The 57,671-nt window shown below is 48.3% G+C and carries 52 protein-coding genes and 1 pseudogene (2 of these 53 cut by a window edge); 15 read left to right on the top strand and 38 right to left on the bottom strand.

Annotated features, from left to right (window positions below):
• On the top strand, positions 1 to 785 hold the 3' portion of the coding sequence (locus B153_RS0128015; RefSeq protein ID WP_026262510.1) for a hypothetical protein. It extends 157 nt beyond the left edge of the window; only the last 785 of its 942 coding nucleotides appear in the window; its start codon lies off the left edge, out of view; the stop codon is at positions 783 to 785.
• Positions 786 to 886: 101 nt separating this feature from the next.
• Entirely contained in the window at positions 887 to 2,197 is a 1,311-nt protein-coding gene (locus B153_RS0128010; RefSeq protein WP_020600069.1) for a hypothetical protein, read from the top strand.
• Between the two features lie 146 nt (positions 2,198 to 2,343).
• On the opposite strand, the gene rho is transcribed toward B153_RS0128010, so the two are convergent.
• The 3 genes from rho to B153_RS0127995 form a co-directional block, all read right to left on the bottom strand.
• Positions 2,344 to 4,557 carry a transcription termination factor Rho gene (gene rho, locus B153_RS0128005; protein WP_020600068.1) on the bottom strand — a complete coding sequence of 738 codons (2,214 nt, stop codon included), beginning with the start codon at positions 4,555 to 4,557 and terminating at the stop codon, positions 2,344 to 2,346.
• Between the two features lie 543 nt (positions 4,558 to 5,100).
• Entirely contained in the window at positions 5,101 to 6,933 is a 1,833-nt protein-coding gene (locus B153_RS0128000) for a M64 family metallopeptidase (RefSeq protein ID WP_020600067.1), read from the bottom strand.
• Entirely contained in the window at positions 6,930 to 7,391 is a 462-nt protein-coding gene (locus B153_RS0127995; protein ID WP_211221718.1) for a hypothetical protein, read from the bottom strand. Before B153_RS0127995 ends, B153_RS0128000 begins: the two co-directional genes overlap by 4 nt.
• Positions 7,392 to 7,545: 154 nt before the next feature.
• Here B153_RS0127995 and B153_RS0127990 point away from each other — a divergent pair, with 154 nt between their 5' ends.
• From B153_RS0127990 to lptC, 3 genes are read left to right on the top strand one after another with little or no spacing between them, the layout of a single operon-like run.
• A complete protein-coding gene (locus tag B153_RS0127990; RefSeq protein WP_020600065.1) occupies positions 7,546 to 8,340 on the top strand; it encodes a type III pantothenate kinase in 795 nt (264 codons plus the stop codon).
• A gap of 28 nt (positions 8,341 to 8,368) precedes the next feature.
• The gene (bamG, locus tag B153_RS0127985; RefSeq protein ID WP_040762268.1) at positions 8,369 to 9,598 is read left to right on the top strand and encodes a BamG family beta-barrel-assembly machinery protein; all 1,230 of its coding nucleotides are present in this window, start codon (positions 8,369 to 8,371) and stop codon (positions 9,596 to 9,598) included.
• A gap of 16 nt (positions 9,599 to 9,614) precedes the next feature.
• The gene (gene lptC / locus B153_RS0127980) at positions 9,615 to 10,220 is read left to right on the top strand and encodes an LPS export ABC transporter periplasmic protein LptC (protein WP_026262508.1); all 606 of its coding nucleotides are present in this window, start codon (positions 9,615 to 9,617) and stop codon (positions 10,218 to 10,220) included.
• 28 nt (positions 10,221 to 10,248) lie between these two features.
• Here the strand turns inward: lptC and B153_RS0127975 are convergent, their stop codons facing one another.
• The 10 genes from B153_RS0127975 to B153_RS0127930 form a co-directional block, all read right to left on the bottom strand.
• Entirely contained in the window at positions 10,249 to 10,674 is a 426-nt protein-coding gene (locus tag B153_RS0127975) for a c-type cytochrome (RefSeq protein ID WP_020600062.1), read from the bottom strand.
• On the bottom strand, positions 10,671 to 11,342 hold the full coding sequence (locus B153_RS0127970) for an SCO family protein (protein WP_020600061.1): 672 nt from the start codon (positions 11,340 to 11,342) through the stop codon (positions 10,671 to 10,673). Before B153_RS0127970 ends, B153_RS0127975 begins: the two co-directional genes overlap by 4 nt.
• The gene (locus B153_RS0127965) at positions 11,308 to 11,763 is read right to left on the bottom strand and encodes a hypothetical protein (protein ID WP_020600060.1); all 456 of its coding nucleotides are present in this window, start codon (positions 11,761 to 11,763) and stop codon (positions 11,308 to 11,310) included. The genes B153_RS0127970 and B153_RS0127965 overlap by 35 nt, the downstream gene beginning before the upstream one ends.
• 87 nt (positions 11,764 to 11,850) lie before the next feature.
• On the bottom strand, positions 11,851 to 13,506 hold the full coding sequence (gene recN / locus B153_RS0127960; RefSeq protein WP_020600059.1) for a DNA repair protein RecN: 1,656 nt from the start codon (positions 13,504 to 13,506) through the stop codon (positions 11,851 to 11,853).
• A 42-nt stretch (positions 13,507 to 13,548) separates the two neighbouring features.
• Positions 13,549 to 14,454, bottom strand: a complete 906-nt coding sequence (porD, locus tag B153_RS0127955) for a type IX secretion system protein PorD (RefSeq protein WP_020600058.1) — start codon at positions 14,452 to 14,454, stop codon at positions 13,549 to 13,551.
• Between the two features lie 47 nt (positions 14,455 to 14,501).
• A complete protein-coding gene (coaBC, locus tag B153_RS0127950; RefSeq protein WP_020600057.1) occupies positions 14,502 to 15,746 on the bottom strand; it encodes a bifunctional phosphopantothenoylcysteine decarboxylase/phosphopantothenate--cysteine ligase CoaBC in 1,245 nt (414 codons plus the stop codon).
• A gap of 122 nt (positions 15,747 to 15,868) precedes the next feature.
• Positions 15,869 to 16,180 (bottom strand): DNA-directed RNA polymerase subunit omega, encoded by a 312-nt coding sequence (locus tag B153_RS0127945; protein ID WP_020600056.1) that lies wholly within the window; start codon positions 16,178 to 16,180, stop codon positions 15,869 to 15,871.
• Between the two features lie 81 nt (positions 16,181 to 16,261).
• The gene (locus B153_RS0127940) at positions 16,262 to 17,155 is read right to left on the bottom strand and encodes an outer membrane protein assembly factor BamD (protein ID WP_020600055.1); all 894 of its coding nucleotides are present in this window, start codon (positions 17,153 to 17,155) and stop codon (positions 16,262 to 16,264) included.
• A 123-nt stretch (positions 17,156 to 17,278) separates the two neighbouring features.
• Entirely contained in the window at positions 17,279 to 17,944 is a 666-nt protein-coding gene (locus tag B153_RS0127935) for a T9SS type A sorting domain-containing protein (protein ID WP_020600054.1), read from the bottom strand.
• Between the two features lie 95 nt (positions 17,945 to 18,039).
• Positions 18,040 to 19,884, bottom strand: coding sequence for an OstA-like protein (locus B153_RS0127930; protein WP_020600053.1), 1,845 nt, complete (start codon positions 19,882 to 19,884; stop codon positions 18,040 to 18,042).
• A 33-nt stretch (positions 19,885 to 19,917) separates the two neighbouring features.
• Between B153_RS0127930 and tilS the strand changes: the two genes are divergently transcribed.
• Positions 19,918 to 21,252: a tRNA lysidine(34) synthetase TilS gene (tilS, locus tag B153_RS0127925; protein ID WP_020600052.1), complete on the top strand. Its 1,335-nt coding sequence runs from the start codon at positions 19,918 to 19,920 to the stop codon at positions 21,250 to 21,252.
• A 195-nt stretch (positions 21,253 to 21,447) separates the two neighbouring features.
• A complete protein-coding gene (locus B153_RS0127920) occupies positions 21,448 to 23,730 on the top strand; it encodes an OmpA family protein (protein ID WP_020600051.1) in 2,283 nt (760 codons plus the stop codon).
• A 71-nt stretch (positions 23,731 to 23,801) separates the two neighbouring features.
• On the opposite strand, the gene B153_RS0127915 is transcribed toward B153_RS0127920, so the two are convergent.
• Both B153_RS0127915 and B153_RS0127910 read right to left on the bottom strand, forming a co-directional pair.
• On the bottom strand, positions 23,802 to 23,993 hold the full coding sequence (locus B153_RS0127915) for a hypothetical protein (protein WP_020600050.1): 192 nt from the start codon (positions 23,991 to 23,993) through the stop codon (positions 23,802 to 23,804).
• Between the two features lie 185 nt (positions 23,994 to 24,178).
• The gene (locus B153_RS0127910) at positions 24,179 to 24,694 is read right to left on the bottom strand and encodes a DinB family protein (protein WP_020600049.1); all 516 of its coding nucleotides are present in this window, start codon (positions 24,692 to 24,694) and stop codon (positions 24,179 to 24,181) included.
• Positions 24,695 to 25,082: 388 nt separating this feature from the next.
• Between B153_RS0127910 and B153_RS0127905 the strand changes: the two genes are divergently transcribed.
• Positions 25,083 to 25,859: a hypothetical protein gene (locus B153_RS0127905; RefSeq protein ID WP_020600048.1), complete on the top strand. Its 777-nt coding sequence runs from the start codon at positions 25,083 to 25,085 to the stop codon at positions 25,857 to 25,859.
• A gap of 65 nt (positions 25,860 to 25,924) precedes the next feature.
• Here the strand turns inward: B153_RS0127905 and B153_RS0127900 are convergent, their stop codons facing one another.
• From B153_RS0127900 to B153_RS0127885, 4 genes are all read right to left on the bottom strand, one after another.
• Positions 25,925 to 26,707: an SDR family NAD(P)-dependent oxidoreductase gene (locus B153_RS0127900; RefSeq protein WP_020600047.1), complete on the bottom strand. Its 783-nt coding sequence runs from the start codon at positions 26,705 to 26,707 to the stop codon at positions 25,925 to 25,927.
• Positions 26,708 to 26,800: 93 nt separating this feature from the next.
• Positions 26,801 to 27,997 carry a hypothetical protein gene (locus tag B153_RS0127895; RefSeq protein ID WP_020600046.1) on the bottom strand — a complete coding sequence of 399 codons (1,197 nt, stop codon included), beginning with the start codon at positions 27,995 to 27,997 and terminating at the stop codon, positions 26,801 to 26,803.
• Positions 27,998 to 28,058: 61 nt separating this feature from the next.
• Positions 28,059 to 28,895 (bottom strand): type 1 glutamine amidotransferase, encoded by an 837-nt coding sequence (locus B153_RS0127890; RefSeq protein ID WP_020600045.1) that lies wholly within the window; start codon positions 28,893 to 28,895, stop codon positions 28,059 to 28,061.
• A gap of 50 nt (positions 28,896 to 28,945) precedes the next feature.
• Positions 28,946 to 30,046 carry a carboxylate-amine ligase gene (locus tag B153_RS0127885; RefSeq protein ID WP_020600044.1) on the bottom strand — a complete coding sequence of 367 codons (1,101 nt, stop codon included), beginning with the start codon at positions 30,044 to 30,046 and terminating at the stop codon, positions 28,946 to 28,948.
• 154 nt (positions 30,047 to 30,200) lie between these two features.
• Here B153_RS0127885 and B153_RS38750 point away from each other — a divergent pair, with 154 nt between their 5' ends.
• The 6 genes from B153_RS38750 (at position 30,201) to B153_RS0127850 (ending at position 33,222) form a co-directional block, all read left to right on the top strand.
• Positions 30,201 to 30,326 (top strand): hypothetical protein, encoded by a 126-nt coding sequence (locus tag B153_RS38750; RefSeq protein WP_020600043.1) that lies wholly within the window; start codon positions 30,201 to 30,203, stop codon positions 30,324 to 30,326.
• Positions 30,327 to 30,337: 11 nt separating this feature from the next.
• On the top strand, positions 30,338 to 30,889 hold the full coding sequence (locus B153_RS0127875; RefSeq protein ID WP_020600042.1) for an RNA polymerase sigma factor: 552 nt from the start codon (positions 30,338 to 30,340) through the stop codon (positions 30,887 to 30,889).
• A 4-nt stretch (positions 30,890 to 30,893) separates the two neighbouring features.
• Complete coding sequence (locus B153_RS0127870; RefSeq protein ID WP_040762238.1) at positions 30,894 to 31,232, top strand: hypothetical protein; 339 nt, start codon at positions 30,894 to 30,896, stop codon at positions 31,230 to 31,232.
• A gap of 204 nt (positions 31,233 to 31,436) precedes the next feature.
• Positions 31,437 to 31,763 carry a hypothetical protein gene (locus B153_RS0127860; protein ID WP_020600039.1) on the top strand — a complete coding sequence of 109 codons (327 nt, stop codon included), beginning with the start codon at positions 31,437 to 31,439 and terminating at the stop codon, positions 31,761 to 31,763.
• A gap of 12 nt (positions 31,764 to 31,775) precedes the next feature.
• On the top strand, positions 31,776 to 32,006 hold the full coding sequence (locus B153_RS0127855; protein WP_020600038.1) for a hypothetical protein: 231 nt from the start codon (positions 31,776 to 31,778) through the stop codon (positions 32,004 to 32,006).
• Between the two features lie 181 nt (positions 32,007 to 32,187).
• The gene (locus tag B153_RS0127850; RefSeq protein WP_020600037.1) at positions 32,188 to 33,222 is read left to right on the top strand and encodes a glycerophosphodiester phosphodiesterase; all 1,035 of its coding nucleotides are present in this window, start codon (positions 32,188 to 32,190) and stop codon (positions 33,220 to 33,222) included.
• Here B153_RS0127850 and B153_RS37895 read toward each other — a convergent pair whose 3' ends face one another.
• The 19 genes and pseudogenes from B153_RS37895 to B153_RS0127750 all read right to left on the bottom strand — a co-directional run bounded on the left by B153_RS37895 (position 33,223) and on the right by B153_RS0127750 (position 57,076).
• Positions 33,223 to 34,887 (bottom strand): hypothetical protein, encoded by a 1,665-nt coding sequence (locus B153_RS37895; protein ID WP_157634918.1) that lies wholly within the window; start codon positions 34,885 to 34,887, stop codon positions 33,223 to 33,225. It lies immediately after the preceding gene.
• A 52-nt stretch (positions 34,888 to 34,939) separates the two neighbouring features.
• Positions 34,940 to 37,171 carry a hypothetical protein gene (locus B153_RS0127840; RefSeq protein ID WP_020600036.1) on the bottom strand — a complete coding sequence of 744 codons (2,232 nt, stop codon included), beginning with the start codon at positions 37,169 to 37,171 and terminating at the stop codon, positions 34,940 to 34,942.
• Positions 37,168 to 38,361 carry a BatA domain-containing protein gene (locus B153_RS0127835; RefSeq protein ID WP_020600035.1) on the bottom strand — a complete coding sequence of 398 codons (1,194 nt, stop codon included), beginning with the start codon at positions 38,359 to 38,361 and terminating at the stop codon, positions 37,168 to 37,170. Before B153_RS0127835 ends, B153_RS0127840 begins: the two co-directional genes overlap by 4 nt.
• 18 nt (positions 38,362 to 38,379) lie before the next feature.
• Positions 38,380 to 39,231: a DUF58 domain-containing protein gene (locus B153_RS0127830; protein WP_020600034.1), complete on the bottom strand. Its 852-nt coding sequence runs from the start codon at positions 39,229 to 39,231 to the stop codon at positions 38,380 to 38,382.
• An 11-nt stretch (positions 39,232 to 39,242) separates the two neighbouring features.
• Positions 39,243 to 40,232, bottom strand: coding sequence for an AAA family ATPase (locus tag B153_RS0127825; RefSeq protein WP_020600033.1), 990 nt, complete (start codon positions 40,230 to 40,232; stop codon positions 39,243 to 39,245).
• A 97-nt stretch (positions 40,233 to 40,329) separates the two neighbouring features.
• On the bottom strand, positions 40,330 to 40,950 hold the full coding sequence (locus tag B153_RS0127820; protein WP_020600032.1) for a DUF4159 domain-containing protein: 621 nt from the start codon (positions 40,948 to 40,950) through the stop codon (positions 40,330 to 40,332).
• A gap of 256 nt (positions 40,951 to 41,206) precedes the next feature.
• Complete coding sequence (locus B153_RS0127815; protein WP_020600031.1) at positions 41,207 to 41,710, bottom strand: GNAT family N-acetyltransferase; 504 nt, start codon at positions 41,708 to 41,710, stop codon at positions 41,207 to 41,209.
• Positions 41,711 to 41,730: 20 nt separating this feature from the next.
• Entirely contained in the window at positions 41,731 to 42,402 is a 672-nt protein-coding gene (locus tag B153_RS0127810) for a Uma2 family endonuclease (RefSeq protein WP_020600030.1), read from the bottom strand.
• 66 nt (positions 42,403 to 42,468) lie between these two features.
• Positions 42,469 to 42,987, bottom strand: coding sequence for a GNAT family N-acetyltransferase (locus B153_RS0127805; protein WP_040762262.1), 519 nt, complete (start codon positions 42,985 to 42,987; stop codon positions 42,469 to 42,471).
• Between the two features lie 74 nt (positions 42,988 to 43,061).
• Positions 43,062 to 44,399: a TldD/PmbA family protein gene (locus tag B153_RS0127800; protein WP_020600028.1), complete on the bottom strand. Its 1,338-nt coding sequence runs from the start codon at positions 44,397 to 44,399 to the stop codon at positions 43,062 to 43,064.
• 11 nt (positions 44,400 to 44,410) lie between these two features.
• Positions 44,411 to 44,848 (bottom strand): putative toxin-antitoxin system toxin component, PIN family, encoded by a 438-nt coding sequence (locus B153_RS36055; RefSeq protein WP_020600027.1) that lies wholly within the window; start codon positions 44,846 to 44,848, stop codon positions 44,411 to 44,413.
• Positions 44,849 to 45,052: 204 nt separating this feature from the next.
• Positions 45,053 to 46,693 carry a TldD/PmbA family protein gene (locus B153_RS0127785; RefSeq protein WP_020600025.1) on the bottom strand — a complete coding sequence of 547 codons (1,641 nt, stop codon included), beginning with the start codon at positions 46,691 to 46,693 and terminating at the stop codon, positions 45,053 to 45,055.
• Positions 46,694 to 46,987: 294 nt separating this feature from the next.
• The gene (locus B153_RS0127775) at positions 46,988 to 48,352 is read right to left on the bottom strand and encodes a TldD/PmbA family protein (protein WP_020600023.1); all 1,365 of its coding nucleotides are present in this window, start codon (positions 48,350 to 48,352) and stop codon (positions 46,988 to 46,990) included.
• 84 nt (positions 48,353 to 48,436) lie between these two features.
• Positions 48,437 to 50,077 (bottom strand): TldD/PmbA family protein, encoded by a 1,641-nt coding sequence (locus B153_RS0127770; protein ID WP_040762235.1) that lies wholly within the window; start codon positions 50,075 to 50,077, stop codon positions 48,437 to 48,439.
• A gap of 341 nt (positions 50,078 to 50,418) precedes the next feature.
• Positions 50,419 to 51,768, bottom strand: a complete 1,350-nt coding sequence (locus B153_RS0127765; protein ID WP_020600021.1) for a TldD/PmbA family protein — start codon at positions 51,766 to 51,768, stop codon at positions 50,419 to 50,421.
• Between the two features lie 99 nt (positions 51,769 to 51,867).
• Entirely contained in the window at positions 51,868 to 53,508 is a 1,641-nt protein-coding gene (locus tag B153_RS0127760) for a TldD/PmbA family protein (RefSeq protein WP_040762232.1), read from the bottom strand.
• 35 nt (positions 53,509 to 53,543) lie between these two features.
• Positions 53,544 to 53,831: pseudogene (locus B153_RS37425) on the bottom strand (GxxExxY protein); the annotation flags it as partial.
• Between the two features lie 143 nt (positions 53,832 to 53,974).
• Positions 53,975 to 55,306: a TldD/PmbA family protein gene (locus tag B153_RS0127755; protein WP_020600019.1), complete on the bottom strand. Its 1,332-nt coding sequence runs from the start codon at positions 55,304 to 55,306 to the stop codon at positions 53,975 to 53,977.
• Positions 55,307 to 55,417: 111 nt separating this feature from the next.
• Positions 55,418 to 57,076, bottom strand: coding sequence for a TldD/PmbA family protein (locus B153_RS0127750; RefSeq protein WP_020600018.1), 1,659 nt, complete (start codon positions 57,074 to 57,076; stop codon positions 55,418 to 55,420).
• Positions 57,077 to 57,588: 512 nt separating this feature from the next.
• Between B153_RS0127750 and B153_RS0127740 the strand changes: the two genes are divergently transcribed.
• On the top strand, positions 57,589 to 57,671 hold the start of the coding sequence (locus B153_RS0127740; protein ID WP_020600016.1) for a hypothetical protein. The gene runs 130 nt beyond the window's last position; only the first 83 of its 213 coding nucleotides appear in the window; it begins with the start codon at positions 57,589 to 57,591; the stop codon falls past the right edge of the window.

The raw sequence follows: 57,671 nt of genomic DNA, 5'->3' as shown, positions 1-57,671 counted from the left end.
CTACGCCCGATGCCATTTCCAAGGTATTGATTATTCCTGATGCCGAACGTATAGAAGGGTCTCCTCCTCCTGCACAAACAACCAATGGCCATATCACATTAACCAACGAAACCCCTGAAATATCGGGTATCAGTGGCGAAGATATGGTGGTAAGCTTTCGGTATAAATACAATACTGCCAACGTAACAAGCCCTATCAAATACCTCATTTTGTACCTTGAAGGCGCATCAAGCTACTTTAAAATACCAATCAAGACTGTAGGGCAGTCGGGGCTTCTCCAGGTACCTATTAAGATTCCTTCTAATTACACAATACCTCCTGATAATGATATTGTCAAAAAATGTGGTATAAAACTAGGACGCTGTACTATCAATGGAGCAAACAGTTGTTACCCCGATCCTACCTGTATCAAAGGGATAGGTATCCCGCCTAGACCAGGCAAAGGGAACAGTACCATTGACGGAAGAACCTATGACGCAACCGCTATTTGTGACTTTGAAGTCCCTGGATTTGGTAGGGGCACTATCATAAAGATGGATGCTACCAAAATGATTATCCTTTACAACCTCGGCCAAGGAAGTTTTCAACTCAATAATTACGAAAACATTGCCGATCCATTTGATAGTAAGACGCCTTATGCACTTTATTTTGATTCGGCTACCAACATATACTACAGTACCTCAGGCTATGTTACTACAAAAGGTAAGGTAGTGAGTGTGAATATGGTAGTTAAAAATTTTGACGGTTATTTCAAGCAAATTTCAGCTGTCGGAAATTGCCAGTAAAAGGTATGTCAATATGATTGAACAGAACGCAGTCGGCAGATGAAGAAAGAAATTACTAGCCTGTTTGAAAGCATAGATGCAACAAATCCAGACACACAGCTATGAAGCCTATCACTACGATTGTTCTACTATTCTTTTGTGTGGTTGGGTTCTCCCAGAATAGTTATCAAAACCAATACCAATTCTGGTTTACCAGAGACAATATTGATTTTTATTATCGCTGGCGGAAGGACTGTAATACCTGTGAAGATCGTCTAAATCTGAAAATTCACAATCGAAATAGTGTCCGTAAAGACATTCATTACAATTTTCAATGGATGAGTAATGGGAGTGTCATTAAAAATGATAAGGGGCTTAACACCATTGGAGCAGGAGTTACCAAATCAGGAGATATAGATGGACAATTTTTTTACCCGCCAAATGGGTATAGTGTTTCGACCTTACGGTTTCGGTATGAATATTTATATATCTGCGACTACAATGTCGATTGTTGGAAAGTTACAGGCAATGCGACTCAAACGAATGGCAATACCAATCAGCAAAACCAAACGCAATATCAATCAGGATCATCTTCCTATAATCAATCCAATGCACAAAGTGCGTACCAACAACAGCTAGCCGAAGCTGAACGTAAACGACAGGCTCTTCTGGAAAAGCAACGTACCGAGCAACAACAAGCACTGGATCAGCAACGCCAGCAGGCTACTCAGCAGTATAATCAGCAAATGGCTGATTTGCAACAGCAACAGGCGCAGATTGAGCAATCCTCCCAGCAAGTAGCCGAAGCGATTGTTTCTCTATTGGATACGGAAGTTGAGGCATTGACAGAATCCGACGAGTTGGGCATATTATCAGGCGGTATAAATAACCTTATGTCGCCACTTATTACCTCAAATCAAACAAATACCGGAGGGCTTGGTAAAACCAGTTGGTTTTTTAGTGCAGCCAGACTGTCTCGAAAAGGATTGTCATTTTCTTTCTCAACAGGCGGCATGGAACAGTATGATGAGAAATTTTCTATTAAAGCACAGGGGACTTCGGGGAACTATACTGTTTTTAGCGGACCGTTAACCATATCTACGTTTAGTTTCGCCGGGAGTGTAGGGAAAGATATAGCATATTCAAAAAATGGACGTTTTCATTTGTTTTTTGGGCCGGGCATAGGCTATATGATGGTTAAGCATTCCTGGAAATATAGCGCATCGCAGCCTGCCTACGAAGAATCAAAACTAAGTAAAGATCAGTTTTACTGGACGTTGGATGGACAAATGATTTTTATGTTCTCTCAGCGGCTAGGTCTACAGGGAGGAGTAACATGGGGTGGCCCCTTCAGTAAAACCGATGAAAAAGCACTTTATAAGCTGGGGAGCTTTTCAAGTTATTCGTTAGGGCTCGCTTTCCGAATTTTGTAATTAAATGACCGAGCCTGCTGAACTGACAGGCAGTAAAATCGCTTCAGTTTAGATCAAGAATCAGCCATAAAAAGAAAGCTTAAAACAGGTTTATAATTGACAAAGCCGCACTTGATCTAAAAAGTGCGGCTTTGTCAATTATAAACCTACCGATTCATTGAGATAAGGAACTCTTCGTTGGTGCGGGTACCTCTCATGCGGTCGAGCAGGAAGTCCATGGTTTCCATCGGGTTCATATCAGCCATGTGCTTGCGCAGAATCCAGACGCGCTGTAACGTTTCTTTATCAAGCAGCAAATCTTCCCGACGGGTACCCGATGCCAATACATCGACGGCCGGATAAACCCGTTTGTTGGCTAATTTCCGGTCGAGCTGGAGTTCCATATTACCCGTTCCTTTGAATTCTTCAAAGATTACCTCATCCATTTTCGATCCAGTATCAATCAGGGCTGTAGCGATGATGGTCAGCGAACCGCCATTTTCTACATTACGGGCTGCGCCAAAGAATCGTTTCGGCCGATGCAGAGCGTTGGCATCCACACCCCCTGACAGGATCTTTCCCGACGAAGGTACCACTGTGTTATAAGCCCGGGCCAGACGTGTAATCGAGTCGAGCAGAATAACCACATCGTGACCACATTCGACCATCCGCTTCGCTTTTTCCAGCACCATGCTCGATACTTTCACATGGCGATCAGCCTGCTCATCGAAGGTTGATGAAATTACCTCGGCATTCACGCTCCGGGCCATGTCGGTTACTTCTTCCGGGCGTTCGTCGATGAGAAGAACAATTAGGTAAATCTCGGGGTGATTTTTGGTGATGGCGTTGGCAATCTCTTTTAGCAGGACAGTCTTCCCCGTTTTGGGCTGCGCAACGATCATGCCCCGTTGGCCCTTTCCGATTGGCGCAAACAAGTCCAGTACCCGCGATGAATAATTTTCGGGCCGGGTGCTCAACCGAATGTGTTCTTCCGGGAAAAGTGGAGTCAGGTATTCGAACGGGATACGGTCGCGGATTTCTTCGGTCGTTTTTCCATTGACCGTAGATACGCGCAGGAGAGCAAAGTATTTTTCCCCTTCTTTCGGTGGTCGAATAGCCCCGCGAACGGTGTCGCCCGTTTTCAGGCCAAATAGTTTGATCTGGGAGGGCGATACATAAATATCATCGGGGCTGGCGAGGTAGTTGTAGTCAGCTGAACGTAGGAAGCCATACCCTCCATCAGACATGATTTCCAGCACACCCTCGTTTTCGATAATCCCGTCGAATTCCCGAATATGCTGGTTGTACTGTCGCCGGATCCGATTCTGGTATTCCTGGGCTTCGCGGCTTGGCTGGTTAAGTTGAGGCTGAGCGATTTGGCCCCCATCGACCGATAGCGACTGGTCGGGCTGTATATCGGTTGGCGAATCGACAGGCTCATTCGTTGGGTTGGCAACCGAAACCATCGAATCGGCAGTCGATTGCATATTAGGTGCATTATCTTCCGAAATAACTGTGGGTGTCAGGAAGTCGTCTTCAGCCTGGCCGCCATAATTCAGCGTCATTTCGTCCGTTGCCACACGCGGTGTGCGTGGACGCGGTTCTCTTCGCTGGTTGTTATCACGGGAATTTCCGGTACCCGATCCGCCTTCTGTGCGTTCGCGGTTGGGTTCAAACCGTTGCCGATTGTCACGTTGCCATTCAGGCCGGCCATTTCGGGCCTGGTTCTGGTCGGGGCGTCCGTTCCGGTCGTTTCGGGGAGGAGCCTGCCGGAACAACCGTTCGGATGGGTTTCCACTTTCTTCGCCTTCGCGTCGATTTTCTGGCCGGTTTCGCCCCTGCTGATTGTATTGGCCATTTCGCGACCCCGAATCGCGTGTGTCACGTTGCTGGCGGAAGGGTTGCGAAGGCTCCGTTGTCGGCTCTGTCGATGTACTTTCTGGCTCGGGTGTTGGCGTGGAAGCAACGTTGTCGGCAACTGGAGTAGTTGATGCGGTTTCGGTCACTTCGGCCGTTGGTGTATTCGATTTTGGGGTGTCAACCCGCTCACGTCGAGCCCGTTGTCGGGGTTGCGGAGTAGCGGTGCTGACGGGAGTTGATTCTACAGACTGTGTTTCTGGAAGAGCCGTTGCCTCGGTAGTGGCCGCTGCTTCAGTCGTACTTACGGCTGGTTTTGGGCGTCGGTTACCACGCTTAGGCGCTTCAGTCGGTGTAGCCACGGCCTCAGTTTCGGCTGGACTGGGTTGTTCCGACTGTTGTTTTATGATTTCGTAAACCAGTTTTTCTTTGGTGTATTTAGAAATATTACGAATACCGAATTGCTCGGCAATGGGGTGAAGCTCCTCGCGGGACTTCTTGTCTAATTCTTCTTTCTTGAACATAAAGGTCAGGTAATAAACCTTAATAGAACCGCCTGCGCGGTGATGATGGAACCTGGGGATTGTTGATTTTAAGAAACCGCTTTCGTGATAGGCGAGTTAAGAGACCGCATACGGGCTACGTGGGGCAACAGATTAATCAAATTAACCTCAACCGATTTGTTTACTTAGGTAATGAACTTTAATTCAAACTACATTAAAACTGGGATGGTTTGCCGATTCCAACTATAACCGTCTGGGGAGGCCAGATAAGATGATTATGAGAATGTTGGGAAAATGGCGGTTCGCCGTGGCGATGATCTGCCGTCGCTATGGGTTTCTTGTTAAACCCCTATCTACCGACTCGTGATGGTAGCAAAGGTAATAGTTTGTTGCAGTCTTGTCAAGAGAACGTAATTTCAAACGAATTGTTTCCTGTTTACATAAAAAAATGAGTTTCTATGGATACGCCTGATCGGATGAATCTGTTGCGTTCGGTACATCGACTTTACGATTAAGAACGAAGAAAGACCAACGAAGTAGAAAACGCAAGAGAGGCTGCCGGATTCATTCAATAATTAACTTTCCGGTAAGGATTTGCTGTCCGTTGCTAACGCGATAGAAATATACGGATTTTACCAATTTATCAGTACGAAATTCGGTAGATTGATAGAAAGATTTTTTCAATACATCATTCCCTTTTGCGTCGAATAACGTAAAGGTCAGTTCGCCAGAGAGCGCCGAGCGAATGAAAACCTGTTCTTTGGCAGGATTGGGAAAGACCCATACGGCGTCGGCTGATGGCGATGTAACGGACAGTAAGGGATTGATGATCACCACAGTCTGTGCTTTGTCGCTACAGCCGTTCGTCGAACTCACTGTCACGGTATACGCCCCTGACTGGCTTGCCTTGGCCGCCGGAATTGCTGGATTCTGTTCCGATGATGTAAAATTAGCCGGGCCAGCCCAGGCATAGCGTGTGCCGCCTTTAGCGGTAAGCTGTATGGTTTGATTTTCGAGATAAGGACCTGTATTGCTGGCTTCGGCAGTAGGTAGTGGAAATACAGCCAGACTAATCGACGCCGTTTGTGAGCTGGTTCCGGCTATAGTGCACATGGCTGTATACGTTGTCGATTGAGTAGGCGATACGGCAATGGACGTGCTGGCAACGCCCGTCGACCAGGTAACTGAGCCACTACAATTGCTGGCCGTTAGTATGGCCGACTCGCCGATACAAAGCGAATTCCGCGAAGTACTGAGCGTCATGGTCTGAGCAGGAGCATCTCGTTCAAGCGTCCACTGATAGGTGTATCGATGTTGCTGCGGGTGACTGGCTAGCCGGATAAAGTCTGTGGTATCGAGCACCGTAACGCTCAGCGTATTTGTCTGATTCGGCAATTGATCGGCTGAAAGAGTGACCTGGTCAGTATTTTGTTTAAACGGCAGATTGTTTAACCGCCAGTCTACCGCTAAGGTATTCGGATTGGGCTTTAGGAGGGTCAATTGAATGGTTACAGGTTGTGTATTGACGGTAATGCGGGAGCTAGGCAGAGGAGATACCCCATCGACCGATTTTACAAGCTGGAGGATACGGTTGGTCGTGGCCTCACGGCAAACGGCACAGAAAGAGCGGTCCAACTGTTCCATCAGGCAGTTATGATTCGTTGGTTTATACCAACTCTGGGCTACTGCGTTATCCAAATGCTGAAAAATTCCAATGTTGAATTGATTGAGCCAGTTTTTCCAGGTAATGGTTGCGGGGTTTGTGTTTTGCGTCATGTTGGCGGCTTCACGGGCATATACAGCGCCTGCCCAATATTCGTCGGTGAGGGAACTGAAGAGATGGCCAATCTCGTGCATGCCGATTAAACTAGCCTGGGCGTCGAGTGTAAACGTTGCCGGATTGCCTCCCGATCCGCCGTACCAGGGCGAATTCACAATCATGATCGCTAAATCGTAGCTAGGAAAATTCGTCGCCATGACGTTCGTAAACGCCTGGTAATTTCGGATGGCAACCAATCGATGGATATTAGCCGTACCAAAAGATGAGCCAAAATACGTATCCTTCGTTTCGATAGGCTGATTGGGATACCGATCGGGAGCAGTACCTGGGTTAGTAGCGCCACTCTGATTGGATGGAACCCGGATGCTGAAAAAGTTGAAGTAATTTTTATACGCGTTGTAGGGCGTGTAACCCAGGAAGAAGTTCATAATTTTTTGGGCTTCCTGATCAAACTTAGGTAGCTCATCTTGTGTAAAGCCGTCTCCCAGAATGACTACATTGATGCGTTTTGCCAATGGCCCGGTTTTTTGGAGTGTATCGACCTGAAACTTTTGGCCTAAACACAAAGAGCTAGTCATCAAAAAACAGCCTGTCAGCAGGTTGAAAAGTTGTCTCATGGTTTTAGGGATAGTGTATAGATTTTTCGAACGGGCCGATCGGGTGTCTGGCTATATATCTCTAGCTTGGTTAACGAGTCCGTGTAAGGAAATCGAATGGAAAAATGCCCTTCCTGTTCTGTGCGCAAACTTCGGTCAAAGGTGCCATTGGTGTTTGCAATTTCTAGTGACCGGAAAAGGGGATGTTCCAGACTATCGGTTTTAATGACCTGCTTATCGTTGGAATAGTAACGAATCTGGAGCTGATAAGGCGTATGAACGGGTTGGCCTATAGGTTTTAGCTCGCCATTGCCTATAATCGAGTTCGTTAGGTTTATTTGTTCGGTTGGGCGGGAGGTGTTCCGACGAATTGTGAAATCAACAAATACGATACGGTGAACGGCTTTTGGGTCGTAATTGGGCAATTGATGGATAATTGCCTGCTGCTTTGAAGGCGCGCAATTCAAGACTATGGGCAAAAGTATGAGTGGAAGAATACGTATAAATGCAGGCATGTACTACAACAGGTAGAAAGGGCGGACCGAATGAGGCATTATTGCCGTTAAAAATCCTTAAAACAAGAAAGAATCACAAATTTTGTGCGCACAATCAACGTTGCACTTGCGTATACGAATGCAGACAGATACAAACCCAGCTTATCCATCAACGATCCATAACCTGGTGGTTGATTGGGGGAACTCAAGCCTGAAAGCCGGTTGGTTTGAAGGCGATACTCTGGTAAGGACGACGCGCTATGACACGCCCGACGTACTGTTGGCCGAATTAGTTAATCAGTCAGTCGCGCATGTCCTGGTGTCATCGACTAGTCGGCCTGCCGACGAAATTCGGCGGGGCTTTACGGGGCTACAACGCAATTTTATGGTGCTGGATAGCCAAACAGCTCTACCCATACGCAAAGCATACGATACACCCCATACGCTTGGGGCCGATCGGGTAGCGGCTGCCGTGGGTGCTGTTGCCTTGTATCCGGGCCAGGACTGTCTGGTGCTTGATCTGGGAACCTGCCTGACGGCCGATCTGATCGATCATGACGCGGTATTTCAGGGAGGGTTGATTTCGCCGGGGCTACGCATGCGATTTCGGGCGATGCATGAGCAGACAGCCCGGCTTCCTTTGGTTGAAGCACCGAGCGCCTGGCCGGGGCTTACGGCTAAAAATACTCAGGCAGCTATGCAGAGCGGAGTAGTGAATGGACTGACGTTTGAATTGAATGGGATTATTGATGCATATCGGACAGAACGGCCAGAGATTGTAGTTTTACTGTGTGGGGGAGATGGCCCCGCCTTTGAAAGTCGTCTGAAACCCCCGATATTTGCAGTCCCAAACTTGGTATTGATTGGGTTGAATCGAATTTTACGCTATAATGTTAAGAATTTACAAGCGAATACGCCAGATAATCATACCTAGTTTGCTGGCCATTGCCGCAACTTCGTCAATCGGTTTGGCACAGGGTTTAGGGAATTCACCCTATTCGGCTTTGGGAGTTGGCGAATTATATAGTCCTGCTCACGTAACCAATATGGGCATGGGTGGGATTGGTGTCAGCAATGCCAGTGCTTTCTACATGAACTTGCAAAATCCGGCTTTACTGGCTCGTCGGACCCGTTTCACAGTTTTTGAGGTTGGGCTATTGGGCGAGTCGAAAGGACTGAGCCAGAATATCAGCAACGAATTGCGGAATCAGAACAATACCGCCGGTAACCTTGGGTATCTGGCGCTGGCATTTCCTGCCAACTCACGCTGGAATATGGCCATAAGTTTAAAGCCTTATTCGTACGTGAATTACAATACGGAACGCATATCGACTGTACCGGGATCTATATACCCTACTAAATATACTTATACCGGACGTGGTGGATTAAATAAAGCTTCGTTTGCTAATGGAGTACGGTTGGCAAAGAATATCTATCTGGGAGCGGAGGCTTCATTCCTGTTCGGAAATATTACGTACTCGTCCAATTCCTACATCAATACGGGTAGTGCCGATGTTCTGGTGAATCGGCTAAATCGGGTTACCTATAGTGATGTTGTGTTCAAATTGGGCGGTGCCTGGCGACCAAAGCTGAGCGAAAACTGGACGCTCAACCTCGGCGCCACGTATGAACCTCAAACGGGTGTAAAAGCTCAGCAAACCGATATTTATCAGCAGACAACCACCGATAAACTAGCTATCAACTCTCCCGATACCCTTCAACTCAATTCGGCAGGCAAGGCTATTTTGCCGAACCAGATGAACTTTGGTATCAGCCTTGAAAAGAACAATTCATTGCTAGTCGGAGTTGATTTCGGGATGCAGCAGTGGGGCGATTACCGGACATCAGATAATAAAGCAGGCAACCTCCATAACACCATGTCGGTTGCCGCCGGGGTTGAATACACACCTAAACCCACATCGAACCGGTACTGGGATCTGGTTACTTACCGGGCTGGTTTTCAATACAATCAGATGCCTTACCTGATTGGTGGCTTAAAAATCAATGATGTAAACGGTAGTCTGGGGGTTTCCCTGCCACTTGGCTCGTATCTGGTAAACCACATCAGTATATCGGTTGTGGCTGGCCAGCGTGGCGTACTGACTGCCAATCAGATTCGGGAACGCTACGTACGGATTGCCCTGGGTTTCTCGCTGAACGACTGGTGGTTCCGCAAACCGGTTATTGATTAATTTTTTTCAGTGAAGAATGAAGCGTGAGGAATGCAGACTAGCTGGAGTTCAACAAAAGGATAGGCCCGTAAGGCAGCCGAAGTCTGGTCTGTATTTATCAGTTTTCATTCTTCACATTTCACTTCTTATCGCTTGTGGAGATTCTAAACAGGCTAAGAAGGTAGAACCTTATAGTGGGCCCATCGAAGAAATCAACGACGTAAAGTTATTATACAGCGAGGCTGCCATGCTGAAGGTTAAACTGACAACAGCCAAGCAACTTCGCTATGTGAACGACAATCGACGATACCCAAAACCCATTCAGATTGTGTTTTATGGGCCATCAGGCGATGAAGTAACTACGGTACGCTCCGATTCGGGCCGTTACGACAAGGCGAAAGATATCTATGTTGTTATTGGGCATGTAGAGGTGGTGAACAAACAGAAGAAGGAAAAGCTCCTCACGCCCGAACTTACCTGGAATCCCATAACCAAGAAAGTATATACCGACAAGCCCGTAACGGTTCTTAGCCAGTTGACTGGCGAAAAACTATACGGTATTGGCCTGGATGCCAATCAGGATTTTACGAAATATGCTATCCGCAAAGTAACGGGTGTATTCAACGTCGATGCGGGGATTTAACGGTGATGCCTAATTACCAAACGATTACTTATTGACTTTCGGCACACTTCTTCAAAATTGGCGTAACTTCCTTCACTCCTGTGACTTTGGTTTCGTTGCCCCATTCATTGTAAATGTAGGTAGCTAACTCGGCTATTTCCAGATCGCTTAGCTGCGGCTGTGGGGGCATCGGTCGGTTATACGATTTACCATTAACCACGATTTTTCCCTGCTGTCCATAACGCATTAAGCAGATTACCTGATCTTTGTTGGTCAGATAATCGGACTTAGCGATGGGCGGATACAGTTCGGCCAGCCCTTCGCCTTTCGGCTGGTGGCAGTTTGCACAATTGTTTTTATAAACCAGGATTCCTTCCGTAATGTATCGTTGCCGCTTTATTTCTTCTTCGCTCTGACACGATACGCAGGCGACAAAAACCGTAATGATGACTAAAAAACTGGCTAATCGGATCATGATTTGTACTCGGCCAATAGTCGCTCCATATCAGCCATTAATTTATTGACTCCTTCTTCGGTTGTGCCATCGTAAATACCCCGGATGCGTTTCTGCTTATCGACCAGAATAAAAGCACCACTGTGTACAACACCACCCGGCGCCGACGAGTCTTGCTGCGCCGTTACCATATAGCTATTTTGGCCTATCTCATAGATTTTTTCGCGGTCGCCCGTTACGAATAGCCACTGACGGCCTGTAATGCCTAGATTCTGAGCAAACTCGTTCAGTACAGCTACCGAGTCGTGTGCCGGATCAATGGTATGCGACAGGAGCATAACCTCTGGATTCCCTTTGAACTTGTCGTATACGCGCTTGAGTTGCACCTTCATTTTAGGGCAAATGGTCGGGCAAGTCGTGAAAAAGAAATCGGCTACATAAATTTTTCCGTCCAGATTTTTAGCCGTTATGGTATCCCCATACTGGCTCACAAAGTTGAAATCGGGAATGGTATGATCGACCGAATCGGTTACGGTCTTACCCTCGACGACTTTTGTAACGACTTCCCGCTGGCCTAAAATAGGGAGTTTATCATCGGAGCCTGTACCGCAACTCCACAGCAGGATAGCAAGTACAGGAAGGCAGGTCCATGCGTTAAGGTTTGCCCAAAAACTGGCGGGACTGTTCAATGCTGGTGGTAACACGTTTTTTAACATCCGTAATTTGATCTTTTTGCGCAGACAGGTAGTTCAGCGCTTCTTCAGAGGAAAGTTTAGCCAGCGTATCGCCATTGTAATGCGACATCCAGTTCATCATCAGACTATCGGCAATCGTGAGGTCGCTGACCAGGCGGGTGGCCTGTTCTTTTTCTTCATCCGTACGTAGGGTAGCGGCTGCCGAGCCGCTGGCCTTCAAGCTGTCGAGGGATGAGATTCGCTGCTTCAATTGTTTCTTCAACTTCATGATGTCGTCAATTTTCGGCATGACTTCATCATGAATCGCCAGTACTTCATTTTCGCTTTTTTTTACAGCTTCTTCACCTGAATTACAGGCCAGAAAAGTACCACAAATGCTTACCAGAATGGCGAGGTTACGTATAGGTGTATGCATGGAAAGGGGGATGTATGATATAGGATCTATTGAGCTTCAGTACCAGTTAAATACATCATATATCCTATATCATACATATATTTTGTTTTATCGTTGTTTAAGAATTTCGCGGGCATTTTTAAGGGCACTGGCCGATGGATTTTTGCCGCCGATCATCTGCGCAATTTCGGCAACTCGTTCGTCGTGGGTAAGTTTTTTGATCCGACTCACCGTTTTATCCGACGAATGATCCTTAAATACAAAGTAATGGGCTGTACCCTGACCGGCAATCTGGTGAAGGTGTGAAATGGCGATAATTTGATGACTTCGGGCCATATCGCGCATCATGTTGCCCATCTTGATCGCAATCTCCCCGGAAACGCCGGTATCGATTTCGTCGAAGACAATGGTTGGCAGCGACCGCTTGCTTGCCAGAATATACTTAATAGCCATCATAAGCCGCGAAAACTCACCCCCTGAGGCCACGTTTTTCAACTGCTGCGGTTTAACCCCTTTGTTGGCGCTAAACAGAAATGAAATCAGGTCGACACCCGTTGGTGAGGCTTTCGTGATTTCGGCTTCGATTTTAAGCGATGCATTAGGCATGCCCAAATCGTGCAGTAAACTACCTATTTCGGTTTCGATGGAGGGCAAAACCCCTTTTCTGGAATCTGATAAGGCTTCGGCACTTATCTGAAGCTGAGCATAAGCAGCCGAAGCCTGCGCTTTGGCATTGGCCAGGGCATCGTCCAGGTTAAGCACTTTGCTTACTTTTCTTTCAAGCTCATTGCGTAATGCGATCAGTTCATCCACACTCTTAACCTGGTGTTTGGTCTGGAGTTGATACATCAGATTCAGACGCTCGCGAATGGTTTCGGCCCGGGTATCATCGATCTCCACCCGATCTTGCTCGGAACTGATTTCATCGGCCAGGTCCCGCAACTCAATCAGACTACTTTGAGCCCGGTTCTGCAATTGCTCGTATTGGTCCGATAGCTTACTGATATACGCCAGATTACTGACCGCCCCTTTCAGGAAATCAATGACCGACTGTTCGGCGTTGTCGAGGTATTCGTAGGCCAGTTGTAGTCGCTCCTTTATTTCTTCAGCATTTTCAAGTATAGTCAGCTCCTGTTCGAGGGCTTCCTGTTCGTCGGGCTGCAGTTGCGCTTTGACGAGTTCTTCGTACAAAAAATTGTTGTAATCGAACTCTTTACGCATTGCCGAAGCTTCGGCCTGTAGCTGATCGTAGGCAGTTCGTTTGGTTCGATAGGATTGATAGTCAGAGCGATACGTGCGAAGTAGCCCGTCGTTCTGGGCATAGGTATCGACAATCTCTAGCTGATATTCGTTGGAGCCAAGCAGGACCGAATCATGCTGCGAGTGAATATCCATCATCTGGCTCGTTACCCGGCGGAGGGTTTCCAGATTAACCGGCGTATCATTGACGAAGGCCCGAGATTTCCCACTAACGCTGATCTCCCGGCGAACAATGCAGGTAGTGGAATAGTCGAGTTCCTCTTCGTCGAAAATACGTTCAATCGCATAACCCGATACGCCAAAAGTGCCTTCAATAACACATTTTTGCTCAGGGTTATACAGAACGCGCGTATCGGCCCGATTGCCTAACAGGAGGCCAATAGCACCTAGCATGATCGATTTACCGGCTCCCGTTTCGCCCGTGATTATGTTCAGTTCACGGTCGGGCGTGAGTTCCAGCTCGTCAATCAGTGCGTAATTTTTTATTAGTAAATGCGAAAGCAAAATCTATAAAAGTTAACAGTGGACTGTTTGTGTGAGGGATGCTCACTGCACTAGTTTTCGGTATTTTTCGGTCTTGGCCGGGTCTAAATACGACAACAAATCAAAGGCCTTCTGGCGTTCTGTAGATGTACCTTCGAACAAAATGTTGTACAACTCTTCCGACTTGGCATCAAAAAATGAGTTGATTAACACCGAGTTAGGAAGCTGCAGTCCAATCGTACGAATCGTTGTCAAGAGGTCCAGCGTTTGTTTGCGTACCTGAACGGGATTAGCGGCAAAAACATCCAGACCCTGACGGTGATAGGTATACATACCATCCCGAAACGGAACCAGTTGTTGGTTTTGCAGATTTTCAACAAGCCAGTACCGATTTCGTCGGTCGCCACCGGCTTGCCAGGCTCCGTTTGGCGAGCCCTGCTGCGCCAGGTTGGTAATCGTATAGGCACGCTGAATAAACGGCGTACCTCCTTCCTTGCTGAACGTATCATAATCGACCGCCAGAATAACATTCGCATAAAAAGCCAGTAGCGAAGTTAGATCATCAGAGTACTGGTTTTCCCGAAAATAAACTGGCGTAGTCGGCAGGTAAACAAAGTTGAAAGCGCGGTCTACATAGCTGAAAACGGTTGTTTCGTAGTTGGTGCCGTAAACCGGGCGAGTCGCTATGATTTGAGCCGTAGCTTCAAATACTCCCTGCGTAAGCGACTTCACCAGATTAATATTGATCGAGCAGTTAATTCGTTCATTCACAGCAAACTGGTCGTTGCTCCAGCGTCGGTTGTTCATAAACTCCGTAATGATGCCCTTCAATTGATTGACGTAGGAGAAATCTGTTTTTTGCTGGGCAAACAACTGGTCGGAGTTGATATTAACCTGACAGTTCAATTCCTGTGCCTGGGCAGACCCGGCCACACAACTCAAAACCAGTAAAATGCGTAATAGTTTCATACCAGATAAGGCTCTGAATCTCTGTATTATAGTTGTTTGACTGAGATTCACAGAGAGTTAAGTTTATCGACTACCAGCCCGACAAGATCCTGGGCAACCTCATCTTTCGATTTGAGTGCAAATTCGTAGGTTTGATTGTCTTTGTCAATAACGGTGATTTTATTGGTATCGTGCCCAAAACCAGCGCCTGAATCGCGTAGTGAATTTAACACAATCCAGTCTAAATTCTTAGCGTGAAGTTTCTTTATTGCATTCTCTAGTTCATTGTCCGTTTCAAGGGCAAAGCCCATTATCAGTTGTCCTGTCTGCTTCTGATTTCCGAGCGTAGCAGCAATGTCGATGGTTTTGGTCAGTTCAATCGAAAAAGTACTTTCCTTCTTTTTAATTTTTTTGTCAGCAGGGTGGGCGGGCGTGTAATCGGCTACAGCAGCACTCAGAACCACAATATCTGCGTTGCTAAAAACGGCTTGAGTAGCCTCGTACATTTCCTGTGCCGATCGTACTGGAATGCGTTGAATGGTTGCTGTGGGCACAGCCAGGGCCGTTGGGCCACTGATTAAAGTAACTTCAGCGCCAGCCATCGCAAAAGCTTTGGCAATGGCATAGCCCATTTTTCCGGTCGAATGATTGCTAATGTACCGCACCGGGTCAATAGGTTCCTGAGTCGGGCCCGCCGTAACCAGTACTTTTCTCCCTTGCAATGTATCAGGTTGCGGAGAGGCTGGGCTTGTTTCCCGCCAAAACGCGTCCAGAGTATGTAAGATGGTTTCAGGTTCTGCCAGCCGCCCTTCTCCAACTAATCCACTGGCTAACTCCCCGTGTTCGGCATGAATGATCCGGTTACCAAACGATTCGAGTCTATGAAGGTTTTCGACCGTAGTTGGATGATGATACATATCCACATCCATCGCTGGCGCGAAAAATACAGGGCATCGGGCTGACAGATAAACGGCCGACAGTAAATCATCACAAAGCCCGGTAGCACAACGGGCAAGCGTACGGGCTGAGGCAGGGGCAATTACAATAGCATCGGCCCATAAGCCTAATTCGACATGATTGTTCCAGTTGCCATCGCCCGATTGACCTGATGCCGAATGAACAAACGAGGATAGTACGGAGCGTTTCGATAAGGTTGCCAGCGTGAGCGGTGTAATAAATGACTTGGCCGACTCAGTCATGACCACTTGTACGTCGGCTCCGGCTTTTATCAGTAGTCGTGTCAACAGGGCCGATTTATAGGCTGAAATACTACCCGTTACACCCAGAAGAATTCGTTTGCCTGCAACTGACATAGATTCTGCACGTCAATAGCCATCCATATTCGGTAGGCGACTTTGTAATCTGACTGGTTTAAATAGTAAAACCGCACGGCAAAGTTACCATGCGGTCTTGGAAAACAACCGAGTAAGTTGCCTTATTGCTGTGGCTCGTCGTTATAGCGCCAGTAGACTTTCCCTTCCAGAAACTCGTCGGTGGCAATGGAAGTTGGTTTGGGCATCCGTTCGTAGAATTTCGAAATTTCGATCTGCTCCCGGTTTTCGAATACTTCTTCCAGATTGTCGACAGCCGACACAAACTCCGACAGTTTATTGCTCAACTCCTCTTTATTTTTGGTGGCAATCTGCCGGGCACGTTTCGAGATAATCGATACAGATTCGTACAGGTTACCCGTCTGGGCCGCAATTTTATCGTTGTTGCGGGTAATAATGGATTGGTTGGTTGCCATAGCTGCTAGTTTGCTGTTTCCAGTTTTCCGTTTTCTGTACCAGCATTACCTGAGAACAGTAGACCGTGAACTGTAAACAATTTAATTGGCCGCTGTTACTTTAGCGGGTTGATTTTTATGTTTTTCTTTTTCCTTCTCGCGCTCCTGTTCTAGTTTGTCCAGGCGCTCAATTTCTTTCTGGCTGGTTTCGTACATTTTCTCCGACTGCTTAACGTACTTGCTGTTCGGGTACTTATCAACGAATGCCTGATGATAACTTATTGCTTCCTGATAACGTTCCTTCTGCTTTGTTTCCAGACTGTTTTGGGCCAGACTGAACTCGGCATCTACTTTTTTGAAGGCTAACTCTTCATTGTATTCTGAATCAGGAAACTCTTTCTGGAAGTTGTTGATCGATACGACTGCCGATTTGTAGGCTGCAATGTTAAAACCACTCGTTTTGTAATATAGGAGTGCTTTTTCATAGGCTTTCCGTTCCAGTTTGCCCCTTAATTCCAGAATCTGTTTAGTCGCATCCTCTTTGTATTTACTGTCGGGATAGGCGTTGATAAAGTCCTGCAGGGCAGAAGTGGCAGTAAGCGTGTTCGATTGGTCGAGATTAAACGAAGGCGTGTCTTTGTACAGCGAGTAAGCGTACATATACATTGCCTCCTGAGCATAATCAGATCGGGCGAAAGTTTCGTAAAATTTCTTGAACAACGTAGCGCTCAGGAGATACTGCTGTTGATGGAACTGAGTGTAGGCATAGTAAAACTGCGCCATCTCTGATTCAGTACTTCCTTTCAAAACCGGAATCAACTCTTCAAATAGCAGACCAGCCCGATACCAGTCGCGTTTGGCATAATATTCAAGAGCGCCTTTATACTTCTGATCGTCGCTACCACTTTTCTGCAATTTTGCGAATGGGCTGCACGAACCCAGTAAAAATACGACGCAAATACCCAGCAGAATCTTACCGAAATGACGTTGTTGCATATGAGTGCAAAGATACAAAAAAAATACAGGCTACACCGTTTTAACGACGGTACAGCCTGAGATAGTGCCAAAAATAATCAACAAATCCGGCGGTTTAGATTATTTTAACAATTGCGTTTAGGCTTACTGATGACGAACAAGTAATCGCTTGGTTGCCACTTTCTTACCATCGACAGTAAGTTGATAGAGGTAATAGCCTGTATCCAGCGGCCGGGTCACGATGCGTACTTTTCGGTTGCCGGGTTCGAGTTCAATCTGTTCATAACCGGCTACGGGCGTTCCCAGAATATTCAGCAAAGCTAACCTCGCTTCTGAGCCTGTTCCGGCAAACTGATAATCGAGTTCAGCAACATCATCGGCTGGGTTCGGATAGGCGTTCGATACCCAGAGCTTCTCGTTATTGAACAACCGGCTATCGGCTTTTATTTCCTGAGAAGCGCCCACGCGAAGTTCGGCTGAAGAGGCTGGGGTGCTCTCTGAGGAGGTTGTCCGAGCAGCCGATTTGGAACCAGACTTCGGCAGCAGCAGTGACCGATAATGTTCGTTGATGGCGCTGTTTTTGTTGAGCGTTATCGACCGATCAAGCCCAGACAAACTCGGGTTAGGTACCATCGAAAAACGCTGCGACGGTAATCGGTTCGAACTGGTTTTTGGGGATGATGCAGTTCGGCCCAGTTCGAGTCGGCTTCCTTTTCGAGCATCCGAGTCCCGGAGCGCTACCTGCGCCCTGATCGGGATCGTTGCCGTTAGCAAGCCCATCAATACACCAATAAGTATAAATTGTTTCATGAAAGTCCTTTTCAGATGCACACGTATTCAACACAAACCTATTCACCGCAAAAGACAAAGTCAACGGGGTATCGTCTAAAAAATTGTTAAAACGGTCAATTATTAGCCTTTTGAACCAATTTTTGAGCCAAAGGTTTAATTTGACCATTATTTTTTAATGGTTTTTTTACCGCCGGCTGCTCCTTAGGCGGAGTTTCGAGCCATAAAACCTGATTCTTGGTTGGTTTTTCGGCCTCGCGCCAACGAAAACCGTCAAGTTCCTGTACTTCACCCGTAATTTCTTTAGGTGGAATCAGTTGTGAATCCGGATGTCCATAAAATCGGATTCGCCCAACTTTATTGTCGTTGAATTCGATATTCATTTTGCTACATTCCACATGATTCAGGCCAATCATTTTATTTTGCTCGTTGAGTGCATAATAAATGCTTTGTCCATTGCCATCAACAATTACACGTTCCAGGGTGGTTTGCTCCTGCAGGGTTGCTGTTTTTGAGGTGGGCAATGTGCTCTTTTTCTCTACTACGCGTTTAAGTGGGTCGTTCGTTGCAAGGGCAGAGTTGTTTCCGGGCCCAGTGGCTTTGGTCGTAGTTTTTTGGGCCGTTTTAGTAGTCTCTATTGCCTCCGTGAGGGTATCTGTCGAGACTAGTTTGGTGGTGAAATAAGCCGTTACGGTACGGCCTTTTATCTGATTAAAATTCTTCAGAGTATCCAGCGAAATCACGAAGGATTTTGTTTTCAAAAAGAGTGTATTGATCTTATTGTTTTTAAGCAAAGCCCGCATTGAATCGGCTTCCATCTGGTATTTATTCTGGCTCCAGACAACCGGTTTTTTATAGAAATAAATGGTCGAATCGGCGGTGTCATAAATGAGCGAATCGCATTTGCTCTGAAGGTCCGATTTATAAACAAACACGTTTTTATTGGCCAGAAAACGACGCGTATTCGTTAGTTTGTTATCGAACGAAAAGAGGGTGTCGGCTCGTAAAAAAAGCGTGTCTTTCGAGGCTTCATTACCTACACTTTTGGCTACGGCATGGCCAGTTACCCGTGAAATACCAATCTTACCGTTGTATCGAACATGATCACCCAGAATCACGGCTTTGTGGTCCTTGGCAACCATGACTACCTTACCTTTAGCGATACCTAGTTCGGTGGCGTTGTCGTAGTAGAGCGAGTCACCCGTCAGACGGTATTTTGGGGTTTCTACCGTTGCCCGCCGTTCGAAATTAGAAATGCCTGTGGTGGTGTTATACTGGCCGGCAATCGCTGTAAGTACCCCATCTTTATTCGTGATGCGCGTTGGGCCCTTGAATGTAGCCATGCGCGAAGTAGAGTTATAGAGTAACGAATCGGCGGTGAGCGTACCTTTGGTGTTCACTAAGCGAACATTCTGGCGAAAGGTAAATAACTTGCTCCGCGTATCGTAATCGCCTTCCCGGCTGGTTAACGTATTTTCTTTATCGACAATACGACCTGGGGTTGGGTAGTGCGCAACGCCTGACATCATATTATAATCGAGCTGGGCGGTGGTCAGGGTCATTTTGCGGTCACGCATCGTTACATGGCCGCGCATATTGGCCTGACGAGTGCTGCCCTGATAATTATAAAACATGGTATCGCCTTTTACCGAAATGGTGTCGCCCTGAATGAGTCGGACATTTCCGTAGGCCTCAATTTTATTCTCGGTTACGTTCTGAATGGCCAGATTGCAGTACATCAGGACACCTTTATGGCGTAACCGGACGTTATTGTGAAGCTTTCGGACCACCTGGCCCGGTACGTTGAGTACCACCAGGCTATCGGCGTGGAACAACTCTACTTTGTCGCCTGCGCCAGCAGGTGATGAAGTAGGTGCAACCTGCGCCAGCATTTTAATCGATGGTGCGAATAAACTGAGCCCGAGGGTGAGAACCAGTAAACGAACGAATAAACGAATCATATTGACAAAACTACGGCATTGGGCCGACTCCGGATGTTGGAACAGGACTTTTTAGCATTTATTAACGGCAACCGCCTGTTTGCCCCGACCGACCGGGTACTGCTGGCTGTCAGCGGTGGACTCGATTCGATGGTAATGGCCGAACTGTTCCACCGCATTCGTCAGCCGTTTGCGATTGCTCACGTTAATTTTGGCTTACGAGCCCATGAATCCGATGACGATGCGCTTTTTGTGAAAAACAAGGCTGAGCAATATGGGGTTCCGTTTCATCTCACCACCTTCGATACAACGGCCTTTGCGGCTGAAAAAGGCATTTCGATCCAGATGGCAGCCCGTGAGCTTCGGTACCATTGGTTTACTGAATTGCTTCGGCAGTACTCCTATACCTGCGTGGCAACAGCGCACCATCAAAACGACGTACTCGAAACCCTATTGCTCAATTTGACCCGTGGTACGGGTATGGCGGGTTTGCATGGCATTGCCAGCCGCCAGAATGAGGTGGTACGTCCGCTCCTGTTTGCCACCCGCGACCGACTGGCCGCTTACAGGACGGAGCAGAATCTGGCGTATCGGGAGGATAGCTCCAACCCAGAAGATAAGTATGCCCGTAATCGGATTCGACACCATGTAGTGCCAGTATTGACAGGTATAAACCCATCCTTATGGCAAACGCTACCTCGCACGGTCGAACGACTTCGGGCGGCTGAACAATTGGTAAAAGCTGAACTGGAACGCTCCTGGTTGGAAATCGCTGTGCAACAGGGTGAAAAGACTCTACTGCCTTCGGCTAAATTAAACACCTTAGCTGAACTGCCTTTTCGATTGGCCGAATGGCTTAAACCATTTGGGTTTACAGAAGCTCAGATTGTGCAGATGATCGAAGCCCTCGATCAGGAAGTGGGGCAGGTATTTGTGTCAGATACGCATCGGGTGGTCCATGAACGTATGGGGTTGTTACTTGAGCCGCTTCCTGAGCCGTACGCCTATGAAATTACCTTGATGGAGTTGCCTACTGAACCAGTGTTTCTTCCTGATGGCACAACCCTTACGGTTGAACTTGTGAATAAGTCTGCCGATTTTCACCTTTCTTCGGCTCCTAACACAGCTTGCCTTGATGCCGATAGGGTAAGTTTTCCCATTACAATACGTTCCTGGCGGTTGGGAGACCGGTTTCGGCCTCTGGGCCTGAAGGGAAGCAAGTTGGTAAGCGATTTTCTGAATGATCTTAAAGTAACCCGCTCGGAGCGGGAGCAGGTTTCAGTGCTGGTGGTTGACGCACAGATTGCCTGGGTAATTGGCCGGCGGATCGATCATCGGTTTCGTATGGTAGCCGAAACGAAGAAAGTATTACGATTTGTAATTGGTTGATGCACCATTAGATAGGTATTGTAGAGGTTTTCTAAAACCTTGGTGTCCATTAACAATAGTTGAAAATTGTATTTTTTGGGTATTTGATAATAGATCGGACGATTTTGCGCCGGGTTTCAGCGAGTTAATAAAAAGTTGGCATCTTATTTGATAGCTTTCGGGCGAGCCCAAAGTTTCTATTAATGTACTAACACCATGAACCGAATTGTACAGGTCCTAATCATTGCAGGACTGGCTTTCTGTAGCCTGACTGCTCAGGCACAAAGTGCACGGCTACGAGCGGCTAATAAGCAGTTCGACAATCTTAGTTATGTCAGCGCAGTGCGGGCGTACGAGGAGTTTCTACGGGCCGACCGAAAGAAAGACCCCGCCGAAACTCGTGAAGCCCTTATTAAATTAGGATACAGCTATCGTAAGCTCCAGGATACTCGTAATGCCGAGCGAGTGTATGGCGAACTGGTCAAGGATTATACCGATCTTGATAGCGAAGTGTATCTCTATTACGCACAGGCACTGGCGGCCAACGGCAAATACCGGGATTCACAGAAAATGTATAGCCAATATGGCGAAAAACAGTCTCAGGACTTGCGAGGACGCCGTTTTACGGTGTCTTACATGGACATGAGCCGTTTCTATCAGGATTCGTCGTCCTACCGGATGTATAGTCTTCCGATCAACTCGCGCCAGGCAGATTTTAGCCCAATGTATTACAAAAACGGACTGGTTTTCGTATCGGCTCGGGATGAATCGGGTGTGCTGAAACGGGTTTTCAACTGGAACCAGACCCCCTTTCTGGACCTCTATTTTCACCCGGACACCAACCAGCTTCGGGTTCCGGGAGCGGAGTTGATGCGACCAGGCAACTCGGCCGTACTTGGTGGTGGTAGTGATGCCAAGCCCGGTGCTGCCGAAGCGGCCAGCGAGCAAACCAAGTTGAGCAAAACGGAGATTTTTAGCCGTACGATCAACACAAAATACCACGAAGGGCCAATGACGTTCACCAAAGATCAGAACTACATTGTTTTTACCCGGAACAACACAAGTAAGGGGAAAGCGGGAAAAAGTTCAGACGGTGTGCGAAAATTGAAATTGTATTCTTCCGTGAATCGCAATGGCAAATGGGTCGATATCCAGGAGGTACCATTCAATAGTAGCGAGTACTCGGTAGGTCACCCAGCCTTCTCGCCCGACAATACAAAACTGTATTTTGCTTCCGATATGCCCGGAGGATACGGTGGTACCGATATTTATGTGGTCGAGTTCAACAACGGCCAATGGGGTACGCCTGTAAATATGGGTAAGGAAATCAATACCGAAGGCAATGAGATGTTCCCGTTTGTAGCCGAGGGCGATAACCTCTACTTCTCCTCAGATGGGCATGAAGGGCTGGGAGGACTGGATGTATTTGTGGCTGAGCTTAAAGATGGTGTTGCTTACAAAGGCGTGCAAAACGTAGGGGCGCCGATCAATTCAGAAAAAGACGATTTCGGATTTATTACCGATAAGAACCGTACGTCGGGCTATGTAAGCAGCAACCGGAAAAAAGGGGTGAGCGACGATGATATTTATTCGTTCCGGCGTACCTGCAAACAGCTTAACATTCTGGTATATGATGCCAAAACCAATACACCCCTCGAAAATGCGGATGTTCGAATTATGCGAAATGGGACCAACCAGGACCTTCGCATTACGGATATGCAGGGCCGAACGGATTTATGCGTTGATACTAATACCGAATACGAATTCAAGGCAATCAAAGAAGGATATGCTATGAACAGTGTTCGGTTCTCAACCCTGACTCAGTCGCCCAAACCCGTTATGAACGTGTCGATCTATCTCGAACGGTCGGAGAATACCTTGGTTAAGGGGGTAGTTAAGACGGAGGTGGATCAGCAACCGGCCAAAGGTGTTCGGGTGACGCTTCGGAATGAGAAAGATAAAACCGAACAGACCGTGATGACTGGACCCGATGGCGGTTACGAATTCGATGTAAAACCGAATGCACCGTATACCATTACCGCTCAAAAGGACCGCTATGCGACTAAAAAGGCTCAATACGGCAAAGCCAAGCGTAAAACCAAAGTGGTTACCGACTCGCTGGGACTGTATGGGGTAGGGGATGTGTTCCAGCTTAAGAATATTTACTACGACCTGAATAAGTTTTTTATCCGGGCCGACGCTGCACAGGAACTTGACCATGTTCTGGCTATTCTGAAAGAATATCCGCAGATGCAGATTGAGCTTCGCTCACACACAGACGCCCGTGCTACGGATGCTTATAACCTTCGCCTGTCCGAAAACCGTGCTCGTGCTGCTATGGACTATCTGGTATCGAGAGGAGTGTCGGCCAATCGGCTTGTCGCTCGTGGGTATGGAGAGTCAGAAATTCTGAATGGATGCGTCGATGGTGTGAATTGTACTGAAAACGAACACCAGCAAAACCGACGTACTGAGTTCAAAATTTTATCAGTGCAATAATCGTCTGGCAATAGTAAGTCATAAAAAAAGCAGCCCAATTCGGTGGGCTGCTTTTTTTCGTTTATGATTCTCTATTCAGTGCTTTGCTTTACATGTTTTTTATGAACCGACTTGGTCATTGTTTTTGATTTGGCCGGGGTTGTTTTCTTTACGGTAGTGGTCGTTGTGGTTTTGGTGACAGGTTTATCCTGTGAAGGAGTGGCGAAAGCCGTGTTAGCGCAAAGGGCGGCTACCACGCAGGCAGCCCAAACGGTCGTTTTCATAAGTTTAAGAATGGTTTTAGTGAACAGGCCCACCTGCTGATGAGCTTTTCTGCTGAAAAATCGGCTACTCGTATGAAGCGCCGTTAAAGAGTAACTTAAAAACACCTTAAACTGTTAAGCAGAAAGTTAGGTTGAACCGCGAGGACGCCATAGACAATTCTTTGCGTCTATGGCGTCCTCGCGGTTCAATGCCTTACAACCCGCGCCGTAACCGACAATTGCCCTACATGACGCATGGTATGCTCGGCTGCATGGGTCAATAAACCGATAACGGTTGAAGGCAATTGCGCCCGACCAACACCTCGTGCTTCAGTCAATGTTTCTTCGTTTGTTTGGCGAAGTTGGGCAAGGGCTTTATCTACCTGCCCATCAAACTGTTGTACTAACTCCTGAACCGTTGGTGTTGGATCTGATGGCTTCCCTTCGGCGGCTAAGGCGGCTAACTGTTCTGGTGAAAGGGCTTCGGCGCGGGCATAGGTGAGAAGTCGATCCAGCACACCCGTCAGATGCTGTAAATGGAATCCTACAGAGGCTACATCAGCAGGGCGTTCCCAAAGTAGATCGTCTGGGAAATCCTGCATAAGAACGTGTAGTTCCTCACGTGCCTGCATCAGCGCATGAGCAATCGGCTGAAGTAGGGGAGGCATATTGGGAATTGGCCCACGTAGCCATACTTCGCGTGTTTCGATAGGTGGTTGCATTGATAGTGTCTTTATAATGTATGTTGGTAGATTTATAGTGACTACTATTTTTTCTAATCGTCTAAGACTGGCATCTGCATTAACTTAGTCAACCGATTATAAGTGCGATTAGAAAACAATTCTGATATGCTGCTTTACTAGAAAAAAGTTGCTGATTGTCAATCCGCAACTTTTTTACAACGATCAGGGCTTACTTATTAAGCGTATAGGAAATAAGAATTCGCATTTCTTCATCAATTGTGAATATGAGGAGTGATAAGTGAATCTTAGAGGGTATAGTGGTTATTTTGTATATATTAGTGTACATTTAAGTATATATAATTGGTGTAATAATTTAATTGTCTTAATATTGCCGCCATATTCATAACTATTAACACTTGTGTATTATATGCGTTTCACGTTTATGACTTGGTTGGGGATATTAGCCCTGATGGTTAGTTTCTCAGCCTGCCAGGATCACAGGATTCCACAAGCTCCAGGCTCAAAGTTTCGAATAAAAAAAGTTACAGTTGGTTATGAGAATGCGACAGATTATTCGTATTCCATTTATACATATATGAGCACCGGGCTATTAGCCAGTGTTGATCAATACACAGTTAAAGGTAATTCCGCTGCCGTTCAGAATTCCAAAACTGTTATGACGTATGATGGACAGGGTAAAATACTAAAGGCAGAAATGCAGCTACTATCATCGAATGGGGCTGCTCAGTGGGTCCCTTTTCAAAATTATACGTATGAGTATGATAAGAATGGCATCATTACACAAATAAAACGGTATGACCTGGCGAATCCTGCCTCTCCAGTTCTGATTGATCAACATCTGCTAGAGTACAACGTGGCTAGGTTGCCAATAAAACAGAGTTATACTATCGGTACCCATCAATGGGTAGAGCAGTATACGTATAGCGGAGGTAACGTGGTTAAAGTTGACAGAAATGATAACCTATCTGGTCTCTCCACATTAGTCTTTCAGTATGACGACAAGCCTAATCCTTTTTATGGCTTAATTACCGGACCTCCTAGTTATACTATTTTTAGTGCTAATAATATTATCACACCTAACCAGATATATACGTATGATTCAAATGGCTTACTTATAAAAGGTACGCTAGCTGTATCGGGTTTTGGGAATTATATTACCAAGTTTGAATACGAGCCCTATTAATTGTCCATTTTACGAAGCCTAACAAGAATCGGTTCTGAACTAGCTATTCGGAACCGATTCCTTTTTTAGATCACCGTACCCCCGTCTGCATAAAACAAACTGCCTGTACTATACGACGACGCATCGGAAGCTAAAAAGAGCGCCAATGGGCTGATTTCGTCGGTAGTGCCCATGCGTGCGATGGGGATGTGTTTGGTAAAACGAGCCAGAATCGCTTCGTTTTGCCAGAGCGTCTGACTGAACTTGGTTTTGATCAGGCCGGGGCAAATGGCGTTGACCCGAATCCCATCCGCACCCCATTCTTTTGCCAGAACCTTCGTAAGCATGTTCAGCGAGGCTTTGCTGACGCTGTAAATACCCAGGCCAGGGTCGGGCGTATGTCCGGCAATACTACTGATCATGATCACGCTGCCACCGCCCCGTTCTTTCATGCTTGGATAGCAAAGCTTGCTCAATTCAAACGGAGCCTTCACATTGGCCTGCATGATCTTGTCGAAAGCGCCACCGTCGCATTCAAGAGCAGGGCCGAAAACCGGGTTGGAAGCCGCGTTGTTCACCAGAATGTCAATACCTCCGTAAGTGGCCATGGTTTTTTCGACCAGTTGCTTAAGTTGTTCGGCATCGCCGACATGTGCAGCAATGCCCGTCGCTTCGCCACCCTGTGCCCGAATGTCGGCTGCGAGGGCATCGCAGGCATCCTGTTTCCGGCTGCTCACAATAACTTTAGCGCCAAAACGGGCAAATACACGGGCTATATCTTCGCCAATGCCTTTACTGGCTCCGGTGATGATGGCAACTTTATCTGCAAGGTCAAATAGGGCTTTTTCCGCAGTGAGTGGGGTTTCCATAAGGGTTTAGTGGGTTAAGCATTCATTGGCTTCAGTTTAGGTAGGTTCATGCAGGGCAAGGCTGACATGGTAACCCACCTGAACCAAAGTTTATTACTTTTCAAAAAAACAGACCGAACCACCAACCCAATCCTTATTTTTATTGAAGTTGACACCAATCATCTCACCCCGGCTCAAACGACTAAGATTGGTGATGAGTGTAGGTTTAGGATCGGCTTTAGGCCAGATGAACAGCATACGAATTTCGCACTTGACCAACCCATCCGGCGATTGAATGACCGGTTCGTACTTCACCTTACGCTGGAGCAGATACCCGTCGCGCTGATCGGCTGGAATGGCATCGAGGTCGGCCTGGGCGATGTTTAGCTTAACCCCGCTTCCGGCAAACGAAAACAGTGGTTTCAGGACGTAGTTTTCCAGATCTGTTGGATAATCCGTCAGGTCCGAAAGGTAGTAACTCGTTGGGATATAAGGACTTTTCAGCAGGGGCAGGGTGTACTTACTGATGCGGAAAAACCAGTTTGGATGCCCAACCCATTCTACATCTACATCATCGGTAAGCTGAAAATCGGTTTTTAGATCGGGAAAGTTCTGTAAATCGTCGAAAATGAGCCGGTTATAGATGCGTTTGATCTGGATCTGGCGACCGTCTTTTTCATAATACAACGACCGACCTTCCTTGCGGATTTTAGTCAAACAAACCGGCCCCACACCTGTATATCGTTCGGTCAATACAAAGTCAATGCGTGTTTTCTGCTTCTCAGGGTAAATCTCCAGCAGAATAACCTCTTCAGGGTTGTAATCACCAACCAGCAACTGCCGGAGCTTTTCGAGGTAGTCGGCATTGGTGCTGACCGTAAACAGATGCGATAGGTTGTCGGGTATCGGATAAAGACTACGAAACAAACTAGCCAGGTACGGCTGGAAACCATATAGCGATGGAAATCCTTGCAATTCAATAAGTTGAGGGGTTGGTTCGCCTAGTTCGTTATGGCAAACGGCAAAGTCAACGGCCATAAACTGGGTGTGGGTATCTTCGTTTGGCACACGCTGCCCGGCTGGAATTGCCTTTTCCGTAAGCGATTTAAAATCATCACGGGTAATTACGTCAACGATATGATCGCAGGCGTCCAGCAGTTTGTCGGTCAGTACTTTGGGAACGAATACAGGGGTTTCGGCAACCCGGAAATCGAGCTGGCCGGGCAGATCGGCTTCTATTTTCGCTAAAAAAGCCCGGTATTGCTCCGGGCTAAAGGCTTTGTTGTAGGTTTGGCGAACAGACTGAATCATAAGGATAGTATGACGAAATCAGCATGATCTGGCAATCGAATCCTGCTGATTCCGTCAGAAGTTAATTTTGTTCAAGAAACAGATCAGTTGCGGTTAGTTCTTCGATAGCCTGCCGTAAGAATCCCGGCAGAATAATGGACTCCGTTAGGGCAATTTTGTCTGGGTCCTGCAGGTAAGATACCATGGCGTCGTATTTTTCCTGTCCGAAATTCAGGACAATGTGGTTCCGTTTTTCGTCCTGCAGAAAATACCGTAGCATCCCCTCGTTGTCGGCTTCTGGGTGGAATTGCGTGCCAATGATCTCGGGTGAGAACCGGATTGCCATGACTGCCCGTTCGAGCAATACATGGGGGCGGATTTTTTCAAGACACAATAGGCTGGCTCCCATCTCTTCCAGTCGTTCCATATTGGGCTCCGTAATCTGAAAATCGCGTGAGTCAACGGCAAAGAACGGATCGGGTAGCCCTTCCAGCAGGGACTCTTCTAAACCTTCTTCGGTTTTATGAACCGGGAATATACCAAATGAAGTGGATTTTCGTCGGCTCAATAAGCCCAGATCCAGGTGCCGGACAACAAGCTGAAACGAGTGGCAGATGAGGAAGACGTATTTTTTTCGCTCGTTGTGTTTATTCCAGTCGATAATCTGGTCGATGAGTTCAAAATAACGGGCCTCCCAGTCGTCGGACGAAGCCAGAGGACTGCCCGGTCCGCCCGACGAAATGTAAATGTCGTATTCCAGATCGGGCACTTCATCTTTCGACCGGACATCAAAAATATCTAGGGCAAGTTCTACGGGTTCGCTTCCTTGTATGTTCCGGATCGCGTGCAGAATACAGCGCATACCTTCATTGGCATGGCTATTATTCATGTCCAGAACAGCTATTTTAATTACGTTCATAGGTGGTTGTATTGCAGTTAGTTAGTTGTCGACGGTGGTTCAGAGAATAACTATAGGATGCCGAAAGAAGTTTCCTCGACAATATAATCAACAACGCTTTTGAGGCTGTTGGTTTGTTGGAAAACAGCCAGTTGGCGGTCGGCTCCGGTGCCCATTTCCAGTATCTTCAGCACGTATTCGCACTCGGCCCGGCAGCCCAACTCATCCACCACGTCGTCAATAAAATTAAGCAATTCGTGGATAAGCTGATGAGTCGGCACTTCCTCCTGCTTGCCAAAATCGATGAGTTTTCCTTCGATACCGTACCGGGCGGCCCGCCATTTATTTTCGTTGATCAGAATGCGTCGGTAGGGGCGGAAATTCAGATTCTGCTGGTGAAGTTTATAGATTTTGGCAACAAGTGCCTGCATGATGGCGGCCAGACAAATGGTTTCATCGACCCGCATGGGTACATCACAAATGCGGAATTCGATGGTGTTGAAAAACGGATGCAAGCGGATGTCCCACCAGATTTTCTTGCCATTGTCGATACAACCCGTTTTTACCAGTAGGTTAATGTACTCATCGTATTCAGCGGCCGATGAGAAGAAGTCAGGAATACCCGTGCGCGGGAACTTGTCGAACACTTTCGACCGATACGATTTAAAACCCGTATTACGCCCTCGCCAAAAGGGTGAATTGGTCGATAACGCATAAATGTGAGGCAGAAAATACCGCACGGCGTTCATGATCTGAATTCCCTCGTTCCGGCTTTCGATACCGACGTGTACGTGCAACCCAAAAATCAGGTTGGAACGGGCCACATCACGCATTTCTTCGATCAGCCGGTCGTAGCGTTCGTTGGGCGTAATAAGTTGCTCCTGCCAGTCGGAGAAGGGGTGCGTACCGGCGGCTGCAATTTTCAGATTTTGTTTCTCGGCCAGCTCAATGATCATTTTGCGAAGGTACGTCACCTCCTGGCGGGCATCCTGAATATTGTTGCAGATATTGGTGCCAACTTCAACAACGGCCTGGTGCATTTCGGCTTTCACGCGCTCCTGAAGGACAATCTGGCCACCGTCGACAATCTTCGACATATGCGAACGTAACTCGCCGGTGCTGGGGTCAATGGTTTGGAACTCTTCTTCGATACCGAGGGTGAATACGGGCATTGGTGTTGTGGGTTAGAAATGACGGTCTCGTTTTGTGGGGAAACGATGAGGTAAGATAATAGTTTTTAGATTGCGTCGCTAGGATTGGCACAGCGAGCCTATTTTTTTTGTTGGTTGGATACGAATAGATTTGGTGGCTTGAACCGATATACTCATGGCACCGGAAACAGAAAGCCAACAGAACATATCGCTCATTATCCGGCACGATAACCCTGACAAAGCCAAAATCTTCGAAGCCTTTGACCGTCTGACATCCGGTCAGGATGGGGATAAACCCTGAGACATCTTTTTATGGCTGAACCATCTAAACGCACCATCATTGGTACTGTCAGAGAGTACGGAAGCCGGCTGTCGCGGTTTATCCGGGGGCAGGTACGTTCGGACGAGGATGCGGAAGATATTTTGCAGGATGTCTGGTTTCAGCTCAGCCGGGTAGTGGATCTGGATGCTATCGAGAGCATTAGCGGATGGCTTTATCAGGTAGCCCGTAATCGGATCACAGATGTGTATCGGAAGAAAAAAGAAGATCCGATGTCGGAACTGATGATTGAAGGTGACGAAGGCGATGTGAGTATCCGGGAAATTCTGCTTTCCGATCCCCGAACCCCTGAAGACCAGTTTTTTAAGGATGTTTTCTGGGAAGAGCTTATGCGAGCACTGGACGAACTGCCCGAAAACCAGCGTACCGTGTTTGTTCAGAATGAACTGGAAGACCGTACCTTACAGGAGATTGCCGATGAAACCGGCGAAAACCTGAAAACCATTATTTCCCGAAAACGTTATGCCGTTCAGCACTTGCGGAAGCGGCTACAATCTCTTTACGACGAACTCGATAACCTTTAAGACGATGAGACCCCGCTACGGACGAAGACGGTTTGGCTTTTTTCCGATGTTTTTTCTGGTTGCCCTGTTGGGAATAACCTACATTGTCTACTGGCTATGGAACCAGGTGCTGGTTGCTGTGGCCCCGGTAAAAGTGGTCACTTACTGGCAGGCGCTGGGCTTGCTGGTCTTGTTTCGGATTCTGTTTGGTGGCTTCCGGTTCAACTCACCAGGCGGAAGAGCCCCTTTTGAGCGAGGCCATCAGTGGCGCGAAAAATGGCATCAAATGACCGATGAAGAACGAGCCCAGTTTAAAACTGAATGGCGACGACGCTGGGGAGGCTGGAAGCGCAACCATGACTAAGGATGTAAATAAGCGCATACGTAAATGGGCAAAACCTCACTGGATGATCTGGTGAGGTTTTTTTATGGGGTCGCCCCCAGCTCACCTGCGACGGTCATTGGGCTGAAGTACTGGATTGAAAAATGAAAAAAATAGCAACACCGATAAAGTAATTTTTTCGTTGCTCCGTCATCCTATTTAGAACAACTACTAAACACAAATACTATGAACACCAATTTGTTAAGGTCTATTCTGGCCGGAGTGCTTTTAGGAGCGGCTCTATTCATCATGCCGTTTTTCCTGCTTCGGGTTATTCTGTTTTTCGTCATCGTGGGTGCGCTGGTCCGGCTTTTTGGAGGTGGCCGGTTTCGCCGGGGCAGATGGGGGCGACGGGGCTTTGGTTACATGCCTGCTTTTGCCGATCAAATCCGGCAGATGAGTGATGAAGAATATAGCCAGTTTAAACAACGCTTTGAACAGGGGCGCTGTGGTAGCTACACCGACAGAAAGGCATCCGCAACAAAAACGAATGAAGAAACAACCTCAATCTAAACAACGAAACGAATGAGACAACGATTAAATCCCTGGGCGGTGGTACTTGCTGCTGCGCTCACTTTCGGAGGACTGATGGCTTTCGTGGGCCCTCGGTCGTTAGGGTATCACTATTGGGGGCACCAAGGCTATTACGGGAATCCGTATGGAGCCTATCACGGTGGTTGCGACGGGCGTCCTGGGCATAGTCACCATGATCGAACGACCGAAAAAGCCAATGTAGATTCGAGTTCGCTCCGATAGCCAACCGATGTACTTGATAGAAATGTGAACGATTCATAACGAAAAGGTAATCTCGATGGGGTTACCTTTTTTCTGTTTTTAGCCGTTATTCGCACCCTGTTCCTGCAAGAATAAGCAAGGAAATTAAAGTAACTCTGTCGATTCTCGCACTTTTCTATTGAACTATTTGCTTAACGATTCCATGAACTTATCTGGTAAAGCTGCTTTTCTGATCGTTGCTATGTCTCATGTTGGCATTTTGTCTGGAATGGCGCAGTCCGTGTTTTCGCTCACTAAGTACACCTATACCCCATCTGCGTTGACCGTCGGTACGGTACAGACAAAAGAAGCGGTCAAACGGCTGACGTTGAAAGGCCCTACTGCAAAGCTTTTTTCATTGGATAAGGCGAACCAGCTTTCTATAAAAGCAGAAGCCGCTTCGGCCGATAAACCCTGGTACGATGTACTGGTAGAAGGGGTTGGAGCAAAAGGAACGATCCGTGACACCTTCCGGGTAGTGAAGGATGCGTTTATTCGGAATCAGGTGATCGCCCACCGGGGTGCCTGGAAACAGGCGGGAACAACCGAAAACTCGATTAAGTCGCTACAAAATGCCATTGCCTTAGGTTGTATGGGTAGTGAATTCGATGTGCATATGTCGTCAGACTCCGTGCTTTTTGTGAATCACGATCATACTATTCAGGAAATCGAAATCGAAAAAACACCGGCTGCCGAACTGGCGAAGGTTAAACTAAGCAATGGTGAATCGCTGCCAACGCTGGCGTCTTATCTGACTGAAGGAATGAAGCAGACAAAAACCAAACTGATTCTGGAAATCAAAACGTCAAGACTTGGTAAGGAACGATCGCTGGCGTTGACAGAGCGGGTGGTTAATATGGTTCATCAGATGAAAGCGCAGGCATGGGTCGATTACATTGCGTTCGATTATGATGTCTGCAAAAGTGTGAAAGCGCTAAGTCCCGAAGCCAATGTTTCGTACCTGATGGGCGATAAAACCCCGGAACAGTTAGTTGCCGATCATCTGAATGGGTTCGATTACCACCAGAATGTGGTTCGAAAAAACGAAGCCTGGATTCAGGATGCCCGCCAGCGGAAACTTACGACCAATGTCTGGACGGTGAACGATAAGAATGAGCTAAACTGGCTACTGGAGCAGCACGTCGATTACATTACTACCAATGAGCCCGAACTGCTTTTGTCGATGATTCAGAAGTAGTTACTGCACTTTCGGTTCTACCCATAGCGCGGTAAAGCATAGCAATACCAGGATCAGCCAGGTTGACTTGGGTAACGAAGCGGTTTGGGTGTGATCAATCGAACCATGCGCTAACAGAGTCTGTTGGTGGGCCAGCAGGAATTGCTGAACAACCTGCCTGTCACGCAGCGGGTCGCTGGTTTGAGCCCCGTCTGGACCGCCTACATACAATGCCAGTGAATCCTGTACTGCCAGCCAGCCAGCCTGAACAAACGACGATTGGCCCGTAATTGAATTTTCGTTCAGGGGGGAATTTACTAATCGAACCGTATCCTGACCAACCTGGAGCGCCGAAAGTCGATTCGTAGGATTATTGACTGTAATGGCTTGCTGGATGTGGCTGTAAATTGGTGCATCGACCTGAACGGTATTCTGATTTGAAGCCGACAACCGGGCCAACGTGGCTGTCCAGATGCGGCTGTAGGCTACACTATCACCACTCAACGAAAGTGGATAGGTTTCGGACAGCAGACTAACCCCAACGCGGCCAACCGCTCGCTGAACGGCTATAGGAAGGCCGGAAACGGCAAACTGGGTGGGCTGGTCGACAAAGCGATAGGGGAGGGCATTCAAGCCGTTGCCAACCGGAACCTGGGGCTCATTCGAGAATTTACGTACCTGCCAACGACTGCCCAATGCCTGATTGATGGCTCGACTGTCGGTTTCGGGATTTGTCAGGTTGATAAACAGAACAGCCTTGCCATCGGCAATGGCTTTGCGAAGAATGGGGTTGGCGGCATCGGCTGGTTCGGCAATGATCAGATCGGGGGGCGTTTTAGTCGCTGATTTTCCTGATGGATTGATGGTCAGATTGCTGCCGATGTTTTTGGATAAAGTAGCGGAGACCGTTACCGTATGCCCCTGTTTGCCGAGCCAATCGGCCAGCGTTTTGCTCTCAAAGTCAGGGCTACTTAGCAGAAATTGTATAGTGAGCGGTTTAGTAGGCCGGGTAAAAAAACGAATCGTATCGAGTGGCGTTGTGCTTCGTGCGGTGCCACCTAGTAGGAGTTCGACCTGACTATGCCCTTTGCCGAACGCCGGAAACTGAAAGGCAAATGGATTGACGCCTTCGTGCAGCGATAAACTGTCGAGCGTTTTGTTGCCAAACCGAAGCCGGAGCCACTGGGCTTGCGAAGAAGTTACTGAGCCCGTCACGCGCTGTATTTCGCCCTGTCGGACAATACCCTTCCAGTGAATAGCCTGCAACGCATCGGGAGCATTATAGGGAACCCATCGAATACGGGTGTCGCTCAGTTGCGTTAGTAATTCGGCCGGAAACTGTTGGCCAATCAGCGTTACTGAATCATAGTTCGGTTTGAAATTCCGACTGGTAAAACTTTTTGAGAGGTGCAGGCTGTCTTTGATCTGCCGGGAAAAAGTGGAAGGAACCTCATCACCAATGAGCAACGCATGGGTACTGGCCCGATCGACAGGCCATTGAATCTGTAGGAAATAGCCTACCAGCAGTAGCCAAAGTAGCCCGTTCAAAATGCCCCGAATCCATTTGCGAGTGGTCGACAACGACGCGTTACGGGCAATAAGCCAGACCTGAATTACCAGCAAAGCCACAAGAACCAGGGCGATAAGCCAGTTAATCGGTGAAGTCCAGTTGACGGTGGTATGCATTTTTGTTTGTTGACGAAGGGCGATACTCTGTGTGCTATTGTACAGATAGCCGTTATTTCAAATGTTGCCAGAAGGCTTGTTGCAACTTTCGGTCGCTGACATAAGCTGGGCCAGTTCGTTCCGATGCACCTGATAAGGCATAAAGCTTTGTTTTCAGGCTGATTTTTTCGGGAGTCGACAAGGGCTTTCCGGTCGCTAATTTCTGTAGGGTAGCCAGCACCGACCAGTTGGATAACCCACTGTTTACAACCTGATCGGCCAGGGCATTACCCAGTTGCTGGGTCGTTTGCTTTTGCTGATTCGTCAGTTGAGCAAGATCCAGATACCCCAATACGTCTGCTACCAGTGCTTCGATTCGTTGTTGACTGTACCGCCGATCCTGGCGGAAGGCATCGGTTACGTTTTTGAACTCGCCGGTAAGTCGGGTCTCTTTCTCTTTGGTTTGCGGAGGGTCGAATCCGGTTTTCTTTACGTACGACCGCGCTTTTTGCTGCGACAGTTTCAGGTATTTCAGGGCTTCCTGTTCGTAGGGAAGCGCTTTCTCGGGTTCATAAAGCCGTAAATGCAATTCCGACTGCCACATATTTTCCAGCGCCATTTTCAGCAGCGAACGCGTCGATTGTTCGTGGAAGGTATTGGTTTCGGCATCATCATGATTATGGACGTATTGTTCCATAAGGGCCGCCAGCGGATCTTTGTCGTCGCTCGTACCTCCACCATGATTATGGTCGTGACCATGCTCATCGTCGTCATCGTCGTGGTGGGCATGAGCAGGCCCAGAGTGGTCTCCTTCGCCTTCATCGTGCTTGTGCATGTAGGCTTCTACAGCGGCCATACCTGATACCGGAGCCGCATCAGGTGGAGGGCCTCCGCCCCCAATGGATTTCTCGAACTCTTCGCCCAAAAACTGACCATAACGGAGTCGAAGGGCTTTCTGGTCGAAGCCAATTTCGTTGGATTGGCTGTTGAAAGGCTTGGTCGCCATCTTCTTCCGGCCAGCAATCAGTTTTTCTGTATCGATGATGATCTGGCGTTGGCTGCGGAAATACTCCGGCATAATGTTAACCGCCATAGTCGCCAGTTCGCTTTCTTCGGCCTTTGTGGTGTCTTTATAGACGACAAAGTAGGTGTCTGATTTCGTGAAATTGGGTTCGGGTTGGCGGTTGTCGAAGGCTGCCCAGTAGTAATACAGCTCATCGCCGGGGGCAAAGTTCAGCGCTTTCAGGTCAATGGTTTTAGTGAGTCGGGAGTCTTTGAAATTGGTTGGGCCCAGCGGCATTTTTACTTCCCGAAACTTCACGTTTTCGCCCGAGCCCCGCGCCACCGTGGCCACAATAAAGGTTTGTGCCACACTGAAATCATCGGAAATACGAGCCCCGATGTTCAGCGTTTTTGAGTCTTTCAGATAATGATACCGATACAATTCTTTTGAATCCGGCTCAATTTTAGGGGCCAGATCGGGCCGGGCTTCCAGGCGGTAAAAGTCGGATTGATAGATCAGCGAGTCTTTGTTGCGTTCGGTACGCCAGTAAGCCTTAATCGCATACAGGCCCGAATTGATCAACCGATCCTGATACACAAAATCAGTACCCGACGCTTTGAAGGCCAACTCCTGCCCTTTGCTACCCACCAATTTTACAGACAAATGATCGGAACCGCTAAATTGAACACGCCAGGTTAGGGTAGCTCCCACTATCGACGAAGCATTCAGATTCGACGAATTGGTTTCGGGTAGGCGTGTGTACGCAGGGGGAGCGATGCGTAGGCTGGCCGACTCGAAGGTTGGGGCAGCCGGTTTTTGCTCAGGCAACAGTGTCGATAAGAAGTTTTTCTTTTTCGAGTTATTGTGTGATGAAGCCGCCTGTAAACGAGGATAGCCTACATAAACGCCCAGAGCGAGTAGTAAAAACAGGCTGTAAAGTCCAGCTTTCGATAGCACAACCAGGGGTATTTGCACCTGTTGCACCTGCTGATTGAGCCGGTCGAGCTGGAGTTGTTCGGCCAGATTGAGCTGAGGTTTGGTCAGTAAAGGAAGGCTGTATTCGGCATCACCAACGGTCTGGTGAATGAGCCGTATGGCCTGCGGTTTTTTATCCTGATACAGTTTGTTGACAAAAGCACAGGCGCCAAATCCGACCAGGGCGCTTACCAACGACCAGCTTATTGAACCCGTAAAAGTGATCGCCACCAAATAAACCGCAGTGGCTACCAGCAAACAGCGCAGCAATACGTTGGCGTATAGCTGATAAGTAACTGACGATATAAGACGTTTAAGCTCGTTCATGCGTTTTTGGTTAAAGCCATCCAGCGTTCAACTCCGATCATAACGATTAGTAGCAGAAAAAGGGTATTCTGAAGACCTGCCTGTTGTTCGGTGTGCGGTTTGGTCGAGGCAACAAACAAGGCATTCAACTCCTGCTGGCTCAGCGGTTGGGGGGGCGATGTCAAACCGTAGTGCCGGATCAGTAACTCACCCAGCCATTCGGGTAGTTGGCCCGTTTCGACCCGACCGGATGTTTGGGGAGTCAGGCGTTCATCCGTTGTAATGACGTTGTCAGCAGGCAGATGTTGCACCGTTTCCGATACCACGTATAAGGGTTTGGGAGAGGGGTTCTTGGGCAATTGATCGGTTAAAATCCAGTCGTAGGATTGATTTGGAGCCCTCTTTTCATCCACCCGTATGTCCAGACCATACACATCGGTTAAGGCTGCCAACGAAGCTTTTACGGTCTGCCGCTGCTGCGCATTTTTGTAATCAACTACTGCATGGATAGGACCTGTATGGGCCGGTTCGGATTGAAATTTTAGTCCCGGATCGAGTGCGGGACTACTAATTAGGCGCCCCGCACGATTCAAGAACAGCTTTCGATCATTTTTAACCGCCAGGTAAGCCTGGGGCCGAGAGGTCGAATCCTTGATACTGTGCAGCCTGAACCGGGTGGGGACTGTAATGACAGGAACATCGGCCAGGGCTTGCGTATTTGTAAGGTATAAATGAAGCTCCGAATGGGGTGAATCAACTTGATTTATAGCTGTTTGTAAATTGAGTGGCCCAAATGGAACAGGCGATTGAGGTAGTTTTAGGCCGGGCTGAAGAGGGTCCAACGTAGACGTGGCCCAAACGACCCGCTCCCCTTTTTTGAGCGCTTCTTCTAATTCAAAACGGAAATTATCGGCAACGGCCACGCTGGGCTGTACCAGATGAATTTGGGTAATGTCGGGCTTTTTCGCCGACCAGTTCAAAATAGGCTGCGCCAGCAGAATGGCCAGTAGGAGAACCAAAAGGCAACGTACAAGCATGAGCAGCAGGTTATCGAGCCGGAGGCCACGACTTTGCTGTTGCTGTTTTTCCAGAAGCCATTGGGTAGCGGCCCAGGGCAATGGTTTTCCCTGCTTCTGATGCCAGAAGTGAATGGCTATCGGCACCACGACGGCCAACGTACCCCACAACAAAAACGGTTCTATAAAGGCCATAGGTCGTCTCTACGTTGGTTACGTCAATAAAAACTGTTTCAATACCAGAGCAATCGGGTCGCTGAGTCGGATTCGGATGAGTCGGACATGCGGAATGCGTAGGCTTTCTTCCAGACTGCTCAGATAATCCGTAGATCGCTGTCGGACGACATCCTGAATCGCATCGGCCTGTAATTCAATTTCCCGGCCCGTTTCCAGATCCTGAAAACGGTAGAAACCACTCATTGAAAAGTTCATCTCCTGATCGCCCAGCAACTGAAAAATGATAATTTCCCGACGAGGGCCCGCCACTTTCTGAATCAGATTGACCCATTCATCATTGACCTGCAAAAAGTCAGATACCAGAATGAGCATCTCGCTCTGTTTCCGGCTGAACTCTGGAAACGAACTGGCTTGCGTTGCCCATGATCCCGATGCCTCTGCTGACTCGAGCGTCGCTACAATTTTAAGAAAAGCCTGTTTCCCGGCCGGAACCAGCGTTTGAATAGCCCCATCGTGAAGGCTATACAGGCTGATCTGGTCGCTCTGTCGGTTGGCCAGATACGCTAATGAGGCCAACAGGATTTTTGCATAGTGTAAGCGACTCACGCCCGCTTCGCTGTAATTCATGGACCCGGACAGGTCAATCACAAACCGGATCTGCTGATTACTTTCTGTGGCCGATTCGCGCACCAGATACTGATTCGATTTGGCGAATAGTTTCCAGTCAATACGTTTGGGATCGTCGCCAGGAGCATAGTGCCTGAATTGCTCAAACTCCGTTCCAATCCCCGACCGCTGGCTCGCCTGAATCCCCAATAACGATTCATCACTGACCAGTTTTCCGGCCAGTTGCAGGTTATTGAGCTTGATCAGATCAGTGGTAAGCATGTTATGGCGGTTTACGCTAACCGAAGTTCGGTCAGCAACTGCTTGATCACCTTGTCGGTTGTGATCCCTTCGGCTTCGGCCCGGAAATTGAGGGCAATCCGGTGGCGAAGGATCGGATAAGCCAGTGTCTGAATATCGTCGGGAATGACCGAAAACCGTTCATTAAGTACGGCTCTGGCTTTGGCGCACAGCACCAGCGCCTGACCTGCCCGTGGACCGGCTCCCCATTGGCACCATTGCTTGACAAATGACGAAGGCGAACCATCGGGGCGGGTTGCCCGTACGAGTTTGTTGATGTAGTCGATCAGCTCATCGCTGATGTGGACCTGACGCGTTAACTTCTGCAAATCAATGATTTCCAGGTCCGACAGGATTGTTTTTAGTTCGGGTCGGCTTGTGCCGGTTGTACTTTTCAGAACGTTCAACTCTTCGTGCTCGGCAGGGTAACTGAGCTTGATATAAAGCAGAAAACGGTCTAATTGTGCTTCGGGAAGCGGATATGTTCCGGCCTGTTCAATCGGGTTTTGGGTGGCAATGATCAGGAAGGGCTTGGGTAGCGGGTAGTCTTTACCGCCATACGTAACCTTATATTCCTGCATGGCTTCGAGCATGGCCGCCTGGGTTTTTGGGGGCGTCCTGTTGATCTCGTCGGCCAGTACAACGTTGGCGAAGATTGGTCCCTGATTGAACACGAACACCTTCCGGCCCGTTTCGTGGTCATCTTCCAGAATTTCGGTACCCACAATATCGCCCGGCATCAAGTCGGGGGTGAACTGGATGCGTTTGAATCGCATCGCCAGTGCATCCGACATCGTTTTGACCATCAGCGTTTTGGCGAGTCCCGGCACACCTTCAAGCAGACAGTGTCCACCCGCTAGCAGGGCAATTAACACCTCGCTTATGGCTTCCTGCTGACCGATGATGACTTTGCCAATTTCGTTGCGTAGCTGGGGCAGTTTGGCCACCAGTTTTTTGTAGTGGGTTAAGTCTGTTGATTCCAATGCTCTATCTATCAGGTTGTTTTTAAATGATGTATGCTATAGGATGTGGGCGCCAGTGACTATTACATCATATATCATACATACTACATCATATATCTTACACGTATACCATGGCGTAGGTGATAATATTGACGCCAAATTTTGTATTGTCTTCGGCCAGGAAGCGTTTGTTACGAAAATCGTAATCCCACTCACACCCGTAATCTTTATTGCTGTACAACACCCCGATACGACCGTTGACGATAATGGCTTTCAGGTAATCGTGCACCAGATCGTCGCCCCAGCCGTTCAGTTCGAATGAGGTGGTTGGTGGACCATCGTCAAACTTGAAAAAGCAGTTGTAAATTGGGTGTGTATTCGGAATTTTCTGCAATGCTTTCGGCCCGAAGGTTCGGGCCATTTCCTGCTCAAACGATTTAGCAAACAGGCCATCGACGTCATGGTTACAGTCATCGACGAAAACGAAGCCGCCATTCTGAACATAGCGTTTGAAATGGTCTCGCTCCTGAGCCGAGAACTCCACCAGTTTGTGGCCGCTGAGGTAGCAGAACGGACTCTTAAACAAGTCGGGACTGCTCAGTTGCACCACGCGCTCCTTCTGATCGACGGCTAGGGTAGTGTACTCAACCAGTGAATGCATCAGATTGGATGGCATTCGTTGGTCAGTATCCCAGTCGCCAGAGGTATACTGGATTCGGGTGAAAAAGAATGGTTTCAAACTTGTTTGTTGAGAAGTAGTATCAACCTGGATTCTGTTGGAATCTTTAGAATAATACTATTGAGAGTTAATATTATATTCATCTTAGAATCTGTCCGTCAACTCAGAGTAACTGGCAGAATTCTTCGATTTCAATCCTAAAAATACATTTTCTGCGGGTAAATCGCTATATCTCCAAAGAGGATTTTGTGAGAATAGTGGTAAGGTGTACTGATTAGCTTAAAAAAGCGCATTTAGGTGGGTTCTTGCAAAAATCCTATAACGGTTTTTCCATGACAAAATCCTCCATCAGAAATCCGTCGCCAATATCGATATCTTCGTTCCCGACAATGGAGAAACCAACCCGCTCGTAAAACTGAATGGCTTTGTTATACCGATTGACATTTAACCCCAATCGGTCGTTGCTGTTCGCTTTTGCGACTTCGGCTACAGCATCGATCAGCAAACGGCCCACTCCCTTGCCCTGACTGGCTGGTAGCAGATAAATTTTGTGAATTTTGGTAAGGGCCTGGCCTTTGTAATTTAATTCATACGAGCTATAACCCAGAACCTCCTGAGTCGAATCGTCTTTGGCCAGTAAGAAAACGTGCTTTTTGTCGTCGATTTGGCTTTTGAGAGCTTCCATGCTGTACATCATGTCGAGCATGTAGCTAATCTGGCTGGGGGAAAGGATCTCGCCAAACGTATTGGGCCAGGTTCGATGAGCGATGTCCTGAATGATCGGTAAGTCGTGTTCGGTGGCTTGGGTAATGGTAATCATAGGGCGTTTGCAGCCAGGACTCAGGCTGGCTTTTTCATTAATAGCTGTAAGGTATCCAGGTTAACTTTCTTGTCGAAAATTGCCTGAACGGGGATTTTAAAACCGGGCACGGTAAGAGCGGTGAGTGTATCGTTGAGGTAGAACGTGGCGACAGAAGCGAAGGCCATCGTCGGCTCGTCCAGTTGGTATTGTTCTACGGATTTTCGCACCGGGTCAATAATCCAGTATTCCTGAACGCCGTGGGCCGCATAATCCTCAAATTTAATGCCCCGGTCGCGTCCGGTTGTACTTTTTGAGAGGATCTCCACAATCAGGTCCGGGGCTGGATGTTCCATCTGATCGTCCTGAAATGAGCTGGCCGTTTCCTGATTCCAATAGCAGATATCTGGCTCGTAATCATTGCGGGTCAGGCCAATAAGTGCTTTCTCGGAATCGACTGCTCCTAAATCATGGAGATGAACAAAGACGCGTAGCAATGTCATTAGGTTTGCAGTTGCATCCAGATGCCTTCGTTTTACGGGTGAGTGCATAATGACTTCACCATTAATAAATTCGGCTTTTATATCGTCGCGCAGCCATTCCCGGAATGCTTTACGGCGTTGGGCTTCATCGGCCAGAATAGCCTGCGCCCGTTCGATAACCAGCTTGGCATCGGGCGCTTCTAACAATTCGTTGACACGGGTTGAGAGCATGTATTGTAGGCTTATGGAGTGATGAAGTTACGAAAAAGTGCATCAGTAGCGAAACGGCTGGTAGGGTCAGGGGGCGAAGCCGGGTCTGGTCCAGGCCATGAGCAGACTGTCTTCGTAGGTGCCGTCCTGGTTTCGGGTTTTATTTTTCATCCGGCCTTCCTGCACGAAGCCCAGGCTTTGATATAAGCCAATCGATTTCTGATTCGAGGCTCTGGATTCGAGTTCGACCCGGCTTACCTCTGGAAACACCTGCTGAATTTCGTCAAGAAACGCCTGAAATAGTCTTTTACCGACGCCCATACCCTGATAGGCTGGGTGAACCGCAATGGTTAGGCCTGTCAGGATGTGGTCGAAAATGAGCAATTCATACTTAGACGCGTGAATTTCGGCAATGATCAGATCGGATTCACTGAGCGCAACCAGCATCAGTCCATGCTGGGCAGTTGTCTGCAACAGGGTGTCGATATAGGTCTCCGTAATTTCCGGTTCCGTACGGGCAATGCCCTGACTGATTCGGGCCACTTCCCGGTGGAGTTCTAAAATGGCATTTTTGTCAAGTGTAGTTGCCTTTCGAATACGAACCATATACCTAAAAATTGGTCGGCCATTCTCCATCCGGAAGGCCGACCAGTTAATTGACTTTACTTTTTATAAGGCCATTACACCGCGTCCGATAGGCTGGTGAACGTAAACTCCCGAATCTTCATGGGGGGAATCAGATAATTTTGGTCAGTTTCGGTGCTGACGACGCGCTCCGGTTTGCCCAACGATTCCAGGTTATTCAGCATAATGATCGGGCTTTCATTGAACCGGAAGTTTTTGATCGGGTGTTTGATCTTGCCATTTTCAATGTAGAATGTCCCGTCGCGGGTAAGGCCCGTGAGCAGAATCGTTTGCGGATCGACGGTGCGGATGTACCAGAGCTTCGTGACCAGAATACCGCGCTGTGTACTTTTGATCATTTCTTCCAATGATGCATTTCCCCCCATCATAATTAGGTTACCGGGGAAAGGGATTGCTTTCTTGTTCGTTTTCTGAGCCCAGTAGCGCGAATAGGCCAGATTTTTGACTACGCCTTTCTCAATCCACATCGTCTTTTCCTGCGGCCGCCCATCGCCCGACCAGGGCGAAGCCGGTAGGTCGGGGTGAGTAGGATCGGAGTAAATCGTAACCCGTTCGTCCACAATCTTGTCACCCAGTCGTGATTTGCCACCTGCTTTGCTGAAATACGACCGTCCTTCATCGGCCGAGCGGGCATCCAGGTTGAAGTAGATGTTTTCGAGCAGAACAGCTGCGGCTGTAGGTTCCAGAATAACCGTGTATTTACCCGGTTCAATGGCCCGAGCTTCGGCCGAACCCTGGCCTTTCTGGATGGCTATTTTGGTGGCGGCTTCGGTATCCAGTTTGGTAAAATCACTGTAACCCCGAGCTACGTAGCCTGATCCTTTCCCATCTTCGGTCCGAACGGTCAGCGAAAAGTTGACATTCGTGCTGGGGTAGTAGGCAAATAGACCTTTTGAGTTCATCATGGCCGAGTACCCATATTGATCCTGCAAAAAACCAGCGGCTACCAGCTTTTGGTCACGAGCCAGTTTCAAGCTTTTAGCTACTGCATCGGCCCGTGTATCGGGGGTGATTTTTGCCGTAGAGTCGAAGAAACCTGTCGACTTGATGTATTGCTGAGGCCCCAATACACCCACATATTCAGGGTTTTCGGGTGCGAGCCGGGCAAGTTCTTCCGACCGACGAACTACTTTTTCGAGAGAAGCATCGTCGAATTCGTCGATGGTTGCTACGCCCACTTTTTTGCCGAACGCAGATTGAACGGCCAAATTTTTATTTATCAGCGAGCCGCTGGTCGATACTTCGTTACGGGCATAGCGCAGGTTCCCCCGCTCTTCGCCCAGCAGATTGACCTCGCACTCATCCGCTTTTGAGTAACTTAAAACTTTAGTCAGCAGAGCTTTAGCTTCTGCTTCAGTTAAGATGATAGCCATAAAGGTCGGTTTTACTCGGTTAGTAACAATGCTTTATAACGTGATTCAAAATCAGCCAGAGTCAACCAGTTCACTTTCGGGAAGCCGATTTGATGGAGTATTTGATAGTGCCCATCATTAGAAACCAGATAGGTAGCATTGGCTGATATCGCACAATTCACGAATTTGTTATCATCAGCATCATCAACGATGAGATTAAAATCATAAAAAATCTGAACATGGTTAGTGGTTGGCATTACTGTTATGAAATTCACAACATTTTCAGCAACCTCTTCGCCATTTTTTTGCTCCATAATTTCTCTATACTCCAGTAAAATTTCAGTAGTAACACAGAGGGCGATTTTACCCGTTACTATACTGTCGAATAGCCATCGAAAAGGAGATTTTCGGCCTATAATAGCAACCAGAATATTGGTGTCAAGAACGATGGGAAGAACGGTTGTGTTCATGAGTCCAATTAATCATATCCTGCTCGGTTAAGCCACGCTCGTTCCATTGTTTATCCATAGCCTCTGTTGCTTTTTGGGCGAAATACTGAGCTAATAGAAATTTAATGTCGTTCAGCTGCTCATCGGGTAAGTCATTGGCATAGAGTTTTAACAACTCGAGCTGTAGGTTACTCAAACTTTTGTGTGAGAACATCATATCAGTACCTATATCTTTCTTGCCGTATTGATCACATTAACACCATTGAAACGGGCGGTGGAACTGCCGTGCGAAACCGCGCTCGATTGGGGAGGCTGGCCTTTACCATCGAAGAAGGAACCGCCTAAGCGGTAATCTTTCTCATCGCAAACGGCTACGCAGGAGTTCCAGAATTCCTGGGTGTTCGACTGATAGGCAACGTCTTTCAGCATACCTGCAATCTGTCCGTCTTTGATTTCGTAGTAGAGCTGACCTCCAAACTGGAAATTGTAGCGTTGCTGATCAATCGAGAAGGAGCCATCGCCAATGATGTAAATGCCTTTTTTCACATCCTTAATCATTTCCTGCACGGACAAGGGTGTTTTGCCAGCCGCCAGCGATACATTAGCCATCCGTTGGAACTGAACTGAACTCCAGCTATCGGCGTAGCAGCATCCCTGCGATTCGTTCTCACCAATGATATGTACCTGATCGCGAATGGCCTGGTAGTTGACCAGGACACCATCTTTCACTAGGTCCCATTTTTTAGTTTGTACGCCTTCATCATCATAACCAACGGCGCCCAGCGAACCAACCTGTGTTTTATCGGCAAAGAAATTGACTTGCTTACTGCCGTAGTTGAAGCTTTTTGACTGCCATTTGTCGAGCGTAGCAAAGCTGGTTCCGGCAAAATTAGCTTCATAGCCGAGCACACGGTCGAGTTCGAGGGGGTGGCCCACCGATTCGTGAATGGTTAGCCACAAGTGCGACGGGTCGAGTACCAGATCATACTTACCGGCTTCGACTGACTTGGCGGTGTGTTTGGCTTTAGCCTGTTTGGCAGCGGCAATGACATCTTCGAGCATGTCGTAGCCTTTGTTGTAGCGGGTCGTAATGCCTGTAACTTTATCGGCCGGATTGGTTTGCAGGTATTCATACCCCATGCCAACCGGAGCACTCAAAGCGTTGCGGGTTTCAAATTTGCCCGACTTGGCATCAATGGAGGTAACGTTGAAAATAGGCCAGATGCGGTGGATGTCCTGATCGGCGTAGGTGCCATCGGTCGAAGCAAAATACTTCTGCTCGTTCACCATGAACAGCACGGAGTTGACGAAGTTGGCCCCATTCTTCATAGCTGCACCATTGACCTCCATCAACAAGTCGACTTTTTCTTTGATGGGTACTTCAAACGCGTTCTTTTGAATGGGCGCTTTCCAGTTCACTTCGCCATAGCCTTTCTGCGGGGCTAGCTGAACGGGCTGTTTCATCAGTTTCGCATTGGCTTTGGCAATGGCAACCGCTTTTTCAGCCGCTTTAGCCATATCAGCCTCGCTTTTGGCATCGACTACGGCGGCAAATCCCCAGCAACCGTCGGCAATAACCCGAACGCCAACGCCATAGGATTCGGTGTTGACAATGTTCTCGACTTTGTCTTCGCGGGTAACGACAAACTGATTCAGATACCGGCCAATCCGAACATCGGTGTACGAAGCACCTTTGCTTTTGGCCGCATTCATGGCTGCGTCGGCCAGACGTTTTTTGGTGGCTACATCCAGACCGGGTTCCAGTAGCATCTCAGGGCTAACTGGTCGGGAAAAGGCAGGCAGTGCAGGCAACAGGATACCAGCGGTTCCCATGCCCAGCAGTTGATTGAAATCGCGACGATTCAAGATTTGGTTCTCCTATTTTATTGAATGAATTGAAGTGTAGTTAAAACTATGCCAAGTTACAGATTGAACGCTAAAAGTTGGAATTTTTAATGTATCAACTACACCGATAGCCAACGCTTATTGGCTTTTTGCGAATAAAAACCAAATCAGGAAATGATGCTTGGATTAAATGTTTGGATGGTTGATGAGTTGGTTGAACGGCAGTTGATTTTCTGCCTGGCCCTAAACATACAGGAGCTGTATGGTCATACAGCTCCTGTGAATCTATTACCTGAACAGACAAATGACCCGATCTTAGATGGCGTCGGATAGACTGGTGAACGTAAAGTCGCGGGCTTTTACCGGCGGAATCAGATTCCCATTGACCCGCATAGGAGTTCCCAGCGCTTCTACATTGTTGAGTACAATAACTGCGCTTTCATTGAATCGGAAATTTTTGACCGGAAATTTGATCTGCCCGTTTTCGATATAGAATGTCCCATCGCGGGTAAGGCCCGTTTGCAATAGGGTTTTGGGATCCACCATCCGAACATACCAGAGCCGCGTGACCAGAATGCCTTTGTCGGTGCTTTTGATCAGGTCGGCCAGGGATTGATTGCCCCCCGCCATGATAAAGCCCGTGGGGGGCGGCACTGCTTTAACGCCTTTCTGGGCTGCCCAGAAGCGCGAATAGCTCATGTTTTTAACAACCCCATTCTCGAACCAGGTGAGTTTCTCCTGTGGGCGCCCGTCGCCAACGACACCTCCGCCGAGGAAAGAGCCTGTACGGTTGCGGCCTTCACTGGCAAACGGTTCGCTGGGGGCTTCTGGGTTCATGGGGTCGGAGTAGATGGTGATACGTTCGTCGATGAGCTTTTCGCCCAGGCGAGTACCGCCCCCTTTTCGGCTCAGAAAACTCCGCCCTTCATCGGCCAGACGAGCGTCCATGCCCGACATCATGCTTTGTAAAAGCGTGCCCATGGCTGTCGGCTCCAGAATAACTGTGTATTTGCCGGGTTCCAGAGTGCGGGCGTTCGTTGAGGCCAGTGCCTTCTGCATGGCAATACCCGTAACGGCCCGTGTTTTTAGCTTGCTTATGTCATTGAAATCGCGGTTTACGTAGCCGGAGCCGGTACTATCGGCCGTGCGTACCGTAACTGAGAAATCAACGGAGGTGGCTTTGTTGTATCCAAATAGCCCTTTGCTGTTGGCAATGGCTGAAAAACCAGTAGTATCCTGTAAAAACCCGGCAGCACTGAGATTTTTCTGCTCACAGGCGTCTACGCTATCGAAGGCAACCTGAGCCCTAGTTGCGGCATCCATTTGGGCCGTAGTATCGGCGTACATGGGTGTTTCGAGGTAAGTCTGAGGCCCAATCATGGGCATATATTCCGGGTTTTCGGGAGCCAGTCGGGCGATTTCTTCTGCTCGTCGAACAGTCCGTTCAATAGCCTTATCGTTGAATTCATTGACGGTGGCTGAACCCATCCGTTTTCCAATTCCAGCCGTGATCAGGAGCGACATATTGTCAGCCTCTCCACCCGACGAAACGCTGTTGAGCGCATACCGGATATTACTGGTCCGGCCTCCACTGAGGCTAACACTCATTTCATCGGCTTTGGAAAACGTCAATACCTTTTCCAGAATTTTCTTTGCTTCTTCCTGCGATATGATGGCCATAGTTTCTTTTAGAATACTTGAGTGATTGAGCGGTTGAGTGGTTGAGCGTATAATCACCCAATCGCTCAATCACTCAATCACCATTTATATTTTCCGTCCGGTATTGAGTACGTTGACGCCGTTGAAACGGGCGGTAGAACTGCCGTGCGAGACCGAATTGATCTGGGCAGGTTGCCCTTTGCCATCGAAGAACGTGCCTCCCATCCGATAGTCGCGTTCGTCACACACCTTCACGCAGGAGTTCCAGAATTCCTGGGTATTGGATTGATAGGCTACGTCCCGCAGCATACCAACGATCTGGCCGTCTCTGATTTCGTAGAACAACTGACCGCCAAACTGGAAGTTATATCGCTGCTGATCGATGGAGTAGGAGCCGTCGCCGATGATATAGATGCCTTTCTTCACATCCCGAATCATCTCATCGACCGTGAGCCGCTCTTTGCCCGGAGCCAGTGACACATTGGCCATCCGTTGAAACTGTACGGTACTCCAGCTGTCAGCATAACAGCAACCCTGCGATTCGGCTTCTCCCAGCATATGTACCTGATCGCGAATGGCCTGATAGTTCACTAGAATCCCATCTTTAATCAGATCCCACCGTTTGGTTTTTACCCCTTCATCGTCCCAGCCTACGTCGCCTAGGGAACCGGGTTGAGTTTTATCGGCAAAGAAGTTGACCACGTTGCTGCCGTAGTTGAATTTCTTCGACTGCCATTTGTCGATGGTGGCAAAGGATGTTCCGGCCAGATTGGCTTCGTAGCCCAGCACCCGATCCAGCTCTGTAGCGTGACCCACCGATTCGTGAATAGTTAAGTAGGTGTGTGAAGGATCGAGTACTAAGTCCCATTTACCCGCTTCGACCGATTTGGCTTTCAATTTCAGACGGGCCTGTTTGGCAGCGGCTTCTGCATCTTCCAGCATATCGTAGCCCTGGTTGTAGCGGGTCGTAACACCCGTCAGTTTATCGGCCGGATTGGTTTGCAGGTAATCGTAACTCCGCCCCATTGGTGCACTGAGCGAGTCGCGGGTAGCCATCAGACCGCTTGCCTTGTCAACGGCCGTAACGGTGAAATTGGGCCATATCCGGTGAACATCCTGATCGATGTAGGAGCCATCGGTGGAGGCAAAATACTTCTGTTCATTGATCATGAACAGGGTGTTGTTGACGAAGTTGGCCCCATTTTTCAGCGCAATGTCATTCGCTGTCAGCAACAGGTCGACCTTCTCCTTAACGGGAACTTCAAATGAATGCTTATCAACTTTTGTCTTCCAGCTTACTTCACCAAAGCCTTTCTGCGGGGCCAGCTGCACGGGTTTTTTGAGTAACCGGGCATGCGCTTTAGCGAATAAAACGGCTTTCTCGGCCGTTCGTGCTACATCCTCTTCGCTTTGGGTGTCGCCAATGGCTGCAAACCCCCAGCAACCATTGGCAATCACCCGGACACCAACACCAAACGACTCGGTGTTGATAATGTTCTGGACCCGGTTTTCGCGCGTCATAACGTATTGATTCAGGTAGCGGCCAATGCGTACATCCGCGTAGGTTGCGCCCTTAGCGGTGGCGGCATTCAAGGCTGCATCAGCCAATCTCTTTTTTATAGGCAGATCCAGACCGGGTTCCAGCAATTCCTCGGCAGTAACGGTACGGGCCAGCGCGGGCATTTTGGGCAGCAGTAACCCGGCGGCTCCCATACCTAGTGTCTGAGTAAAGTCTCGACGATTCAAATTGTATTCCTCCTATGTTGATTGAGTGAGATGAAGTAGACAGTTCAGGAAAGGTATGGAAAACAATAAACCTTTATTCAGGCTTAATTGTATCAGAAAATTGAAGAATATTGATCTGGTAATCAAGTTAATATTGAAAAATAATTTTATGATTATTAAAAATTGAAGAATAATTATTTGAAATAGTTAAAAATATAGAAATAAATAATGGGAATGTTTAGGTGTCACTATGGGTATGACTTTGGAACGGATTTCAGGCACCTGTCAAAAGGCTTGTGCGCATAAAAAAAGCCACTAACCGGAAGGCTAATGGCTTTTAAAAACAGGCATGATGGAGCGGTCTATACAGCGTCCGACAAGCTGGTGAACGTAAAGTCCCGAATCTTCATCGGCGGAATCAGATTGCCGCCCGCCCGAACGGGTTTACCAAGCGCTTCAACGTTGTTCAGCATAATGACCGGACTTTCGTTGAACCGGAAGTTTTTGACCGGAAATTTGATCTGACCGTTTTCGATATAGAACGTCCCGTCGCGGGTAAGGCCCGTATAGAGTTGCGTTTGCGGGTCAACGGCGCGGATGTACCAGAATCGAGTGACCAGAATACCCTTATCGGTGCTTTTGATCAGGTCGGCCAGGGATTGAGTGCCACCCATCATAATAAAGCCGCTGGGGCCTGGAACGGGCTTGACACCTTTTTTCTCAGCCCAAAAGCGCGAATACGCCAGATTTTTGACAACTCCGTTTTCTATCCAGGTACGTTTCTCCTGTGGGATGCCTTCTCCGCCCCCTCCACCGAAGCGGCCACCACCGCCCCCACCAAATGGGGATAGCGGCAAGTCGGCATTCATCGGATCGGTGATAATGGTTACGCGCTCATCGAATAGTTTTTCGCCCAGCCGTGTACCGCCCCCTTTTTTGCTCATGAACGAACGCCCTTCATCAGCACTGCGGGCGTCAATGCTGCGCATCATGTTTTGCAATAGTTCGACGGACGCCGTTGGCTCCAGAATCACGGTGTATTTACCGGGTTCAAGCGCCTTGGCGTTGACCGAGGCCAGTGCTTTTTGCATAGCAATTTCGGTAGACGCTTTGGTGCTAAGCTTGCTGATATCGGTTACGTCTGGATTGGCATAGCCAGAACCCGTACCATCGGCGGTACGAACGGTGATCGAGAAATCAACGTTCGTAGATTTGTTATAGCCGAACAATCCTTTGCTGTTGCCAATAGCCGAAAATCCGGTGCTATCTTCCATATATCCGGCGGCCGTCAGGTTCTTTTTCTTGCAGGGATCGATGCTGTCGAAAGCGGCCTGCGCCCGGAATTCAGGGTTGATTTTGGCAGTGCTTTCGGCGTAGGTAGCTGTTTCCAGATACGTTTGTGGCCCAAGCATGGGCATGTATTCTGGATTTTCGGGAGCCAGCCGAGCGATCTCTTCCGCCCGACGAACGGTTTTCTCCAGGGAGGCATCATCAAACTCGTTGATGGTTGCCGTACCCGACCGTTTTCCGAAAACGGCCGTTACCGATAGCCCTAGATTGTCGGATTCGCCACTGGTCGATACCGAGTTACGAGCGTACCGAATGTTGCCCGTCCGGCTTCCATTCAGACCAACGCTCATTTCGTCGGCCTTCGAATACGACAGGACTTTGTCGATTATTTTTTTTGCTTCGTCTTTGCTTAAGATAGCCATATCGGTAGGTAGGAATTAGGAGTGAGTAGTGAGAAGGGCTGACGCATACTTTTGGGCTTTCGCCAGCCCTTCTCACTACTCGCTCCTAACTCCTGATTTTTAAATTTTTCTTGCCGTATTGATCACGTTGACGCCGTTGAAACGGGCGGTGGAACTGCCGTGTGAAACCGCGCTTGATTGCGGTGGCTGGCCTTTACCGTCATTGAAGGCACCGCCAAGGCGGTAGTCGCGTTCATCACAAACGGCTACGCAGGAGTTCCAGAATTCGCGAGTATTGGCCTGATAAGCAACGTCTTTCAGCATACCCACAATCTGGCCATCTTTCACTTCGTAAAACAACTGCCCGCCAAACTGGAAATTGTAGCGTTGCTGGTCAATTGAGAAGGAACCATCACCGATGATGTAGATACCTTTCTTGACATCCTTGATCATCTGATCGACGGTCAGTGGCGTTTTGCCCGGTGCCAGCGATACGTTGGCCATCCGTTGGAACTGCACTGAACTCCAGTTGTCGGCATAGCAGCAACCCTGCGATTCTTTCTCGCCAATGATATGCACCTGATCGCGAATGGCCTGATAATTGACCAGAATACCGTCTTTTACCAGATCCCATTTCTTGGTTTTTACCCCTTCATCGTCCCAGCCCACGGCACCTAACGAACCCGGCTGGATTTTATCGGCAAAGAAGTTAACCTCTTTACTGCCGTAGTTGAAGTTCTTGGTCTGCCATTTGTCGAGAGTCGCAAACGACGTACCCGCATAGTTGGCTTCGTAACCGAGCACACGGTCGAGTTCGAGGGGGTGACCCACCGATTCGTGAATGGTCAGCCACATGTGCGACGGATCGAGAATCAGATCGTATTTACCGGCTTCGACCGACTTGGCCGATACCTTCTCTTTGGCCTGCTTGGCGGCTGCGACAATATCCTCCATCATGTCGTAACCTTTGTTATAGCGGGTTGTAACGCCCGTAACTTTATCGGCCGGATTGGTTTGCAGGTAGTCATACCCCATACCCATAGGCGCACTTAGGGAGTTACGCGTTGAGAAGCGTCCATTCGCAGGATCGACAGCCGTAACGGTGAAGTTTGGCCCAATACGGTGAATATCCTGATCGGCATAAGTGCCATCGGTCGAAGCAAAATACTTCTGCTCGTTGATCTGAAACAGAACATTGTTGACGAAGTTGGCGCCGTTCTGCATAGCCGCTGCGTTGGCCGCCAGCAGTAAATCGACCTTTTCCTTAACGGGCACTTCGAACGCATTGCGTTTGATGGGGGCTTTCCAGCTTACTTCCCCAAAGCCTTTTTGCGGAGCCAGTTGGACAGGTTCGGTAAGGAGCCGGGCGTTGGCTTTGGCGATGTTGACGGCAGTCTCGGCGGCTTTTGCCACAACCGATTCGTCGCGGGCGTCACCCACAGAGGCAAATCCCCAGCAGCCGTTGGCAATGACGCGTACCCCGACACCGTACGATTCGGCGTTGATGATACCCTGCACCTTATTTTCGCGGGTGAGCACAAACTGGTTCAGGTAGCGGCCAATGCGCACATCGGCATAGGTAGCGCCTTTAGCTTTGGCCGCATTCAGCGCGGCATCGGCCAGGCGTTTCTTTTTAGACACATCCATGCCCGGTTCAAGCAGGGCTTCAGCCGGTACAGAACGGGAAAAAGCAGGCAAATTGGACATCACCATTCCGGCGGCTCCCATGCCTAAAAGTTGGTTAAAATCTCGGCGGTTCATATTTTTCAGGCTATTACACAGAGATACACAGAGTATCACAAAGATTCACGGAGCGAAAAATTAGAGAAACGTTTGATGCCATCGCGTAACATCTTGACGTGAAAGTTGATCAATAGGCCGAGTGGAAAGTTTCCGAGACGTAGATAAGTCAGAACCTGAGCGGAATGAACGTCAGTTATGGCTTCTACCGTTTTTAACTCAATAACTAATTCTCCCTCAACCAATAAATCAAGCCGATAGCCATGTTCTAAACGAACTTCTTTATAAACAATTGGTAGCGGCTTCTCCCGTTCAACATAAAGACCGGCCTGGGTTAACTCATAGAATAAACACTCTTAATATGCCGATTCCAATAAACCTGGCCCTAATGCCCGATGCACCTCAATGGCTTTACCAATAACTATTGTTGATAAATTGTACTCTGTGGATCTCTGAGGTTCTCCGTGCATCTCTGTGTAATAATTAGTTATACTGCATCTGACAAGCTTGTAAAGGTAAAGTCTCTGATTTTGAGGGGTGGAACCAGGTTGCCACCAATACGGACGGGCTTGCCCATGGCCTCGAGGTTGTTGAGCATAATAACCGGACTTTCGTTGAACCGGAAGTTTTTGACCGGGAATTTGATCTGCCCATTTTCGATGTAGAACGTCCCATCGCGGGTAAGGCCCGTATAAAGCAGCGTTTGTGGGTCGACCGGACGGATGTACCAGAGCCGGGTGACGAGGATACCCTTCTCCGTACTTTTAATCATATCGGCCAGCGATTGGGTGCCGCCTTCCATGATGAAGTTGCCGCCAGGAGGGGTCGCATGAACACCTTTCTTTTCGGCCCAGTAGCGGGAATAAGGCATATTTTTGACAACACCCTTTTCAATCCAGGTTACTTTTTCCTGCGGTCGGCCATCGCCACTAAACGCACTGGTTGGTACTTCGAGGTTGGTTGGATCGGAGTAGATGGTTACGCGTTCGTCGAACAGTTTTTCACCCAGCCGAGTACCGCCCCCTTTCTTGCTCAGGAACGAACGCCCTTCGTCGGCATTCCGGGCATCCATCGACCGAACCAGCGCCACCATGAGCGATGCATCAACATTAGAAACTAGCGCAGCTGGTTCCAGAATCACGGTGTACTTGCCGGGTTCCAGTGCACGGGCATTGGTCGATGCCATGGCTTTTTGCATGGCAATTTCGGTCATGTTTTTCGTGCTCAGTTTCGATACATCCGTCACGTCCTGAGTAGCATAGCCCGAACCTAAGCCGTCGGCTGTACGAACGGTGATGGAGAATTCGACAGATGTTTCGCGGTTGTAAGCCGATAAACCTTTGCTGTTGCCAATGGCGTTGAAACGGGTCGAATCTTCCATATATCCGGCCGCTACCAGATTCTTTTTGCGGCAGGGATCCAGACTATCGAAGGTAGCCTGCGCGCGGTAGGCTGGGTCCATCTTGGCCGTATTTTCTGAATACGGATCGGTCGATAAATACGTCTGTGGACCGAGAACGGGCATGTACTCCGGGTTTTCAGGCGCTAGTCGGGCAATCTCTTCGGCCCGCCGAACGGTTTTTTCCAGGGAAGCATCATCAAACTCGTTGACGGTAGCTGTACCGCTTTTCTTGCCAAATACTGCCGTGACTCCCAGTGATAGATTCGTGCCTTCGCCACTGGTCGATACCGAGTTGCGGGCATACCGGATATTTCCCGTCCGTCCGCCCGACAGGTTGACGCTCATCTCGTCGGCTTTCGAATACGAGAGGACTTTGTCGATTATTTTCTTTGCTTCTTCTTTACTTAAGATAGCCATGTTTTTTAAGGACTATTAGGAGCGAGTAGTGAGGAGCGAGAATGCTGGCGCCTACTCTCTGGCTTGCGCCAGCATTCTCGCTCCTCACTACTCGCTCCTAATTACTATTAGTTATATTTTCCGTCCGGTATTGATTACGTTGACGCCGTTGAAGCGCGTGGTTGGGCATCCGTGCGAAACGGCGCTGACCTGCGAAGGTTGCCCTTTGCCATCGAAGAACGAGCCGAAGGTGCGGTAGTCGTCTTTGTCGCAAAGCTGGGCGCAGGAATTCCAGAACTCCTGCGTGTTCGACTGATAGGCTACATCATCGAGCATCCCAACGATTTCACCGTTCTTGATTTCGTAGAACAGTTGTCCGCCAAACTGGAAGTTATACCGCTGCTGGTCAATGGAATAGGAGCCCCGGCCGATAATATAAATCCCTTTATCGACGCCTTTGATCATGTCGGCTACCGAGCGCTTTTCGGTGCCAGGCTGTAACGATACGTTCGGCATCCGCTGGAATTGCACCGAGTCCCAATTGTCGGCGTAGCAGCAGCCGTTCGATTCTTTCTCGCCCAGAATAGCCACCTGGTCACGAATGGCCTGATAGTTTACCAGAATACCATCTTTGATTAGGTCCCACTTTTTGCAGGGAACACCCTCATCGTCGTAGCCAACCGTGCCTAGCGTATTGGGTTGGGTTTTGTCGGCCACAATGTTCACCAGTTTACTACCATAGTTGAACGACTTGCTTTTCCATTTGTCGAGCGTAGCAAAGCTGGTTCCGGCATAATTGGCTTCGTAACCGAGTACGCGATCAAGTTCGGTAGGGTGGCCAACTGATTCGTGAATGGTCAGGCCGAGGTGGTTGGGGTCCAGGACAAGGTCATACTTACCGGGCTGAACAGTTTTGGCTGTCAGTTTTTCTTTCGTTTGTTTGGCCGCCAGAATGGCATCTTCGACCATATCGTAGGAATTACGATAGCCGATCAGTCCATTGGGGGCTGCAATTTTTTCTGATGCCAGTCCGTCGAGGTACTCATAGCCCATACCCATTGGCGAACTGAGCGCATCGCGGGTTTTGAATTTGCCAGCCGCCCGATCGACCACCGATACCGTAAACGTAGGCCAGATGCGATGAACGTCCTGATCGATATACGACCCATCGGTAGAGGCAAAATACTTTTGCTCGTTGATGAAGAACAGGTTCGACGTCATGAAAGCTGCGCCATTTTTCATGGCTTCGCCGTTTACTTTCATGAGCAGGTCGATTTTTTCCTGGACCGGAATTTCGAAAGCGTTTTTCTTGATGGGTGTTTTCCAGGTTACCTCGCCAACGCCCTTTTGCGGAGCCAGTTGAACCGGCTCGGTCTGGAGTTTTGAATTCGCTTTGGCAATGGCTACAGCGGTTTCGGCGGTTTTGGCAATGCCATCGGGGGTAACGTTACTGGTGGCGGCAAATCCCCAGGTGCCGTTGGCGATGACCCGAATGCCCACCCCAAACGACTCAGCGTTGACGATGTTCTGCACTTTCATCTCGCGGGTAAACATGAATTGCTGCAGATAGCGGCCAATCCGAACATCGGTGTAGGTGGCGCCTTTACTTTTGGCGGCATTGAGGGCAATATCGGCCAGGCGTTTCTTGGTAGCGTTGTCGATGCCTACGCCCCGGCCACTGGCTTCCAGCAGGTATTCGGACGATACAGAATGGCCCAATACCGGCACTCCAGTTGTCAACAGGCCACCAATGCCTAGTCCAGACAACTGGATAAAATTTCGTCTTTGCATGTAGAAATTGAAAACTTAAAGGGGTTACTTGTTGATGACTAAGCGGGTAATCCCGTAAAAAGCTACGAATATGGCTAAAAATGCTGAACAGATAGTAATAAAAATGCTATTTTATGGAGAATGACATCGGTAAGTACGAGGCTTTACCTAATATTATTCGGTAAAAATACTTATTGGCAACACATTTACAGAGAGCAAAAAACGCGTTCAACTACGTTACGGCCATGCAGGCACAACAATTAGAAGAGTTTATTCAGGATGTGCTGATTTCGATCCATGCCAATATCCGCGATCTGGAGGAGAAACGTAGTTTCGCCGACCGAAACGTCGGACCGCCCTGAGGAATATGATTATATTGATGGTAGGCTATTCAGCTATGGCGAAATGCTGGCTATTCTGCGGGCTTCGGCCCGCGATACAGGTATCGATCCCAGGGCAATTGGGTTATGAGGGTATTATTGGGATTAATAGGATAGGCTTCGTAATTTTGTAGACAATAAACCCATTGTGATATGACATTGGTGATAGAAACAAATGATCAGTATAAAGTGCTGTTCGAAGAATTAGCTAAAGCAATTGGAGCAACGATTCAAGT

The sequence above is a fragment of the Spirosoma panaciterrae DSM 21099 genome (assembly GCF_000374025.1).
GTDB lineage: Bacteria > Bacteroidota > Bacteroidia > Cytophagales > Spirosomataceae > Spirosoma > Spirosoma panaciterrae.
Note: the sequence above shows the minus strand (reverse complement) of the source record. Positions and strands in the feature narration are given on the sequence as shown.

Bases quoted from the DNA above. Each gene is read 5' to 3' on its own strand.
- B153_RS0128010 (WP_020600069.1), top strand. From the start codon at position 887: ATGAAGCCTATCACTACGATTGTTCTACTATTCTTTTGTGTGGTTGGG.
- rho (WP_020600068.1), bottom strand. From the start codon at position 4,557: ATGTTCAAGAAAGAAGAATTAGACAAGAAGTCCCGCGAGGAGCTTCAC.
- B153_RS0128000 (WP_020600067.1), bottom strand. From the start codon at position 6,933: ATGAGACAACTTTTCAACCTGCTGACAGGCTGTTTTTTGATGACTAGC.
- B153_RS0127990 (WP_020600065.1), top strand. From the start codon at position 7,546: ATGCAGACAGATACAAACCCAGCTTATCCATCAACGATCCATAACCTG.
- lptC (WP_026262508.1), top strand. From the start codon at position 9,615: ATGAAGCGTGAGGAATGCAGACTAGCTGGAGTTCAACAAAAGGATAGG.
- B153_RS0127975 (WP_020600062.1), bottom strand. From the start codon at position 10,674: ATGATCCGATTAGCCAGTTTTTTAGTCATCATTACGGTTTTTGTCGCC.
- B153_RS0127965 (WP_020600060.1), bottom strand. From the start codon at position 11,763: ATGCATACACCTATACGTAACCTCGCCATTCTGGTAAGCATTTGTGGT.
- porD (WP_020600058.1), bottom strand. From the start codon at position 14,454: ATGAAACTATTACGCATTTTACTGGTTTTGAGTTGTGTGGCCGGGTCT.
- coaBC (WP_020600057.1), bottom strand. From the start codon at position 15,746: ATGTCAGTTGCAGGCAAACGAATTCTTCTGGGTGTAACGGGTAGTATT.
- B153_RS0127945 (WP_020600056.1), bottom strand. From the start codon at position 16,180: ATGGCAACCAACCAATCCATTATTACCCGCAACAACGATAAAATTGCG.
- B153_RS0127940 (WP_020600055.1), bottom strand. From the start codon at position 17,155: ATGCAACAACGTCATTTCGGTAAGATTCTGCTGGGTATTTGCGTCGTA.
- B153_RS0127935 (WP_020600054.1), bottom strand. From the start codon at position 17,944: ATGAAACAATTTATACTTATTGGTGTATTGATGGGCTTGCTAACGGCA.
- B153_RS0127930 (WP_020600053.1), bottom strand. From the start codon at position 19,884: ATGATTCGTTTATTCGTTCGTTTACTGGTTCTCACCCTCGGGCTCAGT.
- tilS (WP_020600052.1), top strand. From the start codon at position 19,918: ATGTTGGAACAGGACTTTTTAGCATTTATTAACGGCAACCGCCTGTTT.
- B153_RS0127920 (WP_020600051.1), top strand. From the start codon at position 21,448: ATGAACCGAATTGTACAGGTCCTAATCATTGCAGGACTGGCTTTCTGT.
- B153_RS0127915 (WP_020600050.1), bottom strand. From the start codon at position 23,993: ATGAAAACGACCGTTTGGGCTGCCTGCGTGGTAGCCGCCCTTTGCGCT.
- B153_RS0127910 (WP_020600049.1), bottom strand. From the start codon at position 24,694: ATGCAACCACCTATCGAAACACGCGAAGTATGGCTACGTGGGCCAATT.
- B153_RS0127905 (WP_020600048.1), top strand. From the start codon at position 25,083: ATGCGTTTCACGTTTATGACTTGGTTGGGGATATTAGCCCTGATGGTT.
- B153_RS0127900 (WP_020600047.1), bottom strand. From the start codon at position 26,707: ATGGAAACCCCACTCACTGCGGAAAAAGCCCTATTTGACCTTGCAGAT.
- B153_RS0127895 (WP_020600046.1), bottom strand. From the start codon at position 27,997: ATGATTCAGTCTGTTCGCCAAACCTACAACAAAGCCTTTAGCCCGGAG.
- B153_RS0127890 (WP_020600045.1), bottom strand. From the start codon at position 28,895: ATGAACGTAATTAAAATAGCTGTTCTGGACATGAATAATAGCCATGCC.
- B153_RS0127885 (WP_020600044.1), bottom strand. From the start codon at position 30,046: ATGCCCGTATTCACCCTCGGTATCGAAGAAGAGTTCCAAACCATTGAC.
- B153_RS38750 (WP_020600043.1), top strand. From the start codon at position 30,201: ATGGCACCGGAAACAGAAAGCCAACAGAACATATCGCTCATTATCCGG.
- B153_RS0127875 (WP_020600042.1), top strand. From the start codon at position 30,338: ATGGCTGAACCATCTAAACGCACCATCATTGGTACTGTCAGAGAGTAC.
- B153_RS0127870 (WP_040762238.1), top strand. From the start codon at position 30,894: ATGAGACCCCGCTACGGACGAAGACGGTTTGGCTTTTTTCCGATGTTT.
- B153_RS0127860 (WP_020600039.1), top strand. From the start codon at position 31,437: ATGAACACCAATTTGTTAAGGTCTATTCTGGCCGGAGTGCTTTTAGGA.
- B153_RS0127855 (WP_020600038.1), top strand. From the start codon at position 31,776: ATGAGACAACGATTAAATCCCTGGGCGGTGGTACTTGCTGCTGCGCTC.
- B153_RS0127850 (WP_020600037.1), top strand. From the start codon at position 32,188: ATGAACTTATCTGGTAAAGCTGCTTTTCTGATCGTTGCTATGTCTCAT.
- B153_RS37895 (WP_157634918.1), bottom strand. From the start codon at position 34,887: ATGCATACCACCGTCAACTGGACTTCACCGATTAACTGGCTTATCGCC.
- B153_RS0127840 (WP_020600036.1), bottom strand. From the start codon at position 37,171: ATGAACGAGCTTAAACGTCTTATATCGTCAGTTACTTATCAGCTATAC.
- B153_RS0127835 (WP_020600035.1), bottom strand. From the start codon at position 38,361: ATGGCCTTTATAGAACCGTTTTTGTTGTGGGGTACGTTGGCCGTCGTG.
- B153_RS0127830 (WP_020600034.1), bottom strand. From the start codon at position 39,231: ATGCTTACCACTGATCTGATCAAGCTCAATAACCTGCAACTGGCCGGA.
- B153_RS0127815 (WP_020600031.1), bottom strand. From the start codon at position 41,710: ATGATTACCATTACCCAAGCCACCGAACACGACTTACCGATCATTCAG.
- B153_RS0127810 (WP_020600030.1), bottom strand. From the start codon at position 42,402: ATGCTCTCAACCCGTGTCAACGAATTGTTAGAAGCGCCCGATGCCAAG.
- B153_RS0127805 (WP_040762262.1), bottom strand. From the start codon at position 42,987: ATGGTTCGTATTCGAAAGGCAACTACACTTGACAAAAATGCCATTTTA.
- B153_RS0127800 (WP_020600028.1), bottom strand. From the start codon at position 44,399: ATGGCTATCATCTTAACTGAAGCAGAAGCTAAAGCTCTGCTGACTAAA.
- B153_RS36055 (WP_020600027.1), bottom strand. From the start codon at position 44,848: ATGAACACAACCGTTCTTCCCATCGTTCTTGACACCAATATTCTGGTT.
- B153_RS0127775 (WP_020600023.1), bottom strand. From the start codon at position 48,352: ATGGCCATCATATCGCAGGAAGAAGCAAAGAAAATTCTGGAAAAGGTA.
- B153_RS0127765 (WP_020600021.1), bottom strand. From the start codon at position 51,768: ATGGCTATCTTAAGCAAAGACGAAGCAAAAAAAATAATCGACAAAGTC.
- B153_RS0127760 (WP_040762232.1), bottom strand. From the start codon at position 53,508: ATGAACCGCCGAGATTTTAACCAACTTTTAGGCATGGGAGCCGCCGGA.
- B153_RS0127755 (WP_020600019.1), bottom strand. From the start codon at position 55,306: ATGGCTATCTTAAGTAAAGAAGAAGCAAAGAAAATAATCGACAAAGTC.
- B153_RS0127750 (WP_020600018.1), bottom strand. From the start codon at position 57,076: ATGCAAAGACGAAATTTTATCCAGTTGTCTGGACTAGGCATTGGTGGC.